Annotated in this window: 46 protein-coding genes and 2 riboswitches (2 of these 48 only partly in view); of the genes, 35 read left to right on the top strand and 11 right to left on the bottom strand. The window is 31.2% G+C overall.

The features are described 5' to 3' along the window. Window positions 1–392, bottom strand: the 5' portion of a protein-coding gene (locus tag ACWJJ2_RS08755; RefSeq protein ID WP_220286507.1) for a tetratricopeptide repeat protein. It extends 361 nt beyond the left edge of the window; 392 of the gene's 753 nt are visible here — the first part of the coding sequence; the start codon lies at window positions 390–392; the stop codon falls past the left edge of the window. Between the two features lie 164 nt (window positions 393–556). On the opposite strand from ACWJJ2_RS08755, the gene ACWJJ2_RS08750 reads away from it, so the two are divergent. From ACWJJ2_RS08750 to ACWJJ2_RS08740, 3 genes are all read left to right on the top strand, one after another. After that, a complete protein-coding gene (locus tag ACWJJ2_RS08750; RefSeq protein WP_220286506.1) occupies window positions 557–1372 on the top strand; it encodes a ZIP family metal transporter in 816 nt (271 codons plus the stop codon). A 317-nt stretch (window positions 1373–1689) separates the two neighbouring features. Continuing rightward, a complete protein-coding gene (locus ACWJJ2_RS08745; protein ID WP_216302928.1) occupies window positions 1690–2250 on the top strand; it encodes a hypothetical protein in 561 nt (186 codons plus the stop codon). A 213-nt stretch (window positions 2251–2463) separates the two neighbouring features. Continuing rightward, on the top strand, window positions 2464–3570 hold the full coding sequence (locus ACWJJ2_RS08740; protein ID WP_462954264.1) for a DEAD/DEAH box helicase: 1107 nt from the start codon (window positions 2464–2466) through the stop codon (window positions 3568–3570). Between the two features lie 62 nt (window positions 3571–3632). Here ACWJJ2_RS08740 and ACWJJ2_RS08735 read toward each other — a convergent pair whose 3' ends face one another. Next, window positions 3633–4877 carry an HlyC/CorC family transporter gene (locus tag ACWJJ2_RS08735; RefSeq protein WP_165413161.1) on the bottom strand — a complete coding sequence of 415 codons (1245 nt, stop codon included), beginning with the start codon at window positions 4875–4877 and terminating at the stop codon, window positions 3633–3635. Window positions 4878–5215: 338 nt separating this feature from the next. Between ACWJJ2_RS08735 and ACWJJ2_RS08730 the strand changes: the two genes are divergently transcribed. The 11 genes from ACWJJ2_RS08730 to ACWJJ2_RS08680 all read left to right on the top strand — a co-directional run bounded on the left by ACWJJ2_RS08730 (window position 5216) and on the right by ACWJJ2_RS08680 (window position 20353). Further along, window positions 5216–8620 carry an ATP-binding protein gene (locus ACWJJ2_RS08730; protein WP_462954263.1) on the top strand — a complete coding sequence of 1135 codons (3405 nt, stop codon included), beginning with the start codon at window positions 5216–5218 and terminating at the stop codon, window positions 8618–8620. Between the two features lie 274 nt (window positions 8621–8894). After that, window positions 8895–9800 carry a DUF2156 domain-containing protein gene (locus ACWJJ2_RS08725; RefSeq protein ID WP_216302925.1) on the top strand — a complete coding sequence of 302 codons (906 nt, stop codon included), beginning with the start codon at window positions 8895–8897 and terminating at the stop codon, window positions 9798–9800. A 131-nt stretch (window positions 9801–9931) separates the two neighbouring features. After that, a complete protein-coding gene (locus ACWJJ2_RS08720) occupies window positions 9932–10474 on the top strand; it encodes a GNAT family N-acetyltransferase (RefSeq protein ID WP_462954262.1) in 543 nt (180 codons plus the stop codon). A 340-nt stretch (window positions 10475–10814) separates the two neighbouring features. Beyond that, the gene (locus ACWJJ2_RS08715) at window positions 10815–11309 is read left to right on the top strand and encodes a TspO/MBR family protein (protein WP_462954261.1); all 495 of its coding nucleotides are present in this window, start codon (window positions 10815–10817) and stop codon (window positions 11307–11309) included. 213 nt (window positions 11310–11522) lie between these two features. Further along, window positions 11523–14318, top strand: coding sequence for a sigma-54-dependent transcriptional regulator (locus ACWJJ2_RS08710; protein ID WP_462954260.1), 2796 nt, complete (start codon window positions 11523–11525; stop codon window positions 14316–14318). Window positions 14319–14674: 356 nt separating this feature from the next. Next, the gene (locus ACWJJ2_RS08705) at window positions 14675–15148 is read left to right on the top strand and encodes a mannose/fructose/sorbose PTS transporter subunit IIB (protein ID WP_216302922.1); all 474 of its coding nucleotides are present in this window, start codon (window positions 14675–14677) and stop codon (window positions 15146–15148) included. Between the two features lie 258 nt (window positions 15149–15406). Further along, window positions 15407–16384, top strand: a complete 978-nt coding sequence (locus ACWJJ2_RS08700) for a mannose/fructose/sorbose PTS transporter subunit IIA (protein WP_216302921.1) — start codon at window positions 15407–15409, stop codon at window positions 16382–16384. A 43-nt stretch (window positions 16385–16427) separates the two neighbouring features. Further along, complete coding sequence (locus tag ACWJJ2_RS08695) at window positions 16428–17234, top strand: PTS mannose/fructose/sorbose transporter subunit IIC (protein WP_216302920.1); 807 nt, start codon at window positions 16428–16430, stop codon at window positions 17232–17234. A 19-nt stretch (window positions 17235–17253) separates the two neighbouring features. Next, window positions 17254–18165, top strand: a complete 912-nt coding sequence (locus tag ACWJJ2_RS08690; RefSeq protein ID WP_216302919.1) for a PTS system mannose/fructose/sorbose family transporter subunit IID — start codon at window positions 17254–17256, stop codon at window positions 18163–18165. A gap of 244 nt (window positions 18166–18409) precedes the next feature. Further along, window positions 18410–18775, top strand: a complete 366-nt coding sequence (locus ACWJJ2_RS08685) for a DUF956 family protein (protein ID WP_462954259.1) — start codon at window positions 18410–18412, stop codon at window positions 18773–18775. Between the two features lie 135 nt (window positions 18776–18910). Then, window positions 18911–20353, top strand: coding sequence for an MDR family MFS transporter (locus tag ACWJJ2_RS08680; RefSeq protein WP_216302917.1), 1443 nt, complete (start codon window positions 18911–18913; stop codon window positions 20351–20353). A 1-nt stretch (window position 20354) separates the two neighbouring features. On the opposite strand, the gene ACWJJ2_RS08675 is transcribed toward ACWJJ2_RS08680, so the two are convergent. Then, window positions 20355–21473 (bottom strand): AI-2E family transporter, encoded by a 1119-nt coding sequence (locus tag ACWJJ2_RS08675; protein WP_462954258.1) that lies wholly within the window; start codon window positions 21471–21473, stop codon window positions 20355–20357. A gap of 551 nt (window positions 21474–22024) precedes the next feature. On the opposite strand from ACWJJ2_RS08675, the gene ACWJJ2_RS08670 reads away from it, so the two are divergent. Next, a complete protein-coding gene (locus tag ACWJJ2_RS08670) occupies window positions 22025–22624 on the top strand; it encodes a 50S ribosomal protein L25 (protein ID WP_216302915.1) in 600 nt (199 codons plus the stop codon). 156 nt (window positions 22625–22780) lie between these two features. Beyond that, window positions 22781–23068: a hypothetical protein gene (locus tag ACWJJ2_RS08665; RefSeq protein WP_165413144.1), complete on the top strand. Its 288-nt coding sequence runs from the start codon at window positions 22781–22783 to the stop codon at window positions 23066–23068. A gap of 119 nt (window positions 23069–23187) precedes the next feature. Here ACWJJ2_RS08665 and ACWJJ2_RS08660 read toward each other — a convergent pair whose 3' ends face one another. Beyond that, window positions 23188–23547, bottom strand: coding sequence for a hypothetical protein (locus ACWJJ2_RS08660; RefSeq protein ID WP_216302913.1), 360 nt, complete (start codon window positions 23545–23547; stop codon window positions 23188–23190). A gap of 323 nt (window positions 23548–23870) precedes the next feature. Here ACWJJ2_RS08660 and glpK point away from each other — a divergent pair, with 323 nt between their 5' ends. The 5 genes from glpK to ACWJJ2_RS08635 all read left to right on the top strand — a co-directional run bounded on the left by glpK (window position 23871) and on the right by ACWJJ2_RS08635 (window position 29565). Continuing rightward, window positions 23871–25361 carry a glycerol kinase GlpK gene (gene glpK, locus ACWJJ2_RS08655; protein WP_216302912.1) on the top strand — a complete coding sequence of 497 codons (1491 nt, stop codon included), beginning with the start codon at window positions 23871–23873 and terminating at the stop codon, window positions 25359–25361. A 69-nt stretch (window positions 25362–25430) separates the two neighbouring features. Then, a riboswitch (TPP riboswitch) is annotated at window positions 25431–25541 on the top strand. 146 nt (window positions 25542–25687) lie between these two features. Then, window positions 25688–26512: a bifunctional hydroxymethylpyrimidine kinase/phosphomethylpyrimidine kinase gene (gene thiD, locus ACWJJ2_RS08650; protein ID WP_216302911.1), complete on the top strand. Its 825-nt coding sequence runs from the start codon at window positions 25688–25690 to the stop codon at window positions 26510–26512. Window positions 26513–26717: 205 nt separating this feature from the next. Next, the gene (thiM, locus tag ACWJJ2_RS08645) at window positions 26718–27554 is read left to right on the top strand and encodes a hydroxyethylthiazole kinase (protein ID WP_216302910.1); all 837 of its coding nucleotides are present in this window, start codon (window positions 26718–26720) and stop codon (window positions 27552–27554) included. Beyond that, window positions 27544–28173 carry a thiamine phosphate synthase gene (gene thiE / locus ACWJJ2_RS08640; protein ID WP_216302909.1) on the top strand — a complete coding sequence of 210 codons (630 nt, stop codon included), beginning with the start codon at window positions 27544–27546 and terminating at the stop codon, window positions 28171–28173. The genes thiM and thiE overlap by 11 nt, the downstream gene beginning before the upstream one ends. A gap of 18 nt (window positions 28174–28191) precedes the next feature. Continuing rightward, entirely contained in the window at window positions 28192–29565 is a 1374-nt protein-coding gene (locus ACWJJ2_RS08635) for a C40 family peptidase (protein WP_220319997.1), read from the top strand. 177 nt (window positions 29566–29742) lie between these two features. Here ACWJJ2_RS08635 and ACWJJ2_RS08630 read toward each other — a convergent pair whose 3' ends face one another. After that, entirely contained in the window at window positions 29743–30957 is a 1215-nt protein-coding gene (locus ACWJJ2_RS08630) for an alanyl-tRNA editing protein (protein ID WP_462954257.1), read from the bottom strand. A gap of 281 nt (window positions 30958–31238) precedes the next feature. On the opposite strand from ACWJJ2_RS08630, the gene ACWJJ2_RS08625 reads away from it, so the two are divergent. The 4 genes from ACWJJ2_RS08625 (at window position 31239) to ACWJJ2_RS08610 (ending at window position 38135) form a co-directional block, all read left to right on the top strand. Beyond that, window positions 31239–33329 carry a PAS domain S-box protein gene (locus ACWJJ2_RS08625; RefSeq protein WP_462954256.1) on the top strand — a complete coding sequence of 697 codons (2091 nt, stop codon included), beginning with the start codon at window positions 31239–31241 and terminating at the stop codon, window positions 33327–33329. A gap of 243 nt (window positions 33330–33572) precedes the next feature. Further along, window positions 33573–34583 (top strand): lysostaphin resistance A-like protein, encoded by a 1011-nt coding sequence (locus ACWJJ2_RS08620; RefSeq protein ID WP_462954255.1) that lies wholly within the window; start codon window positions 33573–33575, stop codon window positions 34581–34583. A 68-nt stretch (window positions 34584–34651) separates the two neighbouring features. After that, window positions 34652–34751: riboswitch (purine riboswitch) on the top strand. Window positions 34752–34843: 92 nt separating this feature from the next. Beyond that, window positions 34844–35836, top strand: a complete 993-nt coding sequence (gene add, locus ACWJJ2_RS08615) for an adenosine deaminase (protein WP_462954254.1) — start codon at window positions 34844–34846, stop codon at window positions 35834–35836. A gap of 511 nt (window positions 35837–36347) precedes the next feature. Then, window positions 36348–38135, top strand: a complete 1788-nt coding sequence (locus tag ACWJJ2_RS08610) for a peptidoglycan D,D-transpeptidase FtsI family protein (protein ID WP_462954253.1) — start codon at window positions 36348–36350, stop codon at window positions 38133–38135. A 107-nt stretch (window positions 38136–38242) separates the two neighbouring features. Here the strand turns inward: ACWJJ2_RS08610 and ACWJJ2_RS08605 are convergent, their stop codons facing one another. After that, on the bottom strand, window positions 38243–39736 hold the full coding sequence (locus tag ACWJJ2_RS08605) for a DUF1538 domain-containing protein (RefSeq protein ID WP_462954252.1): 1494 nt from the start codon (window positions 39734–39736) through the stop codon (window positions 38243–38245). Window positions 39737–39786: 50 nt separating this feature from the next. Then, complete coding sequence (locus tag ACWJJ2_RS08600; RefSeq protein ID WP_165413131.1) at window positions 39787–40113, bottom strand: helix-turn-helix domain-containing protein; 327 nt, start codon at window positions 40111–40113, stop codon at window positions 39787–39789. A gap of 521 nt (window positions 40114–40634) precedes the next feature. Between ACWJJ2_RS08600 and ACWJJ2_RS08595 the strand changes: the two genes are divergently transcribed. Together ACWJJ2_RS08595 and clpB are read left to right on the top strand one after the other, a co-directional pair. Continuing rightward, on the top strand, window positions 40635–40796 hold the full coding sequence (locus tag ACWJJ2_RS08595) for a hypothetical protein (RefSeq protein WP_165413130.1): 162 nt from the start codon (window positions 40635–40637) through the stop codon (window positions 40794–40796). A 115-nt stretch (window positions 40797–40911) separates the two neighbouring features. Continuing rightward, complete coding sequence (gene clpB, locus ACWJJ2_RS08590) at window positions 40912–43509, top strand: ATP-dependent chaperone ClpB (protein WP_462954251.1); 2598 nt, start codon at window positions 40912–40914, stop codon at window positions 43507–43509. 171 nt (window positions 43510–43680) lie between these two features. Here the strand turns inward: clpB and ACWJJ2_RS08585 are convergent, their stop codons facing one another. After that, the gene (locus ACWJJ2_RS08585; RefSeq protein ID WP_268064117.1) at window positions 43681–45099 is read right to left on the bottom strand and encodes an IS1182 family transposase; all 1419 of its coding nucleotides are present in this window, start codon (window positions 45097–45099) and stop codon (window positions 43681–43683) included. A gap of 325 nt (window positions 45100–45424) precedes the next feature. Here ACWJJ2_RS08585 and ACWJJ2_RS08580 point away from each other — a divergent pair, with 325 nt between their 5' ends. The 5 genes from ACWJJ2_RS08580 to ACWJJ2_RS08560 all read left to right on the top strand — a co-directional run bounded on the left by ACWJJ2_RS08580 (window position 45425) and on the right by ACWJJ2_RS08560 (window position 50775). After that, window positions 45425–46225 carry a hypothetical protein gene (locus ACWJJ2_RS08580; protein ID WP_462954250.1) on the top strand — a complete coding sequence of 267 codons (801 nt, stop codon included), beginning with the start codon at window positions 45425–45427 and terminating at the stop codon, window positions 46223–46225. A gap of 96 nt (window positions 46226–46321) precedes the next feature. After that, window positions 46322–46732, top strand: a complete 411-nt coding sequence (gene mntA, locus ACWJJ2_RS08575; RefSeq protein ID WP_462954249.1) for a type VII toxin-antitoxin system MntA family adenylyltransferase antitoxin — start codon at window positions 46322–46324, stop codon at window positions 46730–46732. 218 nt (window positions 46733–46950) lie between these two features. Then, a complete protein-coding gene (locus tag ACWJJ2_RS08570; RefSeq protein ID WP_216302898.1) occupies window positions 46951–47556 on the top strand; it encodes a TetR/AcrR family transcriptional regulator in 606 nt (201 codons plus the stop codon). A 10-nt stretch (window positions 47557–47566) separates the two neighbouring features. Then, window positions 47567–48271 (top strand): ABC transporter ATP-binding protein, encoded by a 705-nt coding sequence (locus tag ACWJJ2_RS08565; protein WP_216302897.1) that lies wholly within the window; start codon window positions 47567–47569, stop codon window positions 48269–48271. 2 nt (window positions 48272–48273) lie between these two features. Then, window positions 48274–50775, top strand: a complete 2502-nt coding sequence (locus tag ACWJJ2_RS08560; RefSeq protein ID WP_462954248.1) for an ABC transporter permease — start codon at window positions 48274–48276, stop codon at window positions 50773–50775. Between the two features lie 283 nt (window positions 50776–51058). Here ACWJJ2_RS08560 and ACWJJ2_RS08555 read toward each other — a convergent pair whose 3' ends face one another. The 3 genes from ACWJJ2_RS08555 to ACWJJ2_RS08545 form a co-directional block, all read right to left on the bottom strand. After that, window positions 51059–51814: a MurR/RpiR family transcriptional regulator gene (locus tag ACWJJ2_RS08555; protein ID WP_216302895.1), complete on the bottom strand. Its 756-nt coding sequence runs from the start codon at window positions 51812–51814 to the stop codon at window positions 51059–51061. 330 nt (window positions 51815–52144) lie between these two features. Next, window positions 52145–53470, bottom strand: coding sequence for a 6-phospho-alpha-glucosidase (locus ACWJJ2_RS08550; RefSeq protein ID WP_216302894.1), 1326 nt, complete (start codon window positions 53468–53470; stop codon window positions 52145–52147). A gap of 111 nt (window positions 53471–53581) precedes the next feature. Continuing rightward, window positions 53582–55159, bottom strand: coding sequence for a PTS transporter subunit EIIC (locus tag ACWJJ2_RS08545; RefSeq protein WP_462953127.1), 1578 nt, complete (start codon window positions 55157–55159; stop codon window positions 53582–53584). Window positions 55160–55541: 382 nt separating this feature from the next. On the opposite strand from ACWJJ2_RS08545, the gene ACWJJ2_RS08540 reads away from it, so the two are divergent. From ACWJJ2_RS08540 to gndA, 3 genes are all read left to right on the top strand, one after another. Continuing rightward, a complete protein-coding gene (locus tag ACWJJ2_RS08540; protein WP_462954247.1) occupies window positions 55542–56192 on the top strand; it encodes a phosphoribosyltransferase in 651 nt (216 codons plus the stop codon). A gap of 3 nt (window positions 56193–56195) precedes the next feature. After that, window positions 56196–56996 carry a Cof-type HAD-IIB family hydrolase gene (locus tag ACWJJ2_RS08535; protein ID WP_216302892.1) on the top strand — a complete coding sequence of 267 codons (801 nt, stop codon included), beginning with the start codon at window positions 56196–56198 and terminating at the stop codon, window positions 56994–56996. Between the two features lie 177 nt (window positions 56997–57173). Continuing rightward, window positions 57174–57671: the beginning of an NADP-dependent phosphogluconate dehydrogenase gene (gndA, locus tag ACWJJ2_RS08530; protein ID WP_216302891.1), read on the top strand. Its footprint extends 918 nt past the window's final position; 498 of the gene's 1416 nt are visible here — the first part of the coding sequence; the start codon lies at window positions 57174–57176; the stop codon falls past the right edge of the window.

Below are 57671 nucleotides of genomic sequence, written 5' to 3'. Positions count from 1 at the left end.
TTTTTTAAATATATGTTTGTATTTTGTTTATCGGCCTCAAGAAGTTTTTCACAATAGTAAATACATTTATCAAAGTCACCAGTTAAATCGTTTATATCAATTAACTTCCAGTAGCCCTTTGGGTCACCAGGGACTAACTGTAAATATTTATTTATGCATTTTTCAGCTTCGTAAGCTTCGTACATTTCAATATAAGCTTGAGCTTTTACAAAATAAGCCTGCGCATATTCATTGTTGAGGAAAATGGCTTTATTAAAATTTTTGAATGCTTTTTCAATTTTCCCATCATTGAAAAGCCCCTTGCCTCTTTCTATATATTCTTTAATTAGGGTTTCATCATCGCTTAAATGGATACTAGTTTTCATTAACATGCTCCTTTCAATTGCAATCACACATTAAAATTATTGACATAAAAGAAAACGGTATACATGTGACTGGAATGAAATAAATGTTTTTATCTTAAATGATAATATTTACAAACATAAAAGGGTATAGTATTCTGTAAATAAAGGTACTATTGAAAAAATACAAGAAGTATTAGAATGGAGGATTTTTTATGATAATAGACTGGCTTAAAGGCTTTGATCCCGTAGTTCAGGCTCTTTTTGCAACATTATTTACTTGGGGTGTAACTGCTTTAGGAGCGTCTTTAGTATTTTTCTTTAAAAATATAAGCAGAAAGGTGCTAAATGGTATGCTTGGGTTTGCAGCAGGAGTTATGATTGCTGCCAGCTTTTGGTCATTGCTAGCTCCTGCTATAGAGATGGCAGAACAAACAAGTACACCATCGTGGATTCCTGCAGCAGTAGGGTTCCTCGCAGGTGGGGGTTTCCTTTTGGCAGTGGATAAAATTTTACCACATCTACATCTTAATCAACCAATAGAACAGGCGGAAGGGATTAAAACTAGTTGGCAAAGAAGTATTTTATTGGTACTTGCAATAACGCTACATAACATACCAGAAGGACTTGCGGTTGGGGTTGCATTTGGAGCAGTAGCAGCTAATATTCCTTCAGCTTCATTAGCAGGAGCTGTTGCACTGGCAGTTGGTATTGGTATTCAAAACTTTCCAGAAGGGGCTGCCGTTTCTATACCATTAAGACGAGAGGGTTTCTCTAGGTTTAAAAGCTTTATGTACGGTCAGGCGTCAGGGATAGTTGAACCTATAGCAGGAGTGATAGGTGCATTTGCAGTAATAGCTATGAAACCTATTCTTCCCTATGCACTATCCTTTGCAGCAGGTGCTATGATTTTCGTAGTTGTTGAAGAACTAATACCTGAATCACAACAGGATTCAAAAACAGATATTTCAACTATAGGTGCTATGGTAGGGTTTGTAATTATGATGATATTGGATGTAGCTTTGGGATAATGTAAAAATATGATAAAAATATGCTGATATATAAATATCATTTAAATAAAGGCGGCGCTATGGAAAAGTTTAGTGGTAATCTAAATTTTCTAAAAAAACTAGGTGTTATTTTTAGTATATCAATTTTAAATGTCAGAAATAAACGAATTTATAGATAAGATTAAGATTAAATTAGGAGTTATTAATTTTGTTCATTTTGTAATTACTAATTACGACATAATACCCATATTTCATCTTGTTATATTTTTATCACATGTGATATACTAATTTTGTTAAGTAATGTAACATGCTAATTAAAAAATAAGGGGGAGATTCGTATGAAAATTAAAGCAATAATACTATCACTAGCTGTAGGTGCTACTTTATTAGTAGGATGTGGCGCTAAAGAAGAAGCAAAAAAAGAACCAACATCAACTGAGGTAGCAACAAAAGAACCAGCAAAAACTGATGTAGTAACAACAGCTTCAATAGTAGATACTCAGGCAGCATTTGAAAATGCAATAAGCAGTAAAGGTACATGGATTATTGCAACGCTTAAGGATTTAACTGTTGATAAAGAGCTTGTAGTTGAAGGTGATTTTAAAAACACTAAAGATCCAGCAGTTGCACAACGTAAAATAGGTTTATACACACAAGATGATAAACATGTAGTAACAGCTAGATTCACTTTAACTGCTCCAAAATTAACTTTTAGTAGTCCTGCAGGAAGCATAGAACATGGAACTTTCAAAGGTGACCTTTATGTAACAGCAAGCAACTTTCAGTTAAAAGATGCTACAGTAGACGGAAATGTATATTTTACTACAGATGAAGCTAAATCTACATTTAAAATGGATGATAAAAGTAAAGTAACTGGAGTTCAAGAATTAAAAAAATAAAGTATAAAGTATAATTTGTACTTTTAAAAGTACTCAAATTGAAGGCAGATATCCATTAGCAAAACTAATGGGCATCTGCTTTTTTTTAATACAATCTACACTTTATTTTAGAATATTTATAAAACTCTTCTTATTATAATTAATGTCTGCTATAATTAATTGGTTTGTATAAAAAGTTAACAAAAATATGTTTAAATAGAAAGGTAAATAAAAATGATAAAGTTTAAAGAGCTAGGACTTAGCGACGATATACTAAATACGATTAAAATTCAAGGAATTACTGAGCCAACGCCTATACAAGAGCAAAGTATTAGGCTAATAAAAGACGGTAAGGATGTTATAGCAGAGGCACAAACAGGCACCGGAAAAACACTTGCGTTTCTACTGCCAATGTTTGATAATATGTCAAATGATATAAATACGATTCAAGGATTAATAGTGACTCCTACAAGAGAACTTGCAATACAGATAACTAGTGAAGCTAAAAAGCTTGCAGAAGGTAAAAATTTAAATATTTTGGCAGCGTATGGTGGCAAGGACATAGGTGCACAGCTGAAAAAATTAAAAGGAAATATTCATTTAGTAATAGCAACACCAGGAAGATTACTAGACCATCTTAGTCGAGTTACGGTAAGGCTTGATAACCTTAAAACCATAGTATTAGATGAGGCGGATCAAATGCTTCTTATGGGATTTAAAAATGATGTGGAGTCTATCTTAGAAAAAACACCAAAAAACAGGCAGACGCTATGTTTTTCAGCAACTATGAGCTCTGATGTGAAAAAAATGGCTTATAAGTATATGAACGATCCTAAAGAAGTAATTATTAAAAAAGAAGAGACAACACTTAAAACTATAAAACAATTTTTAATAGAAACTACGGATAGACGCAAACAAGAAGATTTATGTGAAGTAATGGACGAAGATAATCCATTTATGGCCATCATTTTTTGTAGAACTAAAAGAAGAGTTGATGATCTTGAGATGGCTCTTTATAAAAAAGGTTATAATTGTAAAAAACTACATTCTGATGTAACTCAATCAAAAAGAGAAAAAATAATGAAAGAGTTTAAGAAGTGTGATATTCAGTATTTAATTGCCACAGATGTAGCAGCAAGAGGCCTTGATATAAATGGAGTTAGTCATGTTTATAACTACGATATGCCTGAAAGTGCAGAAGGATATATCCACCGCATTGGAAGAACAGGAAGAGCTGGCGAAGAAGGATATACATATTTATTTTCAGCTCCAAAGGATAAAGTTCTTTTAGATGCTATAGAAAAGAAAATAAAAGGTAAAATTCCTAGAAAAATTTTGTAGTGAATTTAAACGATAAAATACTTAAAGCTAATTTAAATTAACTTTAAGTATTTTTATTTATATTAAGTTATAATTTTTAGTTTTACTATACGATTTTTACTGGTGTTTTGTATAATAAATTTTGTGTCATTATAATTTATTGTCTCGCCTGTCTTTGGAAGCCGTCCTAGTATGCCGGTAACGAAACCGCCTATGGAATCAAAATCCTCTGATTCTATATTGAGGCCTATCATTTCATTAACCATGCTTATTTTTGTGTCACCATCAACAATATATTCATCTTCTTTGATAACTTCGATTTTATCTGTATCATCGTCGTATTCATCATCTATATCTCCCACAATTTCTTCTACTAAATCTTCGATTGTAACAATTCCAGAAGTTCCACCGTATTCATCTAATAAAATGGCTATAGGAACTCGTTTTGCACGCATATCTGCAAATAAATCTACGGTGCTTTTGTACTCATACGTAAAGTAAGGGACACGCATATGTTTCTCTATGCTGAATTCTTCTCTTCCATCTTCGAAGAAAATTAAATCTTTAATGTATAAAACGCCAATAATATTATCAACAGTCTCTTCATATATAGGCAATCTAGAAAATTGCTCTTCCCTGAAGATTTTTATGAGCTCTTCGTAAGTAGAGGTTACATTTGCTACAATCATATCAGTTCTTGGAGTCATGACATCTTTTGCTTGCGAATCTCCAAATTCAAATACATTATAAATCATTTGCTTTTCTTCGCCTTCTAAAACACCTTCCTCATGACTTACACTAACCATTGTTTTTAACTCTTCTTCAGTAATAAAAGGTTTTACCTTAGTGACTTCCCCACCAAGTACTTTTATTATTGTATTTGTTATATAAATTAAGACTGTAATAAGGGGATTTAAAATGAAGGTAATTAGACTTAATGGCCGAGCAACTTTTAAAGCAATTTTTTCGGAATTTTGTGCAGCTAATGATTTTGGTGTTATTTCCGCAAAAATCAATACAAGAATTGTCATAATAGCGGTCGCAATAGCTACCCCAGAGGCTTTATAATAGTGAATGGCTAGGGAAGTTGCTAGTGCAGAAGCACCTATATTGGAAATGTTATTCCCTACTAAAATAACGCCTAAAAGTTTACTTGGATTTTCAAGTAATTTACTAATTCGCTCAGCACCACAAACTTTTGAATCTACCATATGCCTTAGCCTTATTTTGCTTAAAGTCATCAAAGCAGTTTCAGAAGCAGAGAAAAAGGCTGAAAACAGTAATAAAATTACTAAAGATATAATTTGCCACGTACCATCGGGGTCCATAATATATTTCACGCTCCTTAAGATATAACCTAAGGAAATTATATCATAAGATAAGAAATATTTAAATGGAATTATCATTAATGTTTTAAATGATTACACAAATATGTAAATGTTATACATAAATTGATTTGTTTAAGTACATATCTTCATTTGCAATGTACCAGCTACTATCCAGTAACTGTTTTCTTGAGATAATTTTTTAAAATACAAAATACATGGGATAATGAGTAGTATTTTGTTGATATTTATCATATATATGACATTTAATATGTTATTATATACTATAAGAGTATATTTTAAGATGTTACTATAAATACAATTAATAAAGGAGATAATTCATGGAAGAAATTAAGTCACACAAAATAAAAATATTTATGTTACTATCAATAACTTTAATTATGTTTATTACAATAATAAAAGGAAGTAGTGGAATTAGCCATACAAAAAAGAATATACCCTTGGCAGCAAAGGGGGTGTTAGACTTAAGAAATTGGGATTTTAAAAAGGATGGTATGATAAAACTTAATGGAGAATGGGAGTTTTATGACAATGAGTTACACATGCCTCAGGATTTCCAAAGTATTCCTGAAGAAACTATTAGGTATGAGAAGTTACCAGGTACGTTTGGACAAGAAGGCTATTGTACGTACAGATTAAAGCTACTTATAGACAATAAGAAGGAACTTTATTCAGTGAAAATAAATTTTATCCAAAATGCATATGAACTTTGGGCTAACAATAAACTAATAACATCGGCTGGACGGGTGGGCAAATCAAAAAACGAAATGATTCCAGAAAATGAGCCAGCTAGCGGCTCATTCTATGTAGAAAATGATGAAACCTATTTAGTCCTTCGGGTTAGTAATTTTTATAATAAATATGGATATGTAGATACATTAGTACTTGGGGAGTCAAAGGAAATTACAGCTATAAGAGAGCAGAAGCTAGCATTGAGCTTGTTTATTATTGGATGCACCATCATGGCAGCTATATATAGTTTTGGACTATTTATTAATAGAAGAAAAGAAAAGGCTCAATTATATTTTTCAATCATTTGTTTAATCATTGCGATTAGAACACTATTTATTGGCCAAGGGTTCTTTTTTTCACTATTCCCTCACCTTAATTATATTTTCTCTACAAAAATGAAAATATGGACCTTTTATGCATACATTCCCTTTATTATCTTGTTTATAGATAAATCTTATGAAAAAATAATGTCACGTAAAGTAGTTAAAGTATCCAATTATTTAGGAGTGGTATATACTTTAAGTGTGATTTTTACTCCGGTTAAATATTATTTATACTTTATAGCACCTTTTGAATTATCTGCACTTGCATTGCTATTTTATATGATGTGTAAGATTTGTAAAATATGCATAAATAACAAGCAAACTGATCATATAGTTGTTGTTGGACTGTTTGCTTTATTTATTACAAGAATCAATGATATCTTGTATGAATACAGTATAATAATTACGGACTCATTTGCATCTCAAGGCATATTAATATTTATTGTTGTAAATTACTATGTTTTAGCAAAGAGGCAAGCCAATGAACTTTCTAACATAGAAAGTAGTAGTGCTAAACTTAAATCTTTAAATGAATTAAAAGACGATTTTCTAGCGGTAACTTCACATGAACTAAAAACTCCATTGAACGGAATTGTTGGATTAACTGAAGGAATAGTAAATAATAAATATGCTGATTTAGATGTTGAGCTCAGAGAGGACCTATTTTTGGTGAATTCTAGTGCTAAAAGATTATCTAACTTGGTTAACGATATGATGATATTTTCTAAGCTTAAAAATAATCAAATTGTGTTACGTACGAAATTTGTTAATATAAGCAATGTGGTAGAAATGGTAATAAAATTTAGTGAAATATCTATAAATAATAAAAACGTTACTTTTAAAAATTTAATAGATAAAGACACACCTTATGTATTTGGGGATGAAGATAGGATACAGCAAATTTTATATAATTTACTTAGTAATGCTATAAAATTCACACATGAGGGGGAGATAATATTATCCTATATCGTAAAAAATTCTTTTGTTGAGATTTGTGTTACAGACACAGGAATAGGAATTCCAGAGCAGAAGCTTCATAAAATTTTCAGTAGATATGAGCAGGTGGATGGAATTGCAGAAAAGTATGGCGGCACTGGAGTAGGGCTTTATGTAACCAAAGAACTTATTCAAATACAGGGTGGGACTATAAAGGTTTCTTCTGTTATAGGAGAAGGCAGTAAATTTATTTTTACTCTCCCATTATGCACTGAGGAAGAGCTCAAGAGCAATCTTCATGAAAATCTTTATAATAAAGAAAATGAAGAGACAGCAGAACTATTAGCGCAGTATTCAAATAATCTAGAACTAAAACCTGATATAGTAAGTGTATCTATAGATAATGTTAGAAAAATTATTAATGAAAATATAAATTCAAGTAAGAAAGATAGGTATAAAGTTTTAATAGTTGATGATGAGTATGTGAATCTTAAAGTATTAAAAAATTATCTATCAAATGACACTTTTGAAGTTTTAGAAGCATCCAGTGGTAAGGAAGCATTGAGAATAATCGACGAAAATGTAGATTTAGATTTAGTAATTCTCGATATGATGATGCCAGATATTTCAGGTAATGAAGTATGTGCGATTATTAGGGAAGAACAATCGATTTTTGAACTACCTGTGCTAATTATGACTGCAGATAGCAATGTAGAGCACTTAGTTATATCCTTTGAGTGTGGTGCAAATGATTATTTAAGCAAACCTTTTAATATGCATGAGTTACTCTGTAGAATAAACACTTTGATAACATTAAAGGATTCAGTTAAAAAAGCCTTAGCATTAGTAAATGAGCTTGGAGTAGCTAAAAACCAAGTTGAAGCCCTTAGCGTGCAAAATGCCGAAGCTAGTAGACAAGTTGAAGAACTTATAGCATATGACAAAGTGAAAACGGATTTTTTAACTAATATGTCACATGAACTTAGAACTCCTCTAAATGTAATTTGTAGCACAATACAGTTATTAAAGTCTCTTGATGGAGCAAAAAACTTAGGGGATGAAAAGATTAAATATTATATTAATATAATGAATCAGAATTCTCTAAGGTTACTTAGACTTATAAATAATATAATAGACACAAATAAAATAGAGGCAGATTACATAAGTCTTAACTTGAAAAATGGTGACATAGTTTATGTTGTAGAGGAAATATCGCAATCTGTAGCTGAGTATATAAAAAGTCATGAAATAACACTCATATTTGATACTGATGTAGAAGAAAAAATAATTGCATTTGATGAAGAAAAAATTGAAAGAATTATGTTGAATTTACTATCCAATGCAGTTAAATTTACAGATAAAAAGGGAAGTATTCTAGTTAATATTTATGATAAAGGTGGTTTTATTGAAATATCTGTAAAGGATACAGGAATAGGAATTCCAAAAGGCAAGTTAGAGTTTGTTTTTGAGCGTTTTGCGCAAATCGATAAATCTACATCAAGGCATAATGAAGGTAGTGGAATAGGACTAGCATTAGTAAAGTCTCTTGTAGAAATGCATGAGGGGAACATTAGTGTAAATAGTGAAGGGGGAAAAGGAAGCGAATTTATTATAAATCTCCCAGTTAGAACAGTTGACAGGGAAGAGGAAGAAAACAATCTTAATAATAAAGAGGTATTTGAAACAAACTATGAACAAAATCTATCAATAGAATTCTCTGATATATATAAATAGTTAAATCATTACCTGCGTATCTGTTTCAGGTTGATAATATAATAATATTATATTATTCGGTAATACTATAAATATAATGTTATTATATTTATAAGAAATGTAGTTAATAGAATTATAAAAAAATACGTATTTATGTTATAATTAATTAGTATCTATATGGTAACTAAAGTTCATAAAAGTATCTACTTGCAAAAAATGAGTAAACGGTCTAAAATAATAGAAGAATATAAAAATATGATGATATTTATGGTATATCCTAAGGGGAAAGGTTGAGATGATGATTTTTAAAAGACTTATGATTGAAGATAAGAATGTATTTGAAAAATTTATATATCCATATAAATTTTTAAGTTGTGAATATTCTTTTACAACTTTATATATATGGAGAGAAGCTTGTGATGTTTGTTTTACTATTTATAAAGGTGCTCTAATAATAAAAAAGAAGGATTTCGAAGGAAGATATTATTTTATGCAACCTTTGGGATATAGTAAAGAAAATCTTAAAGAAATAATAGATGCATTAAAAGAATACAAAACAGAAAACAATATGGAATACTTATTTAAAGATCTTGATGAGGGTGTTATGGAGGAGATAAGGGATATATATGATGATGCTCATGGTATCTGTATCAAGGAAGATAGAGATAACTTTGATTATTTATATGAAGCAGAAAAGCTTATAAAGCTTTCGGGTAAGAAGCTTCATGGGAAAAAAAATCATTATAATTCCTTTATAAAGAAGTATAACTATGAAGTTAAAGACATTAAAGGGGAAGAAGTAGTAAATGACGTAATAGTAGCTGCAGAAAAATGGTATGCAGGTAATAATGATGATGATGTACTTTATTACGAATTACAGGGGATAAAAGACATCGTAAAAGATATGGGAATTTTTAATAATAAAGGGATAGCTGTTTATGTAGATGAAAAGATTGTAGCGTTTAGTTTGGGAGAAAAATTAAATGATGATTTGGCAGTGATTCATATAGAAAAGGCAGATACAAAGTATAGCGGAGTCTATAGCTTTATTAACAAAACGTTTGTTGATACGAGTTTTAGTGATGTTAAGATAATCAATAGGGAACAGGACCTAGGAATCGTAGGCCTTAGAAAATCTAAATTATCCTATCATCCTTTTAAATTAGAAAAAAAATATATTTTTAATTTTGGTAATGCTTAAGGATATTTCAGCATCGCGGGTGATGGTTTAATAGAGTAGAATAGACTAGCGTACAGCTAGTCTATTTTTAAAGAGTACATATAATCAATTCCAAATTAAAGCTGAGGAAAGGTGATAGAGTGAAAAATCTTTTGGTTGGAAAAAAAATAAAACTTACGTCTATAAACGAAGAAGATATTTTGGAACTTAAAAAGTGGCATAATGATGTGTCCTTCATGCGTAATTATGATGTAGTAAGCGCAATTCCTAAAAACATGGAAGAGGTAAAGGAGATAATAAGAGAGGCAAAAGAATGTAATAGAGCTTATATTTTTGCTGTTAAAGACAGTGAACAGGAAGAAATTATTGGTATTACAGGATTTGAAAATATATCTTGGAATAATGGAACTGCATTAATATATATAGGAATAGGGGAAGAAAAATATAGGGGACAAGGGCACGGAAAAGAAGCTCTTAAATTAACTATAGAGTTTGGATTTGAGGAACTAAATTTTCATAGAATATATCTTACTGTGCTTGAATACAATGAACCTGCAATAAAGCTATATGAGAAATTAGGGTTTAAAAGAGAAGGGGTCTATAGGGAATTTATTCACAGAGATGGTAGACGGTATGATATGTATTTGTATGGAATACTGAGACCTGAGTGGGAAGAGGCCTCAAAGGAAAAGTGAATATAATATATAAATAGGGGTGTCTCAAAATGATTGAAAAATCATTTCAAGAGGCACCTCCTTTTCATTACTATTTTTAGAACTAATTTTGAAATTTCAGTCCTAAGTTTTAAGATGCGTTTTTTATACTGGAGAAAAGAACAGGTTTATATAGGCATAGTTCAGCTGGGATGTGTATATAATACTGTATAAGCGAAAGTGACAAGTTGCAAATTATGGTAATTTTGCATTAGGGCAAAATAAAATAAGTATTGTCTTTAATGGTCTTTCTGCATCAGCAGATAAGCTTCATTCATTTGTCACTTTTAAATTGTCACTGAATAATGGGGAGTGTGGTAAATTGAACATTTTGAAGGTTGGGGATAAAACTAAAATAGGTGCTACTATTCTAAGTATTATTATAGCACTTGGGGTTGGTGGTCTCAGTGGATTTTTAAGCATGGATAATATGAAAGATTATGAGGGATTTGCAAAACCGGTGTTTTCACCGCCAGGGTGGGTGTTTCCAATTGTATGGACAATTCTATATATACTAATGGGACTTGCAGCATATAGGGTATGGGAACAAGGGAAACAAGGTCAAGATGTTAAAAAAGCTCTGGTTTTATATGCACTGCAATTATTTCTGAATTTTTTATGGCCTATAATATTTTTCGAATTCAGATTATATGGACTTGCTTTTGTGGAGTTATTGGTGCTATTAATTTTTATTTTGCTTACAACTTTTGAATTTTTTAGAATTGACAGGACAGCAGGATATCTAATGCTACCTTATATCGTATGGGTTTCTTTTGCAGGTATTCTTAATTTTGCAATTTGGTCTTTAAATAGCTAAAAATCAATGTGACAATGATAATGATTGAGTAGCTAAAGCTATAAACAAATTTATACTTAATAATTTAAATTAATACTTTTTAGCATTGAAATTAAAATATTGATGCTAAGAAGCTTTTTTTATACTTAAAACTTGAACATTTATTTCAATAGAGTTTATAATAAGGGAAGTGTATTAAGCGTATTAAGTGTATTAATATTTGGGAGTGATAATTTGAAGAGAAGCGAAAAAATATATGAGTATATTGCTGAAAAAACAGAAAAATTTAATCGTGAAAACTTAGAGGAAAAAATCGGTTTTAGCACAGCTGAAATATCTCAGAGTTTAGATATTTTAAGAAATAACGTAAGTATGGAATTAAATGAATTGCTTAGACAGGATAGAATAATAAAAATAAAATCTAGACCTGTGTTATACGTTGATAATGCTTGTTTAGAAAGGATTTTGAATAAAAAATTGCCAGCTGGGCCAATAGAAGTAAAAAAATTAAATGAGTTATTATTGGGAAAAAATGAAAATAGTCAGGAAGAATGTCCTTTTGATAAACTTATTGGAGCACAAACTAGTCTTAAAAATCAAATTGAACAGGCAAAAGCTGCAATACTTTATCCTCCAAATGGTTTGCACACATTAATTGTTGGTCAAACAGGAGTTGGTAAAACCTTGTTTGCAAATATGATGTACAAACAAGCAAAGTATTCGAAAAAATTGGATGAAAAATCACCATTTATAGTATTTAATTGTGCTGATTATTATAACAATCCTCAACTTTTAACCTCACATCTGTTTGGACATATTAAAGGAGCATACACCGGTGCTGATAGCGAAAAGGCTGGAATTGTTGAAAAAGCAGATAGCGGTATATTATTTCTAGATGAAATACACAGATTACCACCAGAAGGACAGGAAATGTTGTTTTATTTTATGGATACAGGTATGTTTAATAGATTAGGTGAGACAGAGAGAAACAGAAAATCCTGCGTTTTAATAATTGGAGCCACTACGGAGGATCCCAATTCATCACTACTAAAGACATTTGTAAGAAGAATACCAATAATTATAACTATTCCTAGCTTTGATAAAAGGACAGCCAGTGATAAAGTTGATTTTATCAAATTTTTATTAGCCAATGAGGCACATAGAGTAAGCAAAGTAATAAAAATTGAAGATAAAGCAGTTAAGGCAATTATTGGAAGTACGTCTAATGGGAATATTGGTAAGATGAAATCAAATATTCAACTTATTTGCGCTAAGGGTTTTTTAAATAGTATCAATAATAAGGATTTTATAGAAATAGATTTTAATTCGTTGCCTTCAGATATTAAAAGCGGATTATTTTATCTAAGTGGCAAACGTAAAGAAATGGAAGAAATATCTGGCTATTTAGATTCGCAACTAATAGTTACTCCAGAAGGTCACAGTGTATTAATTGAAAAAGATCCTTATGATCCACCTTTTAATTTATACAAGATAATAGAAGATAAGGCAGCCTTTTTGAAAAAAGGAGGTGCAGATGAGGAGTATATAAACAATTTTATTACAACTGATATTAATGTGCATATTAAATCCTTTTATAACAAGGTTAAAAATGATGAGGATGGTAGAAGTAAAATATTAAAAATAGTAGATGAAGATATTCTTGAATTTTCAGAAGAAATAATGGACATGATTGAAAAAAAGCTTGATAAAACACTAACGGATAGATTTTTATATGCATTAAGTCTACATTTAAGTTCATTTTTAAACAGATTAAGTAATCATCAAAATCTTAAGTATAAAAATATAGAAGGTATAATAGATGATAAACGCACAGAATTCAATATTGCAGTAGACGTAAAGGGAATGGTTGAAAAAAAATATAATGTGGTTGTCCCAAAGATTGAAGTTATATATCTTACATTGTTAATCAGTTCTATTATGGAGGAACAAACAAATCAGCATGTGGCAATAATTGTAGCGGCACATGGAAGCAGCACAGCAAGTAGTATGGTTAATGTGGCAAAGCAGCTTCTAGGGGAGGGTGTAATCGAAGCAATAGATATGCCATTAGAAGTTAGTCCTACTCAAACTTTAGATGAAATTATTGAAAAGGTTAGGGAAATAGACATGGGTAAGGGGGTTCTATTACTTGTGGATATGGGTTCACTTGTTAACTTTGAGTCTATAATAATGGAAAAAACAGATATAAAGGTTAAGACACTAGATATGGTTACCACCTCATTAGTATTAGAAGCCATAAGGAAAGCAACTATTTTAGATATGAATTTAAATACCTTATATAATTCTCTAAAGCAATTTAGAGGGTCTTCAAAGATTGAGGAAGAAGAGAAAGTGATTAATGAAGATGATGCAAATAAGAAAAGGGCAATAATAACAATATGCTCCACAGGTGAGGGGACTGCAGTAAAGCTAAAAGGACTTGTGGAGAACATTGTTAGAAGTACAGATGAAAAAGAAATTGAAATTTTACCAATAAGCATAAAATACATAAAAAGGAAAATGATAAAAATAAAAAATAACTATAGTATTATAGCCTCTGTAGGTATTTTAAATCCTAAAATTGAAGCTCCGTTTATCTCCCTCGAAGAGTTGATTAGTGGTTATGGTGAAAATATTTTAATAAGTATAATACAGAGAAAAGACTTTAAAATTGAAAAAGGCCATGAAAATACAGTAGTTAAGGATTTATGTAAAGACAGCTTAAATCAATTTTTAACTTATTTAAATCCTTCTAAAATAATAAGTGTATTGTATCAATTTGTAAGTCTTTTAGAAGAAAACACAAAAATAAGCTTTAACAATGCAACCAAAATAAGAATAATGGTGCATGTAGGTTGTGCACTAGAAAGAATGATAATAAAGGATGGGTTAAAGTACAAGAGGGAAAAAGCTAAGATAAATTCACACTTGGTAGAGATTATTACAGGGGCAAATAAAGTATTTAAAGATGCAATAAACATAAGTTTAACTCAAGATGAAATATTATTTATAGCAGAAATGATAGAATAGGAGATAATATACTGATACACTTCTCTTTTGATACACTTTTTATCAGCCGAAAATTAAAATTAGTATTGAAACTATAGAAGAAGTGTATCAAAATAAAAAAATAAAAAATATTAAAATAAAAAATGGCTATTTTAAAAGATTTAACGACATTTGAGAATGAAAGTCTCCCACTTCTATAAGTGGGAGTATAAGTCTCCTTCTGAAGTCGTAAATGCATCTCCTGCGAAGATGTTGCAGCTCCGCAGGAGATGATTTAACACAAACATAAAAAACAATACACTATTTTGGCGCGACAATTGCTATATATAATAGTGTGACAACTTAGGTGAAAGTGCTGATTAGGAGGATGATTTATAATGAATATAGTGTTAGCAAGAATTGATGACAGATTAATACATGGTCAAGTAGCAACAATTTGGTCAAAAGACACAAAATGTCAAAGAATAATTGTATGTAATGATGATGTAACAAAGGACTCAATTAGAAAGACACTTTTGGAGCAAGTTGGACCTCCAGGAATTAAATCAAGCATTGTAGGAATTGATGAGGCAATAAGGGTTTATAATAATCCAAAATACCAAGATGATAGAGTGCTATTTCTATTCACTAATCCAACTGATGTTGTAAGAATGGTTGAAGGTGGAGTAGCCATAAAGAGTGTAAATATTGGTGGTATGTCATTTAAAGATGGAAAGAAACAAATAACTAGTGCAATATCGGTAAATGATACAGATATTGAAGCTTTCAAAAAATTAAATGAAAAAGGCATTGAACTAGAAATAAGAAAAATTTCTTCAGATTCAAAAGTAGATTTAATGTCAAAACTATAAGATTCACCATATTAACTTCTATTAGTGTATAGTACGTGCCAAAGAAACTAAGGTTGAATGGGCTTTAGTTGTAAACGTTATGATTACTTGCGATGAGCTCCAAAATTTTTGTTAAGCATCTCCACCTGGAGTGAAATCAAATGTCATTACAATTCGTAAATTATTTAAATATATCATAATTATTAATTTTGGTTACAGGTTTTTCAAAACTTTTATATAAATTTTACTGTAATAAATAAAAAATTGGAGGTATAAAAGATGGTAGGAATTATTCTTGCTAGTCACGGAGAATTTGCTAAAGGCATCTTGCAATCTGGTGCGATGATTTTCGGAGAACAAGAAAATGTACAAGCTGTTACGTTGATGTCTAGTGAAGGCCCAGATGATGTTAAAGCAAAAATGAAAGATGCAATCGCATCCTTTGACAACCAAGATGAGGTTTTATTCTTAGTTGATCTTTGGGGCGGTACACCATTCAACCAAGCAAATAGTCTATTTGAAGAACACAAAGATAAATGGGCAATCGTAGCTGGTATGAATCTACCAATGGTGATTGAAGCTTATGCTTCACGTTCTTCAATGGAATCCGCACAGGAAATGGCGGCTTATATTTTAAAAGCAGCTAAAGAAGGAGTTAAAGTTAAGCCTGAAGAATTAGAACCAGAAGATAATGGTAAATCTTCTGCAACTTCGGCGGATCAATCGAGTGTAGGTGCACCTGGATCATTCGAATATGTTTTAGCTCGTATTGACTCTCGTTTACTTCATGGACAAGTAGCGACTGCTTGGACAAAAGCTGTGCAACCGACCCGGATTATTGTCGTGTCAGATGCGGTAGCCAAAGATGAGCTTCGTAGGAAATTGATCCAACAGGCTGCTCCTCCGGGTGTTAAAGCTCATGTTGTTCCAATTAATCAAATGATTAAACTTGCAAAAAATGATCAACATTTTGGCGGACAACGTGCATTGCTTCTTTTTGAAAACTCGCAAGATGTACTTAGAGCGGTAGAAGGGGGAGTACCTTTGAAGACAATCAATGTTGGCTCTATGGCTCACTCTCTGGGTAAAGTTCAACCAAACAAAGTACTTGCTTTCAATCAAGAAGATATTGATACCTTCAATAAGCTTAAAGAAGCTGGACTGGATTTTGATGTTCGTAAAGTTCCAAATGATTCAAAAGGAAATATGGACGAAATCCTCAAAAAAGCACAAGTGGAATTAAATAAACTGAAATAATTTATAATTTAACTATTTAAATGAAAAAGGGGGATTAATAATCATGGATATAAATATTGTCCAAATGATATTAGTCGTTATCGTGGCATTTATAGCTGGTATGGAAGGTATCTTGGATGAATTTCAATTCCACCAACCAGTAATTGCGTGTACGTTAATCGGCTTAGTTACAGGTAACTTAGTGCCATGCCTAATCTTAGGTGGTACTCTTCAAATGATTGCTTTAGGTTGGGCAAATATCGGTGCTGCCGTAGCACCAGATACAGCGCTTGCATCTGTTGCATCTGCAATTATTCTAGTTCTTGGTGGCCAAGGTACAGCAGGGGTTCCAGCAGCTTACGCTATTGCTGTTCCGCTAGCAGTTGCAGGGCTATTATTAACAATTATTTGTCGTACCATCGCTACAGTGTTTGTACATTTCATGGATGCTGCTGCTAAACAAGGAAATATCAGAAAAGTTGAAATGTGGCATATCATTGCTATTTGTATGCAGGGTGTACGTATTGCAATTCCAGCAGTCTTGATCTTAGCAGTTGGTGCTGGTCCGATTCGTTCAGTACTTGAAGCTATGCCTACTTGGTTAACAGGTGGTTTAGCAATTGGTGGTGGAATGGTCGTAGCTGTTGGTTATGCAATGGTAATCAACATGATGGCTACTAAAGAAGTATGGCCATTCTTTGGAATTGGTTTTGTGTTAGCAACTATTTCAGAAATTACACTTATCGGACTAGGGGCAATCGGTGTATGTGTGGCTCTTATTTACTTAAAGCTTACTAAACAAGGCGGCTCAGGTAATGGTGGAAGCTCAAATACTGGTGATCCATTAGGTGATATTATTGACACTTACTAAGAAGGGAGAGAACATGAAAATGGCAAATAAATTAAAATTAACAAAAAAAGATCGTATTTCTGTTTGGTTCCGTTCATTTTTCCTTCAAGGGTCTTGGAACTATGAAAGAATGCAAAACGGTGGTTGGGCATACGCATTGATTCCCGCAATTAAAAAATTATATAAGACTAAAGAAGATCGTGCAGCTGCATTGAAACGTCACTTGGAGTTCTTTAACACTCACCCATATGTAGCTTCACCAGTCATTGGTGTAACATTAGCCTTAGAGGAAGACCGTGCGAATGGTCTACCAATCGATGACATAACTATTCAAGGTGTTAAAGTTGGTATGATGGGACCTTTAGCTGGTATCGGAGATCCAGTTTTCTGGTTTACTGTTAGGCCAATTTTAGGGGCATTAGCGGCTTCTCTTGCTATGAGTGGTAACATCCTTGGACCAATTATCTTTTTCTTCGCTTGGAATATCATCCGTATGTCATTTATGTGGTATACACAAGAGTTTGGTTACAAAGCAGGCTCTCGTATTACCGATGATTTATCAGGTAATTTACTACAAGATGTTACAAAAGGAGCATCCATCCTTGGTATGTTCATTTTGGGATCATTAGTTAACCGATGGGTATCTGTTGTATTTGCACCGACTGTATCAGCCGTTAAGTTAGCTAAGGGTGCCTTTATTGATTGGAGCAGCCTTCCTGCAGGAGCGGAAGGTATTAAACAAGCTATGTTGCAACAATCGGGTGGCTTGTCATTAACTGATGTTAAGGTTACAACATTGCAAAATAACTTGGATTCTTTGATTCCTGGAATTGCAGGATTAGGATTGACATTACTTTGTATGTGGTTGCTTAAGAAGAAAGTATCTCCAATTACAATTATTTTTGGGCTGTTCGCAGTCGGGATTGTTTTCCACTTAATCGGTTTAATGTAATATTTTTACCCAACCTGGGCTTTTGGCCTGGGTTTTTTTATTACTTTCTATGTTAATATTGCAGCGACCCAGGAGATGATTTAATTTTATGTCTAGTAAAACTGTTTTTGACGGTTGAGCTTTGCGGAACTTGATTATTTCATCTTCAGAATGTATATTATATACTATAGTCAACAATCATTGTACAATGATTTATTAATTAATAGAAACAAATGTGTGTATAAATAGAAAAGAGGTAGATCGTATGGTTCAATCACTAAATACAAAGGTGGATCTAGTAATTGATGCAACAGCTTTTACGGGGTTTGCAGATTATGGGAAAATTATGATCGGCGACAAAGGTTTTGAGTTTTATGATTCTCGTGATTCTCGCAAATATATTCAAATTCCTTGGGAAGAGGTTGACTATGTCATTGCGTCCGTATTGCTAAAAGGAAAGTGGATTCCTCGATATGCAATCCAAACGAAGAAAGATGTTACCTATACTTTTTCTTCTAAAGAAGCAAAAAAAGTGCTTCGTGCTGTTCGAAAATATGTTGAGCCAAATCATATGGTTAATTCGTTAAGTTTTTTTGATGTGCTCAAACGAGCGGTGCAGCACCGCAGGTGATGATTTAACTAATTGGCAGTTTTTAATTTACTGTGCAGATATTTATAATTAATGGTAAAATGATATTTGTCGTTTATTTGTACTTTAGGTTAAATATAGATGATAATCATCACATTAAAGGAAGTGTAACAAAGGATGAAATCAAAAAAAAGAAGTATAGTCATTGCATTAATGGTGTCAATGTTCCTTGCAGCTGTAGAGGGAACAGTTGTGACTACTGCGATACCAACAATAGTTAAAGAGCTAAATGGGTTTGAACTTATAAGTTGGGTTTTTTCTGCTTATTTATTGACAACAGCCATTTCTACACCAATATACGGAAAATTAGCTGATTTATATGGAAGAAAAAACATTCTTTCTATTGGAATAATAATTTTTTTAGTTGGGAGCTGTCTTTGTGGGTTATCACAAAACATGTATCAGCTTATAGCTTTTCGTGCAGTTCAAGGAATGGGAGCAGGAGCAATATTTACAGTTACTTATACTATATTGGGTGACATTTTTACTGTTGAAGAAAGGCCAAAGATCCAAGGATGGTTAAGTACAGTATGGGGGATAGCAAGTTTAGCTGGTCCTTTTTTAGGGGGGTTTTTAATAGACAATTTCTCATGGCATTGGATTTTCTTTATAAACCTACCTTTTGGATTAATATCTATAGTGATTTTACAAAGAAACCTAATTGAAACTTTTGAGAAAAAGAAACATAAGATAGATTATGTAGGTGCTTTATTATTTTCAGTTGCAATTATAACGTTTTTACTGGGTAGCTTAGCAGGTGGAAAAAATAATATTATAATAGCTTTAGTAGTTACAATTGCAGTGATGATTGTGTTTTATTATGTGGAAAAAAGAGCGGATGAGCCTATTATACCTTTTGAAATTTTCACAAAAAGTAGCACCATTGTAAATATAATAACATTTTTAGCCGCAGGGATTTTAATAGGAATAGAGGTTTATTTACCTATATATATGCAAAATGTTTTAGGATTTAGTCCTACAGTTGCTGGAGTGTCTATGGCACCTATGTCTATTGCTTGGTTCTTATCTTCATTTGTTTTGTCTAAAGCTATCCCTAAATATGGTGGAAGAATAGTGATTGGCGTATCTACTCTAATTTTGCTTATTAGTTGTGTGTTTTTGTCTACTTTAAGTAGTGAATCTCTATTAGTATCAGTTATAGTTTATGGGTTCATTATGGGATTTGGATTTGGAGGAGCTTTTACTACATTAACAATAATGGTACAAGAGTCAGTGGGATATAACAAAAGAGGGGCAGCTACAGCAGCGAATTCACTGGTGCGTACACTAGGTCAAACTATAGGCGTAAGTGTTTTTGGAATTATATTAAATATGAATATAATTAAATACTTCAATAATATAGGAAGAAAGGGAATAGAACCTAACAATTTGTATTCCAAGGCAACTTTGAGTAGTGGAGTAAGTTTGCAGCAGATAAAGCAAGCTTTAAATTCAGGGCTTCATGAAGTATTTATAATATTTATCATAATTGCTTTAGCATCATTGGCACTTTCTTTTATATTTGACTCAAAATTAAAAAATAATTCATGTGAACAATAAGTTATTTAATTAATTTTTCTTCAATTTGTTTATCATTAATTTGTTTATTCATAAAATTTTCTAGTAGGGTCTTTATTAAGGCTATAGTGGGAACTCCAAGTAACATTCCTAAAACACCAAAAAAACCTCCCCCAAGAACAATTCCTAGTATTATAAGTAGTGGACTAATCCCAACCTTATCTCCAATAATCTTTGGAGATATGAACCACCCATCAATATTACTTAAGGTTGTAATAAATAGTACCAACTGAACACATTTCATTGGGCTAAAGAATATTGTTATTATAACAGCGGGAACCATCCCTATAATATTTCCAAAATAAGGGATCATATTTGTTACACCTATTACTAAACTAAAAGGTAAAGCGTAAGGTATTTTTAATATCGTAAATCCTATAAAAGTAATAATACCAAAAATAATAGAGTCAATCATTTTCCCAACAAAATATTTCTTAAAAGTAGTGTTAACTATCTTAAAAAAATCAATTATTTTAATAGCAACTGTTTCATTTAAAACAGAATAAACAAATTTTTTAAGATTAAAAATAATAGATTCTTTATCAATCAAGAAGTAAATTGAAATTACGATTCCAGACATTAATTTCATAAAAAAAGAACCCAAACCCATTAGGTAATCAATTATAAGTTGAAAACCGGGGCTAAAATATGCAGATACATCCTTATTAAAAGAACTAAGGTAACTATCTAAGTAAGAAGTAGCATCAAATTTGTTTAGTAGTTCATTTTTAGATAAAAAATTGGTAGACCATTTATACGCTTTATTTGCAAAGTGAGGGATATTATTAAATAAATCAACGGAGCTTTTAATAATATTAGGAGTAACTAAAGTGATTATAAAAATTATTATGCCTATAAATAATGTGTAAATTATGCATATACTATAAATCCTTTTCATTTTTGTTCTCTTTTCAATAAACACCATAAGCGGGTTAAGTAAATAAGCTATGACGAAACCCCAAATAAAATAAGTAAGTAAAGAAAAAAAATTATTTAATATTGAACCTATATTTTCAACGTTGTTTACTATTCTATAAAGTAGAAGGGCAATTATAATAATAGGGACAAGCTGTATATATGGTATCTTTTTATATTTAATCAATGCAATTCCTCCAGTCAATATTTAGCCGCTTGTTATAAGATCAATGTAGTATTATGTAATTGTAATATTGTAGATTAGAAGAAGATGATTGTAGCTTATTTAATTATATCATTCTTAAAACAATTTATTAATATTCATTTTTAAAAAAATTAACGATATATTGCGTAATAATAGTAGGTTACAGAAATAGGTAACACACCTTACAATTTCTGTTTGCAAACATGTGCAATAATGTGCTATAATATAGTTATATTTAAATACTAATGTTATCTTTTAGGTAGTGATGCTGATTTTTTTATTTATTTGTATAAATAATGGATATAACATGGAAATTCAATAAATATATTTATGAAAACATGAAAGACAGCAGGGTAATTCATGTTGTCTTTTAATGTTTGTAATTATATACATTGAATTTTCAGTTACTTGTAGTTAAAAAAATCATATCATTTTAAAGTTCAACACAAATTTTAGTGAAAATTATTAGTGGTAACATATGTACATAAAATAATAAACAGAAAGGCTTTATAAGCCAAGAGGAGCGAATTATTATGGAAGAAATGATTTTAGATGCATTTGAAAGAATTCCAACAAATAAAAGATTTGTAGAGGAAGGTTTTATTGCAGGTGTAATGTATGGCGATGGCGTTAAGGAAGCAACTTCAATAAAGGTTCAAGACGTTGAATTAATAAAGATTCTTAAAAAACATGGTTCTAATGCTAAAATATGGATTAAATACGGAGAAGATAAAAAATTTGGATTTATAAAAGAAATTCAAAGACATCCTGTAACAGCAAAAATTAATCACATAGACGTACAACTTGTTTCTAAAGATCGTGAAATAAAAATGCAATTACCTATTTCTTTCAAGGGAGAAGAGAATGTAGCAGCCAATCTACTTGAGTTGAAGATTTATAAAGCTGAGATAGATGTTGTTGGAAGCATGGGTATATTACCTGATGGAATAAGTATTGATATATCACAAAAAATACTTGGAGATACAATTACAATAAAGGACTTTGATTTAAATAATCAAATAAAAGTTACTGATGATGAAAATCAAATTTACGCAGCTATAGCACAAATGAAAGAAGAAGTGACTGAAGAAGTTACAGCTGAAGCAGTTGTTGCTGAAACTGAAGCTAAATAATAAAATAGTAATTATATAATAATAAAAGGATGAACATGAAAAGTTCATCCTTTTATCTATTATGGATAAAATTTAAAATGTTTTGATGATGAGGTAAGAAAAAGAATTTAAGCAAATAGATACTTATTATTGTGAGTAAAATTAGGAGGCTAAAGAATGGCAAATATATTGAGATATTCAAAAAAACAATTAGATAGAACATTAAAAGATTTCGGAAAGAGAGAAAATATAGGTTCTAATGACATATCCGAGTGGATAAGACTAATAAACGATTTTATATATGAATTTGAACTAAAGTCTGAAGTTAATGAAGTAGATAAACTTTCTATAACAACTAGCAAAGAAGAACAAGTGGTAATTGAAAAAATGATGTATGCACTAGAAGGTACAAAAACTTCTTTGAATTACATTTTTGATGGTAATATTACTTATATAGAAGAATAGGTTATTATAACAATAAAATAAATATTAAAGGAAGCCATTTAATTAAATGGCTTCCTTTAAAAAGTATCATATCATCGAAAAATTATTAAATGGAATCTAAAGAACATATAAATAAAAGTTTATTTTGAACTAGTACCTTTATTTGCATAGGATTGATTATTTAGCTTTTTTGTCTCTTCTAAAGCAGCATCACTATTGCTACTACTCATATTAGACATACCAGCACTTGATTGACTATTTAATTGTTTTGTTTCTGCTAAAGTAGAGTCACTAGTGCTGCTAGACATATTTGACATAGCAGAATTTGAAACACCACTAGTACCTTTATTTGAAGCTGATTCATTATTTAATTGAATTGTTTCTTGTAGAGTGGAAGCACTAGTGCTACTAGACATACCAGCATTTGAGTAAGAGCTTGAACCTCCATTAGCTGCTGATTGTTTATTTAATTCTTTTGTTTCTTCTAAATTGTTATTCATAAGTATCTCTCCCTTCTAATATAAAAATTACACTAATCAAGTACAGTATATAGTTTACCCATTTTATCTTAAAATATAGATGAAAATATTGAGAATTTTTACTTGAAATTTTAGGATTGTAAAAATTTTAAGATCTTATTATATATTGTAGCAGCGACGATGTGATATTTAAAAAATAAATCTAAATAGTGAAGTTTATAAGTTATATTGCAATAAATATAATAATCAGTTATACTAAATATAATGATATTTTAACGTATTTTTTTATTTATTAATGTGTAAACGATTCAATAAGACTAATTTCAAAAAGGAGTTTTGCTAAAATGGCTAAATATATAATGGCACTTGATCAAGGTACAACCAGTTCAAGGTGTATTCTATTCAATGAAAGGGGACTTATTGTAACGTCCGCTCAAAAAGAATTTACTCAGATTTTCCCAAAAGGAGGGTGGGTAGAACATGACCCAATGGAGATATGGTCAAGTCAAATTAGCGTTGCAACAGAAGCGATGGCTGAAGTTAATGCTACGGCGTCTGATATAGCAGCAATAGGTATTACAAATCAAAGAGAAACTACTGTAGTTTGGGATAGACGAACGGGAGTTCCGGTATACAATGCAATTGTATGGCAATGTAGAAGAACTGCAGAGACTTGTGATGAATTAACACAAAAAGGATTTGATAAAATTGTTAGAGCTAAAACGGGATTGATTTTAGACGCTTATTTTTCTGGAACAAAAATAAAATGGATATTGGACAATGTAGAAGGCGCTAGAGCAGAAGCTGAAGCAGGAAATTTATTGTTTGGCAATATAGATACTTGGTTAATTTGGAATTTAACAAAAGGAAAAACATATGTAACAGACTATTCTAATGCTTCAAGAACAATGCTATTTAATATTCATGAACTTACATGGGATGACGAAATTTTAGAAACATTGAACATACCAAAATCAATGCTCCCAGAAGTAAAACCTTCAAGTTGTGTATATGGCAACACCGATATTTCATTGTTTGGAGGGGAAATTCCAATTGCTGGAGCGGCTGGAGACCAACAAGCGGCATTATTTGGACAAACTTGCTATTCACCAGGAACAGCTAAAAACACATATGGGACAGGCTGCTTCATGCTTATGAATACAGGAGACAAAGCAATTCAATCTAAACAGGGATTACTTACAACGATTGCTTGGGGAATAGATGGAAAAGTAGAGTATGCTCTTGAGGGTAGTGTATTTATAGCTGGAGCAGCTATACAATGGTTAAGAGATGAGCTACGCATGATTGACAATGCTGCTGATTGCGAAGAATATGCTAATGCGGTAGAAGATACAAATGGAGTATATGTAGTTCCGGCTTTTGTTGGACTTGGAGCACCATATTGGGATCCTTATGCAAGAGGAACAATTGTAGGTCTTACAAGAGGAGCAAAGAAAGAACATTTAATAAGAGCAACTCTCGAAGCGCTTGCTTACCAAACACATGATGTTTTAAAAGCAATGCAAGAAGATTCTGGAATTATACTTACAGAACTTAAAGTAGATGGAGGAGCTTGCAATAACAATTTCTTAATGCAGTTTCAATCTGATATTTTAAACGTTCAAGTAGACAGACCAGAGGTTACTGAAACTACAGCACTCGGTGCGGCTTATCTTGCAGGGCTAGCAGTAGGATATTGGAAGAGCAAAGATGAAGTAGCAAAGCATTGGGCAATATCAAGAAGTTTCAAACCTAGTATGACAGAAGAAAAAAGAAAAGAATTACTTCATGGATGGCATATAGCTGTTAAAAGATCAGGCATAAAACTTGAATAGTAGTAACGAAATATTAATTGTTAATAATAATTTGTTATGCTATTATTAACATATGAAATATAAAAGAATAACCTAACACAGGGGAGTTGGATAGGCCAACTGAGAGAAAGAACTTTAATTCTTTGACCCTATAACCTGATCTGGATAATGCCAGCGTAGGAAGTTGTTTATTGGTGTATTATATATGTATATATTTTTATATATCAAGATAATTTAAACACGAATCCTATGGGTTTGTGTTTTTTGTTTTATAAATAAAATGGATGAATAGTGCCGCAGGTGATGATTTAACATTTAAAAAATAATTATTTTAGGAGGGAATTGATATGAAAAAAGTTTTAACTATAGCAGGTTCTGACAGCTCAGGAGGAGCAGGTGTACAGGCAGATTTAAAAAGCTTAAGTGCGAGTGGCGTATACGGGATGAGTGTAATTACAGCGATAACAGCACAAAATACTATGGGGGTTTTTGCAGTGCAAGACTTGGGCGAAGAAATCATCAAGGCACAAATTGATGCTATTTTTACAGACATAGTTGTAGATGCGGTTAAAATTGGTATGGTTTCTGTGATCTCAACTATTGATGTGATAAGTGAGAAATTAAAACAATACAAGCCTAAAAACGTAGTACTCGATCCCGTAATGATCTCAAAAAGCGGTTATTCACTGTTAAAGCCAGAGTCAAAAACGGCTTTGGTTAAAAAATTAATTCCACTAGCGTCAATTATTACACCTAATGTCCCAGAGGCTGAAGAAATTTTAAAAGAAGTAAATTCAGATATTACGAGCATTGAAACAGTAGTAGATATGGAAAGTGCAGCAAAAGAAATGTACAAGCTAGGATGCAAAAATGTGCTTTTAAAGGGAGGACATATGCAGGGGGAAGCCGTAGATGTGTTTTATGATGGAAGTGAAATTACACATTTTACGTCTGAGAGAATAAATACAAAAAATACTCATGGAACTGGATGTACTTTGTCTTCAGCCATAGCTGCAAATTTGGCGCTTGGCTATAGCATGAAGGATTCAATAAAAAATTCAAAGCAGTATATAACAACTGCTATAAAGCATTCTTTAGATATTGGGCATGGGGTGGGACCTACAAATCATTTCTACGAATTATATAAAAAAGCAGGGATGGCAAATGATTAAGGATAGTGAAAAACTGGATTTTTAGCAGCGAGTTCTGTAAACTTAATAACACAAAATTTAAGGGGAGTAAATAATGTATTAGTATGTATCATATTTATAGCAGTAGATATTACTTTATAAAACGTTATTTATTACTTGGAGCTACAATGCCCGTTATGATTATTACAGGATTTATATAAACAATAATTTGGAGGATGATGTCAAAATGGAAATTAATAAGAAAATAATTAAATTACTAAACAATTTAAGAGAAAAAACCCCATTGGTGCACCAAATAACAAATTATGTTACCGTTAATGATTGTGCCAATATTACACTAGCAATAGGTGGGTCACCGGTTATGGCGGAGGATATTCATGAAGTTCGCGAGATGGTATCACTTGCATCTTCACTTGTTATAAATATAGGAACATTAAATAGTGTAATTATAGAGGCTATGATTGAGGCAGGAAAGATGGCAAATGAATTAAACATACCTGTTATCTTAGATCCTGTCGGAGTAGGTGCAACAACTTATAGAACAGAAACTTGCAAAAGAATTATAAATGAAGTGAAATTAGCAGTTATTAGAGGGAATTTATCTGAAATAAAAACAATTTATGGTATTAAAACTATAACAAGAGGTGTAGATGCTAGTGAGAGTTTTTCTGTAGATAGTAATGAATTTACAAGAGAGAAAGAAATGGCAAGGAATTTTGCTGTTAAATTTAATACGGTAGTAGTTATAACAGGTGCTGTAGACATTATATCAGATGGTAAGACTCTTTACACCGCATCTAACGGTCATAAAATAATGTCTAGGGTTACAGGTACAGGATGTATGTGTACTTCCGTTATTGGTTGTTATTTAGGCGCTGGAGATAATAATTTAATAGCAGCACTCGCAGGAATTGTTTCAATGGGTATTGCAGGAGAAACAGCTTATGAAAGCTTAGATAAAAATAGCGAAGGATCAGGAACATTTAAAGTGAAAATGCTAGATGCTATTTACAGTTTATCTGAAGCTCTAATAATGGAAAGGAGTAAAATAAATGAAGAATAATGTGAATTATAGCCTTTATCTCGTTACAGATAGAGATGTGTTAGTGGATTTAGATATATTTGCAGCGGTGGAGGAAGCAATAAAAGGCGGGGTTACATTAGTCCAGCTTAGAGAAAAGAGATTAAGTACTTTAGAGTTTTATAATATTGCAGTGAAAATAAAAATTATTACAGATAAATATAAGATTCCCCTAATAATAAACGATAGAATTGATATTGCACAGGCCATAGATGCAGCGGGGGTACACATAGGTCAAAGTGATATGCCAGCGACTATCGCGAGAAGTATAATAGGAGATAATAAGATACTAGGGGTTTCTACTGCAACACTTAAGGAAGCACAAAGGGCAGAAAAACAAGGAGCAGATTATGTGGGTGTTGGAGCGATGTTTCCTACAACTACTAAAGATGATGCAAGTGCAGTTTCTGTATTAAGTTTAAAAGAAATAAAAGAAAAAATTTCTATCCCTGTAGTTGCTATTGGTGGAATTAATGAAAAAAATGTAAATTTATTAAAGATAGCAAATATTGATGGAATAGCTGTTGTTTCAGATATTCTTGGGAAAAAATCTGTAAGGTCATCAGCAGAAAAACTATGTTCTTCCATAAAGCAGAAATAATAGTGGGGGGGATTTATAATGTTTATCAAGCCGACTGGATTCGAAAAGAACCTATCTGGAAACGAGGTAGATAAGGTAATCTATTCAAATATTCCAGGATTAAAGGAAAAAATGCTTTGCATGAACTATTGGACAAAATTGAGTGGCATGAATAAAGATATTATGAATGTACAGGAGATTGAAGCATACAACAAGAGTAGTTTAACAACTGTTGGATCAATTGTGGACTTAGAAAATTACGAAGAATCCTTTAGCATGCAAGAATTAATAAACAAGATAAATACTATTAGTTCTATGCCAAAATCTGAAAGATTCCATGAGGATGGGAAATTAGTAGTTCAAGAATATTATAATAAGTTAATAAAGAATTGCAATATTGAAAAATTAATGGACTTATTGGATATCAAATATGCAATAACCATTAGAAAGACTGTGATGAGGACATTCCCAACCTATGATAAAATATTTAAAACTGGAGATAACTATGAATTTGACAGATTTCAGGAGACCGCTGTTTATCCTGTTGAACCAATTGTAATTCTGCTATCAAGTGTGGATAAAAAGTGGTATTTTGCACAGATGTATAATTATTTAGCATGGATACCCGAAAAAGATGTGGCAATATCTAGTAAAGAAGAAATTTTTGATTATCTTAAAACAGAAAATTTCTTAGTAACTACAGGGAAAAGAGTATTTACAAATTATAACCCATTAAATGAGCAATTATCAGAAGTGAAATTTGACATGGGAATTAAAATACCACTTGCAGATATTAAGGAAATAGAAGGGGATATTTATGGTCAAAATTCCGCAGGTAATTATGTGGTTAAGCTTCCAACAAGAGATAATAAGGGAAATGTAGAATTCAAAAAAGCTCTGATTGCAAAAAATGAAGATATCTCATTAGGGTACTTACCTTATACCAGAAGAAATATCATAGTTAATGCCTTTAAATTTTTAGGCGAAAGATACGGATGGGGTGGAATGTTCAATTCTAGAGATTGTGCAAGTTTTATAATGGATGTTTATAGAACTATGGGTATTAAGCTTCCTAGGAATTCCGAGGATCAGGGAAAACTCGCAGTGGGCAATTTCTATGAAATGCCGGAAAATATGACTATGGGAGACAGAGAAAAGTTACTGAATAAATTGAAGCCTGGAACGCCAGTATTTATGAATGGGCATGCGATGATTTATATAGGTAAAGAAAAAGGTCAATATTATGCTATTCATGATTTTTCAGGCTTTTATAAACCACAGCAGGATGGGAGCTTAAAATATTATAAGGTACGCGAAGTGATGGTTTCTCCATTGTGTATAGTATTATCAGAGGATGGTAAAACATATATTGAAGGATTATACGGAGCTAGAGATTTTGTTAATGTGGATTAATTAGCCTGACCATTTCGGTCCAGCGAAAAGCAAGAGCTCCTCCAATAAATATAGATATACGATATAGTATGAAGTTTATCCATAGTGTTTTGAAATAAGAAGAGCAGAAACATTGAAATTCCACGTTTCAATCTCTTATTTCAAGTCACGTAGGAGAAACTTCATAGGATTGCACTATTATTTGTTCCTAGAAATTATATCAGCGTGGATTTTACTCCATGCATAATCTAGCGCAGAATCTAAATTATTATTATTCTTACCACCACCTTGTGCAGAAAAGGCACTTCCACCACCTTTGCCGTCTATTAGAGTTATGGCATCTTTTAAAATAGAGCTCATGCTAATTATATTCAAATCCTTCGAGCACATAAATAAAAGATTTGCTTTATCTTGAGATTTTACTCCAAATAAGACTATAACCTTTGGAGAGGATACTAATTTTGTTGCTAACATATTAGTATATTTTAAATCCCCATTATCATAAATGCATTTAAGCATCCTGATATCTTCTATTTTTGGGGCTGCCTCTAACATATTTTGAACTTCGTACTGCGCAACCTCTGACTTTAGGGCCCTTTTTTCAGTAAGTGCTTTATTAAGTTCATCTGAAAGTCGTTCTACAACGGACAAAACTGTAGCATTATTGCAGGAAAAAAGTTTAGACATTTTTTCCATGGATTCATGTTTTAAGGCATAATCAGAAACAGCCCTTTGTCCACATATAAATTCAATTCTTATTCCAGTCTTATACTTTTCAAATTTTGTAACCTTAATTAATTGAACCTCAATAGTTGAACTAGGATGTAGACCACAACATGGGTTTATATCAATATCACCTATTTTAACTATTCTTACTTTTTCACCAGCTTTTATTGGGAGTTTTTTTAGCGATAATTTTTTTAGTTCAGAGTTAGTTGGATATAGTACTTCTACTTTAATATTGTCTAATACAATTTTGTTAGCTTTTTTTTCGGCAATTTTAATTTCATTATTGCCAATAACTTTATCAATATCAATAGTTGTAGAATCCGTGCCGAGGTGAAACCCAATAGTAGTTGCATTAAATAGATCAGAAATAGCAGCAGAAAGTATATGCTGCCCTAGATGCTGTTGCATATAGTCAAACCGTTTATCAAAGTCTATGATGCATTTAACCCTATGAATTTTTAAAGGGTTCACGGCAACTACATGATAAATTTTTTCATCTTCTTCATACACATAGGTTACAGCAGCACCATTTATATATCCAGTATCACTTGGTTGACCACCACCTTCAGGGTAAAAATAGGTTTTGTCAAGTTCAACGTGATACTTGTTTTCTTTTTGGATTACGTTTATGACTTCAGCTGTAAATTCTGCTTGATATGGATTTTCGTAATATAACTTTTCCAAAGTTTTGCATCTCCTTTTGCGAGCTAGGCTTCAATAGAATACATGATGTGTTTTTAATCTAATTGTACCATAAAAATATTATGCTACAAAATAATACCGGGTTTTTACTTTGATTTTGTCATAAATTAGTAATAAATTCTAAATTATACAAAGAAAAATCCGAAAAAAAAAGGTTTACACTATATTTTGTAGAATATAATATTTTGAGAATGTTCTAAAAATAAGTCAATTCAGTTATAAAGTTAACGACATTTCAATGGATTTTTAAAGGGGAAATTAAAATGAGTGAATATGTTAATGATAATGTATTACAAGAAACAGATATTGATAAAGTTATTGAGTTATCAAAGGTTTTGTTATTTGAAAATGATAGAAATGCTTTGCATAGCAAGTTAATTAATATAATAAATAGTTATTTTAAAGTTAAAAGGGTATTAATTTTAGAGTGTGTAAATAGAAATTTTGAAGTAGTAATAGAATGGAAAGAGCAGTGTGGTGAAGCAATTTTTTATAATGAAAGAAATATTAAAGACACCTCTAATATATTTAGAGGCATTATAGAAGAAGTCTGTGATTGCAAAAAAGAAAAAGTAATTAATAAAGGTAGTGAAGGTTTTGAAGTTTTTTACCCATTGATTTACAAGGAAGAGTTATTAGAAATTATATACATAGAGAAAAATCTTGAATATAGTAATATGGATTTAAAAATGCTTAAGCTAATTTGCTTTCAGGTTGCGGCTGTTATGGAAAGAATAAGTATAGAAGAGGCTAAAGTTCAGAAAATTGAAAGTGAAGAAGAATATAAAAAGTTATTTGAATTATCTCCTGATGCTATATGTGTGCTCAGCGGTGGGAAAATAGTCTTAGCTAATCCTGCGACTGAAGGATTGTTCGATGTGAAGGACTCTAAGGATATAATCGGAAGAAGTATTATGGAGTTTGTTCATCTTGATTACATTGATATTGCTAGGAGTAGAATAAATATAATATATGAAGGCGGAATGACGACACCATTTATTGAAGAGAAATTTCTTACAAGTGGTGGGACTGTTATTGATGTTGAGTTAGGTACAGCTGCTTTTAAGTATAAGGGGGAGCTAGCAGTTTTAATAGTGACTCGCAATATTGACAAAAGAAAAAAGATGGAGAGAAATCTAAGGGAGAGTGAAACACTATTAAGGGAGATAACTGAAAATACTTCTGATATGATTATAAAAACAGATACTGATGGTAGAATTAAATATATTACAGCTGCTCAAAAGGCGATACTTGGGTATGCTACAGATAATGTCATTGAAAGGCACGTTTTTGATTTTGTTTACAAGGATGATAAGAAAAATGTATTAAGGGAAATTAGAAAACTAATTACTTCAACTACAAATGAAAAATTCAAATGTAGATGCTTGCATGCAAATGGAGATATTGTATGGTTAGAGATTTGTGGTAGTAAATTATTAGATGATAATAATAAAGTTAAAGCCTTAATATTGTCATCAAGAGATATTACTAAGCGACTTGAAAACGAAGGGATAATGAAAGAAAATGAGGAAAAGACAAGATTTTTAAATCAAGCAATAAAATATGATAGATTTAGGACTGATTTTTTTGCGAATATATCTCATGAATTAAGAACACCGATCAATGTTATTTCTGGTACTATCCAGCTTATGGAACTTAAATTCAAGGAACTCTTTAATGGAAATGAGGGTAAAAGCAAGGAATATTTAAAAACTATGAAACAAAACTGTTATAGATTAATAAGATTGACTGACAACTTAATAGATGTAACAAAAATAGATGCGGGATATTTTGAAATTCATTTAGGTAATTGTAATATTGTTAGTATTATAGAGGAAATAACTTTGTCTGTAGCTGAGTATGTATCAAATAAAGGAATATCACTTTTATTTGATACAGAAATGGAAGAAAAAATAATAGCTTGTGATAAAGATAAAATAGAAAGAATAATGTTGAATCTCATTTCAAATGCAATAAAATTCACAAATTCAGGTGGAAATATTTTAGTATATATTTTTGAAAAAAAAGATAGTGTTGTTATCTCTGTTAAGGATACAGGTATTGGAATAGAAAAAGAAAAGCAACAATGTATTTTCGAAAGATTTATTCAAGTTGATAAGTCACTTACGAGAAATAGAGAAGGGAGTGGCATAGGATTATCTTTAGTTAAGTCGTTAGTAGAAATGCATGGAGGTAAAATGTTTTTAGAAAGCGAGATTAATATAGGAAGTAAATTTAGTTTTGAACTTCCTATAAAAAAGTTACTAGATATTGAGGAAGTTTTTGTTGATAATAATTTGAGTGTTAATAGTAATATTGAAAAGATTAAGATTGAGTTTTCAGATATATATTAATGTCTACTACCTTAGGGTTATACAGGAAACCGTGCTATAAATAGCATGGTTTTTTTTATAAGCCACCCTGCAAGGTAGGTTTTTTAAGTGAAAATCCTGTAACAGATAGTGGAATTTAAGAATTTGATTATTTTAGGTGATTAGCTTATTATATATATTGGGGTATTAGTATTTAGTGAAATTAATGCCGTGCTTAAAAAAGTATTAATTCGAAGAAAATCTTATGTTTTAAGGAGAAAATTTATGAAAGATAAAAGAATACTACTAGCGAATAGTTTATTATTAGGAGCGTTATTGTTATTTATTTCAATACCCTTAATAGCAATAAAGGTATTTAGATTACAGGGTTCTATAAGCGGGGATACCTCACTTCTACTTTCTGGAGGGTCAAGTGTTATAGCACTTGGTGGAATTGCTTTATTATATTGCAGGATTACTAAAAGAAGCTTTAATAAGGTAATGGTAATAAAGAAGATATCTCTAAAGCAAGTTTTTTTAATTATGTCTATATCAGTCGGTACTTATATTTTTGCAATAGGCGTTAATATGATAAGCATGAAGTTATTTCCCATTGCAATAAAGGATAGTATGGCAATATCTAAATTACTAAACAGTAGTTCAACATTATTAGGGTTAGTGGTGATAGTTTTGGTGCCAGCATTTTTTGAGGAAATATTTTTTAGAGGAATTTTCTTAGATGCTTATGAGGGGATAAATAAAAAAATTAAATTTTTTATAATAACTGCAATCTTTGCAACCTTTCATGGTAATGTAATGCAAATTATTTACGTAATGTTTTTAGGACTTGTTCTATTAAAGGTAAGGGAATATACAGGATCGCTTGTAGGGAGTATGACACTTCATGCAGTAAATAATGCAATATCTTTTATTTTAAGTAAAGTCGTAATGAATTATATGAAGCTTGTGAATAATGGAATAAAGAATGGTGTGATAGATCAAACACAAGTACAAGCAGCTGCGACAACTGATGCAATGAATGCTAGTTTAACTGTGATTTTACTTAGAGCTTCAATATTTTTACTAATCGGAGGATCTATATTATTTATAAACTTAAGAAAATTAAAAGAATATAAAGAGGAAAAAGATGGATCAGATCTCATTGAAGAAGAAAAGGACATTGAAGGAAAATATATAGCAAGAAAAGAAGAAATTATAGATATAGATAAAAAACAATATATTCCATTAGTTATATATTTTATTTCTATGACTGTGCTGGTTGTTCTAAGGTATTAAAGCATCTTCTGCGAAGATGCGTATCGGGGAATTTACAGCTTGACAATTTTTTTCTTTATGATAGAATATAAAAAATATAAATGTTAAATCGTATAACCCCAATAATATGGTTTGGGGGTTTCTACCAGGAACCTATAATTCCTGATTACGAAGAAGATATAACTATGTTTATCTTCTTTGTGGTCAGGATTTTTTATTTTTTGCTAATTAAATCATCTCCTGTGGAGCTGAAATGTCATTAAAATTAAAAGGAGGACAATATGGAATTTAAAAATTTACCTAAAATTGATTTACATTGTCATTTGGATGGAAGTGTAAGACCGGGAACAATAATTGATATAGCAAAAGAAGAGGGTATAAGTATTCCCTACTATGATATTGAAAATATTAGAAAAGAAGTTACAGCCCCAGCAGAATGTAAATCTCTTGATGAGTATTTAAAAAGGTTTGAAATTCCGAATTTAGTAATGCAATCAAAGGAGAGTTTAAGAAGAATTACATTTGAACTTCTTTGCGATTGTGCAAAAGAAAATGTAAAATATATTGAAGTTAGATTTGCACCACTACTTCATATAACAAAGGGTTTAAGTGTAGAAGACGTAATAGAGAGTGTAATATCTGGGATCAAATATGCAGAAGAGAAATATGATATAAAAGGAAATGTAATACTTTGCTGCATGAGATTTATGTCTATTGATAAAGCATTTGAGGTTGTAAAAGCTGGCAGAAAGTACCTCTTGAAAGGTGTAGTTGCAATAGATTTATGTGGATCTGAAGGAGAAGGCTTTTGTGAAAAATTTATAGAACCTATATCCTTAGCTAAAGAATATGGATATAGAGTAACTATCCATGCAGGTGAAACAGGAATAGGAAAAAATGTCCTTGAAGCAGTGGAACTTTTGGGGGCAGAAAGGATAGGTCATGGAGTATTTATTAAAGACTGCATTGAAGCCTATAACATTGTAAAAGATAAAGGAATTACTCTTGAAATGTGTCCAACAAGTAACATCCAGACTAAAGCAATTGATACTTTTGAAAAACACCCAATTTATGATTTTTTTAATGATGGAATAAGGGTGAGCGTCAATACTGATAATAGAACTGTATCTGACACAAATATGACTAAGGAATGCGATGTATTATTAAGAGAATTTAACATTACGTTTGAGGAATATAAACAAATTTATCTTAATAGTGTTGATGCAACATTTGCTGATTTAGAAACAAAGGAATGGTTAAGGAAATATATCTAAGTGATTAATACCCTAGTATATTAATCAAAAATTTGGTAGAATAGTATTATTATAAGTGATATTATTTAAATAAGGTTAAATACATACCAAGTGATAATCTAAATTTAGTAGAACTTAATATATGGGCGGGCAATTTGATGTGTGGAACACTAGGATATGTCAATCCTATAGATTTATTAAAAAAAGAAATGAGCGAAATAGAAGACTAGATTACAAATTAAGTTTTTTAAATAAAGAGCAGATTTCATCCCATATTTAGGGATGAAATCTACTCTTTGTTTTTAAATAAGTTTCGAATATTAATTAACTTTCACACGTGTTAGAATTATTTTACATTTATTTTTATCCCTTAATTGTATATTATACAAAATATAATACTTGGGTATTTTCTATATACTTATGTTAAACTAAAATTCACGCGAATAAATGTTAGAATAAATTCTAATATATTGGTAACTTACAAAGAGGAGGGAAGTGCGTAAACATCGGAAGAAATTATTTAAATAGGTTGGTGAGCAAATTGAAAAGAAAAAGGGTGAGAAGTAAAAGGATTTTTTTTGCAGGTATGTTATTTTCCATAGCATTTATGGGTCTTGTGAGTAGAATGGTTTATTTAATGGTTATTAATGGGCCAGATTATAAACAGCTGGCATTAAACAATTGGACAAAAACTATAAAAATAGCTCCCCAAAGGGGGGAGATTCTGAGCAGAAACGGTTCAAAATTGGCATTAAGTGCAGATGTTTACAGGGTTGATGTTGATTTAAATGTATTTAAAAGATACTTAGAAGTTAAAAAAATACCTGAAGAACAAGCCATTGAACAATTGTCGCAGAAACTGGATGTTAAAAAGAGCGAATTTGAAAAAATATTAGATAGCAAAGATGGCAATGGCAAGCTACTTAAATTTGTATCATTGAAGAGAAAGGTTGATAAGAAGGGTGCAGATGCGGTTAAAGATTTAAAATATAATGGCATAATAATTTCAAACGATGTAGAGAGAATGTATCCAAATGATAGCGTTTTATCCCAGGTTATCGGACATACCAATTTAGAGGGAAATGGAATAAGTGGAGTAGAACAGAGTTATAATAATGAATTAGCAGGTATTCCCGGGGTAAAAGTGACAGAAGTGGATAGGAATAATAATGAATTGCCCTATAAAGAAGCAACCACGGTTCAACCTGTAAATGGAAAGGATTTAACATTAACTATAGATGAACAAATTCAAAATTTAGCTGAAAAAGTAGCAAAAGAAACATTGGATGAAAATAGTGCAAAGTCTGTAAGCATAATAATTATGAATCCGCAAAATGGTGAAATTTTGGCTATGGTTAATACACCGGGATATAATCTAAATAAGCCTTATGTAGAAGGGAAAACAGATAGTGAAGTACAGGAAATATGGAAGAATAGAGCTATCAGTAATGTATTTGAGCCAGGATCAATTTTCAAGGTTATAACAGCTGCTGCTGCACTTGAAAATAACGTGGTGACGGACCAGGACCGATTTGTAAGTAATGGAAGCATTAAGGTTGGAAGTACAACATTGTATAATGATAATAAAGAAAATCATGGGGTTGAGACTTTTTCAGATATAATAAAAAATTCCGATAATGTTGGATTTGTTAACCTGGGACAAAAAATTGGAGAGGAAAATTTTTATAAATTTTTAAAGGCGGCTAACTTTGGACAGAAAACCGGTATAGATTTGCCAGGTGAAAGTACTGGCTTAATAAAGGATTTAAATAGTATTAAACCTATTGATCTTGCTACAATGGCCTATGGTCAAGGTGTAGCGGTTAGCCAAGTGCAGTATATCGCTGCCTTCAATGCAATAGCTAATGGAGGTACATGGATAAGACCCCATGTTATGAAAGAGATATCACATATGGTGGAAGATAAAAAAGTTGTGGATAAAAAATATGATAATCTTGGTGAAAAGGTTATAACCAGCAAAGAAAAAGCAGCTGAATTAAGAATGTATTTGGAAAGAGCTGTTAAGGAGGGAACTGGAAAGGATACCTATATGGAGGGGTACCGCATAGCTGGAAAGACAGGAACTGCAAATAAGGTTAACAGTACTGAAGGGGGTTACGGTTCTGGTAAATATGTAGCATCCTTTGCAGGTATGGCTCCTGCTAATAATCCAGAGGTAACATTGATAGTTACAATAGAAGAGCCAAACCCCGAAAAATATTATGCTGCCCAGACAGCAGTACCGGCAGCACGTAAGTTATTTTCAGGGTTGTTTAGAATACTTAACATGTCTACGGATAATGTGAGTGATACAAATTGATACTAAATGAAAATAAAGAGCAGATTTCAGCCCATGTTAGGGATGAGATCTGCTCTTTGTTTTTTGAATAAGTATCGAATATTAATTAACATTCACATGTGTTAGAATTATTTTGCATTTATTTTTATTCCTTCTTTTTTAGCCTTATGTTGAAAGATCAAACCTAAAATTTGCAAAGCAATTAATGGAGTTAAAGCAACCATGGCAATTACGCCAAATCCATCAATTAATACATTCGCTCCTTCAATGGCCTCAGCGGCACCTTGTGCAAAGGCTAAAATAAAAGTTGCTGCCATTGGACCAGAAGCTACACCGCCAGAGTCAAATGCTATTCCTACGAATAGTTTCGGCACAAAATATGACATAATAATTGAAATTGCGTATCCTGGTAAAAGAAAATGCCACAACTGAATCCCGGGTACAACTATTCTTAACATTGATAATGCTACTGCAAAGGCAACTCCGATAGAAAGAGTAAAAATTACTGCCTTCTTTTTTATATATCCATGAGTAACAATTTCTATCTGATCTGTAAGTACATGCACAGCCGGTTCAGCTAATATTACCACTAATCCAAGTATGAACCCAACAATGACAAGAATCCAACTACTATGTAGGGAAGCAATACTGTGTCCGACTACAGTTCCAATCTCTATAAAACCAGCATTTACTCCTGTTAAAAATAATATCAGTCCAATAAAAGAATATAGAATACCTCTCAATATCTTTGAAAATTCCTTTTTTGAAAGCTTAAATGATATTTTATTGAATATAAAAAATAATAATAATAATGGAAGCAAGGTGAAAAAAACTTCACTTATCATAGTTGGCAATTTTTCAATAAATGGATTTATAATTGAGGTTGAGCTGACAGTACTAGTGCTTAGGTCGCCAACAATTTTATCAGACTTTGACATAAGGCTCATAATAATAACGGATAAAATAGCGCCTGTGGATGCTACTGCTACTAGTCCGAAACTATCTTCTTCCGAGGATATTCCATCTTTTTTTATTGAAGACACTCCTAACGCAAGTGCTAATATAAATGGAACGGTCATTGCGCCCGTAGTAGCACCAGAAGCATCAAATGATATTGCTAAAAATTCAGAAGATGTAAATAAAGATAGAACAAAAATAATCAAATATATTGCAGTTAACATTTTCTTTAATGATTTATTATAAATTATTCTTAATAAACCTATAGATAGCATAATTGCAATACCAATAGATACAACAACTAAAATCGAAAGTTTAGTTATTGATCCCGATGTTACAGTACTAACTTGAGAAGCAAGAATTTGCAAATCTGGTTCAGCAATTGTAATAAAAAAACCGAGTATTAATCCCGAAAAAACTAAGACCAATACTTTACTGTTTTTAGCAAGAGAACTTCCCATTAAAGTACCAATAGGGGTAACTCCAGTGTCCACACCAAGTAAAAATATAGACAGTCCAAATATTATGAAAATTGCGCCTATTAAAAATCTAAGTATTAGATGTGTTTCAAGAGGGATGATTGTAAAATTCAATAGTAATACTATTAAAGTAATTGGGAGTACAGAAAATAAAACTTCTTTAAATTTTTTAATAATGATATTCAAATATAAGACACCTCCATTTAAAGTCTAAAAATTAGGATATATATTGTTATTTATTTGCGTTTAATATGTAAAAATTCAATGAAATTGTTCACTTGCTCGAGTTCTTGGTCGGTTAGATCATCAGTGCCAGTAAGGTGTACAGTGGTAATAGGAGAATGGGTGCTATCCATATATCCTGCCGCTTTCATAATATCATCGTAGGGCATCTCAAGAGCTCTTGCTATGCATTTTAATACCAGTGGTGATGGATTCTTTCTTTCTCCATTTTCAAGTCGATGTATCTCCGTATGACTTATGTCTGCAAGTGAAGCTAGCTTACGACTAGATAAATTTCTTGAAGTTCTATGTTCAAAAATAAATTTCCCAATATCGCTCACGATAATACCTCCATTAAAATAATATATTGTAAGTATAACATAATTGTAACCTAAAAGCAACAATATCATGCATTTCGGTTCTCATAGGTTCCGTAATTATTGAAGAATAGAGGGAATAAATGTTGAAATGGAAGGAAATAAATCATGAAGGATGTGGTTAATTATATATCCTTACTAACAAAGCACTGATTTACAATAAATTGGTGCTTTGTTAGTGGTTTTCCAAAAAAAACAGCGATTTGTATACGGATTGCTGTTTTTTTTTTATATAAAATATGGTATAATATAAAGTGATTGGAAATTAAGCGCGGATGAAAAAACATACGAAAAACTTGTATTTTGTATGTTTCCTGGATGATTAAGAAGGAAGGAAAAGAAAGATGATAATGCTTCAGAAAATATATAATCTTTGTGAATGTTTTGAAAAGCAAGATAGAAAAGCATGTATTGTTAAATTAATAGATAAGGGCTACAGCGAAGGGTCTGCAACAATATATTATAACATTTGGAGGAGGCATTACATGGATTCGAGTAGTAAAGATTTAATGCTTTCAGGTATTTATATAGAAACTCATAGAGTAAGAAAACTTTTAGAAGAGTGTACTTTTATGGAACGTCAAAGGTATCTTGAAGCTTTAAGTAAAGAGCAACTTGTTAGAATAGCACAGGCAGTACTCAAATAAAATTACAAAACAAATTTGTTAAATAAAAGTAATTTATTTAAAGAGTTATGGGTGTTTTTTAGTTATAATTAAATAGTGGGTAATAATTTAAAAAACTAAAGGGAGGGTTATTTACATGGATGTAGAAAAATTAACGGTAAAGGTTCAACAATCCTTAAATGAGGCTCAATTATTAGCTGTAAAAAATAATCATCAACAGGTAGATACTGTGCATTTATTTGCAGCACTTATAGCTCAAGAGGACGGTCTTATTCCTAATATATTTAGTAAAATGGGAGTGAATACAGCAAAGCTTAATGAGGAGATTAACAAAGAAATAAATAGTATGCCAAAAGTTACAGGAAGTGGTGCAGATAGTGGATCAGTTTATGCTACTAGAAGGTTTGAAGAAGTTTTTGCACGGGCCGAAGATGAAGCTAAAAAGTTTAAAGATTCTTTTATAAGTGTAGAACATGTAATGCTTGGACTTATAGATGTGAATTCTAAAGACATTCGAGATATTTTAAAGAAATTTAATATAACTAAAGAAGCTTTTTTAAATGTGTTATCGACCGTTAGGGGAAATCAGAGAGTGGAAAATGCTGATCCAGAGGGCACTTATGAGGCATTAGTGAAATATGGAACAAACCTTGTGGAACAAGCTAAAAAACATAAACTAGATCCAGTGATAGGAAGAGATGAGGAAATTAGGCGAGTTATAAGAATACTTTCTAGAAGAACTAAAAATAATCCAGTGCTTATAGGAGAACCTGGAGTAGGTAAAACTGCTATAGTAGAAGGGCTAGCTCAAAGAATTGTAAAGGGAGACGTACCAGAAGGGCTTAAAAATAAAATAATATTTTCTTTAGATATGGGAGCACTTATTGCGGGGGCCAAATTTAAAGGTGAGTTTGAAGAAAGACTTAAAGCAGTGCTTAAAGAAGTAGAAAATAGTGAAGGTAGAATAATTTTATTTATAGATGAAATTCATAATATAGTGGGAGCAGGGAAATCAGAGGGTTCTATGGATGCTGGAAACATGATAAAGCCACTGCTAGCCAGAGGAAGCCTTCATTGCATTGGGGCGACCACTTTTGATGAGTATAGGAAATATTTGGAGAAAGATAAAGCCTTAGAGCGAAGGTTCCAACCAGTAACTGTAGAAGAACCTACAGTTGAAGATTCTGTGTCAATACTTAGAGGGCTTAAAGAAAAATTTGAAATATATCATGGTATAAGGATTCATGATTCAGCCATTATTGCTGCAGCAAAGCTTTCGAATAGATATATAACGGCGAGATTTCTTCCAGATAAGGCAATAGATCTTATAGATGAAGCTTGTGCTATGATAAGGACTGATATAGATAGTATGCCTACAGATATGGACATGGCTAAACGTAAGATATTTCAGTTAGAAATTGAAAAGAAGGCTTTATCCAAAGAAAAGGATGAGGCTTCAAAGAAAAGGCTCATAATACTCGAAAAAGAGCTAAGTAATTTAAAAGATAAAGATAATGAGATGACAGCAAAATATGAGAAAGAAAAGTCTAAGATAGTTGAAATTAGAAATTTGAAAGCAGAGCTCGATGCTTCAAGGGGGGACATAGAAAAATCAGAAAGAGAATATGATTTAAATAAAGTGGCAGAGCTTAAATATGGAGTAATTCCTAAGCTAGAAGCTCAGATAAAAGAAAAAGAAAAAGAAATTCATAAAAATAATGAAACAGCCATGCTTAAAGAAGAAGTAACCGAAAATGAAATTTCACAGATAGTATCAAAGTGGACTGGTATACCTGTAACAAATCTCCAAGAAAGCGAGAGGAAGAAGCTCCTAAGACTTGAAGATGAATTATCTGAGCGGGTAATTGGTCAAAAAGAAGCAGTAACTGCAGTGTCAAATGCAGTAATAAGGGCGAGGGCCGGTATGAAGGATCCAAGAAGACCTATTGGTTCATTTATATTCCTTGGGCCTACTGGTGTCGGAAAAACTGAACTTGCTAAAACTTTAGCTAAAATTTTATTTGAGAGTGGTGAAAACATAATAAGGATAGATATGTCGGAATATATGGAGAAATATTCTGTGTCAAGACTTATAGGGGCACCACCAGGATATGTAGGTTATGAAGAGGGCGGTCAGCTTACAGAAGCTGTTAGGCGGAAACCTTATAGCGTAGTATTATTTGATGAAATAGAAAAAGCTCACGAGGATGTGTTTAACATATTTCTTCAAATACTAGACGATGGACGCCTAACTGATAATCAGGGCAAGATTGTGAATTTCAAAAACTGCATAATAATTATGACTTCAAATATCGGAAGCAACTACCTCTTGGAAAACAAAGAAAGTGGAGGCATAGAACAGCATATCCGTGATAGAGTTATGGGCGAGCTAAAATCCAAATTTAAACCGGAATTTTTAAATAGATTAGATGATATTATATTATTTAAACCATTAGAAACAAAAGAAATAGAAGGAATAGTTGATATATTCCTAGCAGATATTCAAAATAGGCTTAAAGATAAAAACATATCAATGAAAGTAACTACGGATGCTAAAGAACTTATGGCAGAAGAAGGCTACGATCCAATCTACGGTGCACGTCCGTTAAAGAGATATATTGAAAATGTTTTAGAAACATCTATTGCAAAGAAAATTATTAGGGGAGATATAAATGATGGTTCTATCATCGGTGTAGATGCAAAGGATAATCAAATTATAATAGAAAAAATTTAACTTAATAGAGCTATTAAAAGTCACTTTTCATTGAGGATTTTGACAGATAACGGTAAAAGCAAGATAATCTAAAAGATAATAATAAAAGCACTTACTTAGGTAGGTGCTTTTATTCAGGTTGTTTACAAACCCAGTATAATTTTTTTATTATACTGGGCCTTTTACATGCAATTATGCGATAGCATTTTGAGTTATGGATAAATTTAAAATAACAACTATCTTCTTAGTTAGAAAATCAAAAAACAGTAAAGATAGCAGGCTAGCTATCTTTTTCATATTCTGCACTGCTGCTGTAAGCAGACACTGCTCTTGCACATTTTCTAATCCACGCATATGGCAATAGCGAAGCCCATGCAGTTGTTTTGAATCTGCGAAGCTTCGCTCTATAGTTTCTTTTCTTCTTCTATATATATTTCTGCCTTTATCTGTTCTGGTGAACTTTACAACATCTTCTTTATACGTTTCCCAAACATGTCTTCTAATAGTTTTAAACTTGCTTTTTGCAGAAAAGCATTGAGCTCTATTTGGACATATCTCGCAATATTTTGCATTACCAACATATTCTTTATATCCTTCTCTTGTTGTCGTTTTATAATGTAAAGCCCTTAAGTCAGGGCATACGTAAATGTCCTGTTCTTTAACATATTGGAATTTATTTTTTGTGTACATTCCTTTTGTATGTGGAGACCTACGGTATCCCATTACAGATTTTAATTCCCTCTCATATAGTTCTTTACATATAAGATTTGTAGCATAACCAGCATCTGCACCAACATATTTTGTATTAAAATTAAACTTTTTTATTTGCACATCTAATCTATCGATATAAGGATCAACATCATTTATGTTTCCAGGAGTAACATACACATCAGTAATTATATTATGTCTGCTATCGACAGTTCTGTGATCTAAATATGAGAAGCCTTCCGGCTTGCCATCTCTCATCATATATCCACTGTCAGGGTCGGTTGTGCTAACTTTAGTTTCTTTTATTTTGGTGACAGGTTCTTTTTCCTTTAAAGGTTTTTTACCATGGTTTATTCTATCTTCTTCCACTGCTTTATTAAGTTCAGCTACATATTCTTTCGGCGTTTTTTCAACTTCAATTTTCACAAGCTTTCGCTTATTAGCATTTGCTTTTAGGTGTGTAGAATCTGTGTAAAGTATTTTACCGGTTACCATCTTAAGATTTATAGCCTTAAATACTACTTCGTCAAATATTTTTTGAAACACATCTGTACCTTTAAACCGTCTACGTCTATTTTGGCTAATTGTTGAATGATCTGGAATAGGATCAGTAAGACTTAGTCCTAGAAACCATCTATAAGCCACATTTACTTCAATGTCCTTTACAAGTTGTCGTTCAGATTTTATTCCAAATAAGTACCCAATAAACAGCATTTTAAAAAGTATAATAGGATCTACGCCAGGTCTTCCATTATCTAAGCAGTAATATTTTTTAGTCAGTTCTCTTATAAAAGAGAAATCCATGTATTTATCTATATTTCTCAGAATATGGTCTTTAGGAACTAAATCTTCTAAATACACCATTTCTAGTTTTTGTTGTGTGAAGTTCTTTTCATTAATCATAATAATGCCCTCCGAATTATAAAGTTTGTATACTATATATATTCGACATTGATGTCCTAAAATCCTTTTTGAATATGAAAAAAAACACTCCAATTTTAAATTAGAGTGTTTTACATTTTATGTTTGTCAACGGTCTGAATAAAAGCACTTACTTAGGTAGGTGCTTTTATTATTATTTTTATATAAAATCACTAAATATTAGGTGTCATGGCTAACAAGTGGCGGTGATAACATCTAGCATTGAAAGTTTAGTTAGTGATATAATATAACTAAAGAAGCTGATTTGTATGGTGTAGATTGAGCCAAGATTTGTGAGGGTGATTAAATGAATTTCTTAGTAAACTTAATAATAAAGACATCGGTAGATACATTATATTTGACAGGGATGATAATTCTTGTAGGATTCATCCTTGGCTTTTTAAGGGAGCATTCAATAGAAAATTTGCAAAGGAGTTTTGGGTGGAAGGCAGTTGCTATTACCGCTATTGTAGGTGTTCCCATACATGAAATTTCTCATGCTATTTTTTGTTTTCTCTTTGGGCACAAAATTACAAAAGTGGTACTAATACAAAAGAGAGACGAAAATGGTGTACTTGGGTATGTAAAGCATGCCTATAATCCTAATAGTGTATATCAACAGATAGGTAATTTTTTCATAGGCACTGCACCTATATTCGGAGGAATTGCGTCTATAATAGCTTTAATGTACGTCATAATTCCTAAGACATATAATGAATTTATAACTATATCTATTAATAATTTAAATGTAACTAAATTAAACGGTATAGCTCTGAATGGAATAATGACTTCTTATGTTAATTTAATAAAAATAATCTTTTCAATTAAGAATTTTACTAATCCCTATTTTATATTGTTTTTATTTTTAGCTATATGTATTTCATCTCATATATCGTTAAGCTCTGCGGATATTAAAGGGGCCTCTAAGGGATTATTTATAATATTCCTAATAATATTAGGTCTCAATACCCTTGGCATTGCGAGATTTGTTATGGCTGAAGATATATTGAAATATAACATTGTATTAATAGGATTTCTCATAGTATCATTGATTTTTTCAAGTATAACTTACATTGTAAGTTTACTAATATCATTAATAAAAATATAATGCAATGAAAGCACTGTTTGTTATTTAGCTAGAGCCTAGTATATTAATTAAAAATTTGATACAATAAATATAATTGTTATAAAGGATGTGAAGGTTTTGGAACTAGAGGATAAAGATAAGGATATTATAAAAGAAGTTTTAATAAAAAAAATAAAACCATTTCTTAGATATATATTTGGATCATATGCAAAAGGAACTTCACGCGCAAATAGTGATATAGACATAGCATTTTTAGGTGATGAAGCTTTTAGTGAATATGAAATATTTATGATTTCACAAGAGATTGCAAGTTTACTTAATAGAGAAATAGATCTTGTAGATTTAAGAAAATCATCTACAGTATTTAAATCACAAGTAGTAGGAACAGGTAAAACGATTTATTGTAATAATGATACGAGAAGAATGTATTTTGAAATGTATACATTTAAGGAATACGCTTTATTAAATGAAGAAAGAGCAGCTATATTGGAAAACATAAAGAAGAGAGGCAATGTGTATGGGGAATGATAGTGTAGGATGTATTTAAATGAAAATATAACCATAAAAATTCAAGAGAAAAAGGTAACAACAATGATTAAATTCATTGTTGTTACCTTTTTTCTTCTTAGTTATTTGTTTATAATTTTTGATTCACTGTATAAGAAAGATGCGACACCTTTGAATAACACAACAGTTGAGTTTTTTTTAAAATAGAGTATACTATAAAAGAGAACGGAGGTTTTCTAATGCAATATTTGAAGGAAGAGGTAAGAAATAATATAGTAGAAGAATCTCTAAAGGAATTTAAACAAAGGGGATACAAAGGCACATCAATAAGGGGGATAGCTAAGAACTCTGAAACATCAGTGGGGAATTTTTATAAATATTTTCATAGTAAAGATGATTTGTATGAAAAATTAATTGGACCTGTATATGATAGACTAATGGATTACATTAATCAGTTTAATGAAGTAGAAATAAACGAAGAAGCAGATGATATTTTTTATAAATTAATGGAAAAGATAATGGAGATATTTAAAGAAAATAGCATAGAAATTACAATATTACTTAATAAAAGCGAAGGATCCAAATATGGAAATTGTAAAAAGACCTTCGTTGAGTTCGTAACTAGAATAGTTTCAGAGAAAATGAAATATGAGCTGTCACTCCAGGGGAAAAGACTTAAAAATAATTTTATTATTTATCTTATATCATATAACCTTGTGGAGAGTATTTCTATCATTTTAAGAGAGAAAGACGACGGAGCTCAGGTGAGAAAACTTATTATTGATATAATAGATATATTTTATAAAAATATTATGAGCAAGTTAGATTGTGAAAATATAAGTTAGGAGATAAAAAATGAAGAATTTTATAGAACTAAAAAATGTGAAAAAAACTTATACCATGGGAGAAGTTATCATCAAAGCAGTAGATGATGTTTCATTTTCTATAGAAAAGGGTGAATTTGTTGTGGTTATTGGTGCTAGTGGTGCAGGTAAAACAACAATACTTAACCTTTTGGGAGGTATGGACCAGGTTACTACTGGAAATATTATTGTGGATGGCAATGATATAAGTGAATACAATAAAAAAATGCTCACAAAATATAGGCGTGACGAAATAGGATTTGTATTTCAGTTCTATAATTTAGTACAAAATTTAAATGCAATTGAGAATGTAGAGCTTGCAGTTGAAATTTGTAAAAACCCAATGAATCCTGAAGAAGTACTTAAAAATGTAGGCCTTGAAAATAGAATGCGGAATTTCCCGTCGCAGCTTTCGGGAGGAGAACAGCAAAGAGTTTCCATAGCGAGGGCCCTTGCAAAAAATCCTAAGTTACTTCTTTGTGATGAGCCTACAGGAGCACTGGATTATAATACTGGTAAGTCGATACTTAAGTTACTATCTGATACTTCAAAAAAGCATGGCATGACTGTCATAGTCATTACACATAATTCCGCTATAACCCCTATTGCTGACAAGATAATAACAGTTAAAAGTGGTAAAGTTGAAAGCGTAATGAAAAATGATAATCCAATGTCTATCGAAAGCTTGGAGTGGTAGAAGTGAAGAAAACATTTTTTAAAAATTTATTTAGAGACATAAAAAAGACACTTTCAAGGTTTTTATCTATAGTAATAATCATTGCAATGGGAGTAGCTTTTTATGCTGGAGTTCGAGCTACTAGTCCAGATATGAAAAAATCAGCGGATTTTTATTTTAATCAAACTGAGTTTATGGATTTTAAACTTATATCTACACTTGGACTTACAAAGGATGACTTAGCTGAGGTCCAAAAACTAAAAGGTGTAAAAAAGGCTGAGGGTTCATTTTCAATAGACGCAGTAGTTGAAAAAGATAAACATTCCCTGGTGATTAATGTTAATTCAATTCCTCCTGAAAGTGGCATAAATAAGATAAAAATCGTCACAGGAAGAATAGCAAAAGCTAACAATGAAGTTGTAGTGGAAGAAGGATTTTTAAAAGAAAATAAACTTAAAATAGGGGATGTTATAGAACTTAAATCAGGAAAAGATGCTTTAATAGATAATGACCTAAAAAATAGCAGATTTAAAATAGTAGGAACAGCGCTGTCACCTTTATACTTATCAGCTCAAAGACAGCTAAGTTCAGTTGGTAATGGAACTGTTCGGGGATTTATTTATATACTACCTGATGTATTTAAAAGCGATGTTTATACAGAAATATATGTAAAAGATGATAGTGAAGAATCAAAAGATAGTCTTATATTAAGAGAAGATTATAAAAAAACTTCTAACAATATGAAGCAAGATCTTAAGGATATTGGAGTTATAAGAAGTAAAGTAAGGTATTCGCAAATATTGAAAGCTACGCAAGGTAAAATAAACATAGCAGAAAATAATGATATTAAAAAACCAGAATGGTATGTTCTTGGAAGAGATGCTAATCTGGGATATGAAACATATAGACAAGATAGTGAAAGAATAGATAACATAGGCAAGGCCTTCCCACTTATATTTTTCTTAGTGGCAGCTTTAGTTAGCCTAACAACTATGACGAGAATGGTTCAAGAAAATAGAATTGAAATAGGAACTTTAAAAGCTTTAGGATATTCAAGAATGGCCATAACTACTCACTATTTAATATATGCACTTTTAGCTAGTATAACAGGTAGCATAGTAGGTGTGTCTTTCGGATTTAGACTTTTTCCTCCACTTATAATGAATGCTTATAGCTCGCTTTATTCTATTCCAAGTTCTTTAACTCCTTTTAACCCTAGTTTAGCGCTTCAATCTTCATTAATCGCTATACTATTTACAACTCTTGCAGCGGGAGCGGCGACACTTGAGGAATTAAGAGAAGCACCAGCATCTTTGATGAGACCAAAACCGCCAAAGGCTGGAAAGACTATATTACTCGAAAAAATAACTTTTATATGGAAAAAGTTGAGTTTTACAAGTAAAGTTACTGCAAGAAATATATTTAGATATAAACAAAGGTTTTTCATGACCGTAATAGGCATCGCGGTGTGTACAGGACTTATGATAACAGGATTTGGACTTAAATCAGGAATAATGGGTGCTGTGGAAAGTCAGTTTACAAATATATATAGATATGATATGCAGTCAACACTTAGGAAAGACATAGACGATAATCAAAAAGATATCACACAAAATAAAATAATGAAAGATGATAACGTAAAATCAGTTTTATTTTCATATACAAAAAATGGAACGGTGGATCTTTATAAATCTGGTAGAGAAGATGCATATTTAGTGGTTACAGAAGATAAGAAGGAACTTAATAAGTATATTAATCTTACAATGAAAGGTACAGATCTAAGCCTTAAAGAAGATGGTGTAATTATTACTGAAAAATTATCGAAACTTATGAATAAAAAAATTGGAGACATATTTGAGATAACCATAAATGATAAGGTGGTAAAAGCTAGAATCTCAGGCATAACAGAGCATTATCTGCAACATTATATTTATATAAGCTCTGATTATTATAAAAAAATAACTGGGGAAAATCTTAAATTTAATGGGTTTTATGGACTTTTAAAATCAACATCAGATAGTGCAGAAGATAACACCACAAAGGTACTAACACGGACTCAAAATATAGGATCTATAAATTACAAAAACAAAGCACATTTTGATTTTAATAAAACCACGAAGAGTATAAATTCAGTGGTGCTCGTTCTAATAGTATCCGCAGGAGTCCTTGCTTTTGTTGTAATATATAACCTTACAAATATAAATGTAAATGAAAGAAAAAGAGAGTTGTCTACAATAAAACTTTTAGGATTTTATGATAGTGAACTTGCACTATATATATACCGTGAAAATATTATATTAACGGTAATAGGAAGCCTAACTGGAATAGCTGTGGGAATACTCCTATGTGGGTTTGTAATTAACACTTCAGAGACTAATGTAATGATGTTTATGAGGAAAATTGACCCTATTTATTTTCTATATTCAGTGTTACTTACAATTTCATTTTCTATAATTGTAAATTTAGTTATGTACAGAGAATTTGGTAATATAGATATGATAGAATCACTTAAAAGTGCAGAATAACACTACTAATTCAAGTAAATGCGTTGTACTTTAGAAATATTGATATTATGAATGACATAGAAAATAATAGCTTTCTTTGTCATGGGAGGATCTGCAAATTATACTATAAAAGCTGTGAAATTAATTTCACAGCTTTTATAGATTTAGACTTCTACTGTATACATTATAGGTTGTGTAATAATAATAGAAAGATAAATACTTCCTAATATACTTCCTTGCCTAAGCGTTAACGAATCTGTACTTATAGTACTTGAAAATGAAACTAAAAGTCTTGGTATTAAGCTCAATTTTCTTGGCTTTTTTCTAAATATATACCTATTAAAAATTCAAATAAAATTAAAATATTAGAATAGAAGGAAGTTGCTAATTTATTACGATCATCCATAGTATTCATATCATATAATTTAAAGTTTATATCTGATATTTTAGCTAATGTATTATCTACATCTCCTGTAAAGGAAACTATTTTTATCCCGTTTTTTTTAGCTGATTCAGAAACTTTTACTAAAAAGTCTGTTTCCCCTGACTTTGAGACACTTATAAATAGCTTTGCTTTAATGGCATTTACATCATAGCTTTCATAAGATTCAGAAAAAATACAATTAAAACCAAGAACTAATAATTTTCTAGTAATATATTTTGCAATAGATTCTGAAAATCCTTGTCCACAGGTATATATGATTTGACCTTTATTTTCCATTAATAAATCTATAAAGTCACTTATTTTTTTAGATTCTATCAATGATAACAATTCTTCTAAGTCCACGCCATAGTATTTATTATTTTTTTGCCCTGAAAAATGCGATTTTTTATCTTTCAATGTAAAATTCAAATTATAATACATATCTAAAAATCCGGAATAACCTATTTTTTTTGCTAGATTCATAATAGTAGTAGTAGATGTATAATTTTCCTTTGCTATACCTCTTACCCCTATTTCTTTAACATTCTCTATATTATTTATAATATAAATTAATATGTTTTCATCTGTACCACTTAACTGATATTTATCCACCATTTTGCTAATATCTAAGTTCATGCGTTTTTCACCTACTATAAATATTATATAATTTGTTTAATAAATGTTGTATTATTTTCACTACTATATTATACCTTATATTCTGGACAATAAATTAAGAAATTTCTACATTTAATTTTATAGATTTTTTTACTTGCATATTTAATAATTAAACAAAGTTAAATATCCCCACAACATGCCAACGGGAGACTTTCTGTAGTAAATGTAGTTGAATTCTAATTATCTCACAAAATAATTAAAAATAAAAAAGAGACTGCCCAAAATAGATCTAAAATCTATTTTTAAGACAGTCCCAACTTTTAAAACACTAAATTATATTCACTTCAACAACTATTTTAATTCAGGCCAATATTCTTTGTTTACTTTAATTAAATCATCTAAAATATTCTTAGCAACACTTGCACTAGGTACAGTTTTAGAAAGTGTAATAGCTTGCCACAATTTTAGATAGGATTTCTCTATCCAAGCTTCAACTACTAATTTTTCTACAGAAACTTGTTGCTGCATTAATCCCTTCTGGAATTGGGGGATTTTTCCTACTACTAATGGTTCTGGTCCATTGCTTCCAACCATACAAGGTATTTCAACCATAGCTGTTGGATCAAAGTTTTCAATGGCACCATTATTCTCTACAATTAATAGCATTCTTTCCTGTGAATTATATGCTATAGCTGTTGCTAGATCAACTATATATGATGCATGATCATCGACATGCAATTCACATCCTTGTGTAGATTGTTGTTCAATAATTTTTCTACACTCACCAAACACAAACTTTTCTCTTCCATCCATTACTTCATTAGCTCTTGTATATTCTTTATTTGAATGTTTAACAACATAATCCTGAAATAAATAATATTTTAAATAAGTATTAGGCAACGTATTTGGGTCTAATGCATATACATCTTTTGCTTTTGCAAAGGTATCGTACCAACTTGTCTCAGTTTCTTGAGTACCTCCTTCACCAATTATATAACCATATTTAGCAACATGTTCTTTTATTTTTGGCATTAAGTCATTTCCAGCAGTATCGCGTATGTCTGTCCACCAACCAAAATGATTAAGACCATAATAGCGAACTTTCATATCTTTTCTAGATTTTAGTCCTAAAATTTCAGCCATGCGTACTTCTGTACCTATTGGCATATCACATATGTTTAATATCTTCGAATTAGGCCTTAATTTTCTGGTTGCTTCTGCAACTATTGCTGCGGGGTTGGAGTAGTTTAACATCCATGCATCTGGTGAATATTTCTCCATATAGTCAAGTATTTCAATAACTCCACCAATGGATCTCATTCCATAAGAAATACCTCCTGGACCACAAGTTTCTTGTCCAAGTACATCATACTTCAATGGGATTTTCTCATCTAATTCACGCATTGCATATTTACCTACTCTTATATGGGCCATAACAAAGTCTGTATCTGTAAATGCTTCTTTTGGATCTGTTGTTACAGTAAATTCAATTTCTGGTGCTTTCTCCTTCAAAACAACAGCACATGCTCCAGCCACTATTGCCTGTCTTTCCTTATCGTTGTCATATAATGTTAGTTTTCTTATAGGAAACTTATCTAAGTTGTCTAAAAGCATTAATATTATTCCAGGTGTAAATGTACTTCCACCACCAGCTATTGTTACTGAAAATTTACTCATTTTTATTCCTTCTTTCTAATTTTATATATAATCTATAAATAGGTGAATTATATTCCGTTTATTTACCTATCCACAGTATTTAACTCCATGATTATTTACAGAAAAATTTTTTTAAACACTAAGATATTTATCAATGTCACTTCTTACTCCACTTACTTTAGGTCCATATATAACTTGAATGTTACTACCATGTTTTATTACACCTAAAGCTCCTGTGGATTTCAAAACTACTTCATCAACTTTATCGGCCTCTGTTATTTTTATCCTTAAACGAGAAAAGCAATTATCCACAGTTTCTATATTTTTCTTTCCTCCAAGAGCTCCCACTATTACTGATGATAAATCAGCACCTTGGGTTTTAACTTCTGCTTCATGCAATGAACTAGTACTAACCTTATCTTTATAATCTTTTTTAGTATATAATTTCACTTCACTATCTTCTCTACCTGGAGTTTTTAGATTAAACTTGATAATTAAAAAATTAAATAAAAAGTAAAATGCGATTAGTTCAACTAAACCTACGCCTATAGCTATAGGCCATCTAGTCCTACTAATTCCGGCTGGTAAATTATATGTTAAGAAATCTATAATACCACCTGCTGAATAAGTTCTAACTCCAAGTGCTACTACAATAGTTTGAAATATCCCATCAAATACAGAGTAAGCTACCCATAAAGCTGGTGCTATAAATAAAAATGTAAATTCTAAAGGTTCTGTAATACCAACCAAAACTGATGTTGCTACTGCTGGTATTAAAATAGCCTTTAATTTAACCTTATTCTCTGGTTTAGCTGTTTTGTAAAATGCTAAAGCTGCTCCTACTAAACCAAACATTTTAACCATACCATACTGTAAATATTTTGCAGAAGGATCAAAAACTTTTATTGATGGATCTGTTAACTGTGCTAAAAAAATATTATAAGCTCCAAAAACTGTTTTCCCACCGATTTCTAATGTTCCACCAATATTAGAGTAAGAAAATGGAGTCCATATCAAGTGATGTAATCCGGTTGGAATTAACACTCTATTTAAAAATCCATATAAGAATACACCAACATAACCTGATACATTTATAAAACCTGTTAGACCACTGATACTGATTGCAATAACGGGCCAAACATAGCTAAATGCTATCCCAAGGATTAGTAAAATAGGTACTAAAACTAAAAGAACTAATTTTGTGTTTCCATAAAACGCAAATGCACCTGGAAATTCTTTATTACTAAATTTATTATGAGTAAGTGCTACTACTACACCAAGAATTATTCCTAAGAAAACACCCATATCTATTACTTGAAATCCCAAAATTATAGTTTGACCTGTCCCATATAAATCTGAAGCGGTTTTGTAATTTACTAATTTTCCTGTTAAAGTAAGCCACTCATTATTAGCTCCTAAAAATATTAAAAATGAAAGTAATGCCACAAGAGCCGCTTCTGCTTTTTTGTCTTTTGCCATACCCATAGAAATACCAACGCAGAAGAGGATGCATAAATTATTCATAATAGGCCAAAGACCACTTGCAATATATTTTCCAACATTTATTAGAGAACTACCATTTCCAACAATTGTCGGGTTACTTAATATAGAGGACAATGCAATAATTATACCAACAATAGGTAAAAACAATACTGGAACTACTATAGCTCTTGCAAAAACTTGCATTCCACTTACTATTTTTTCTTTCATTTGAAAATTCTCCTTTTCAATTTTATTGAAAGCTTTTGAATGTAATCGTTTACTTCTTGTATATGTCGTCTAACTTTTGTAACGATTTGTTATTACTTACATTTTAACAAATTTTTGTATGAATTTAAACAGGCAAGCCCCATTAAAAAACAGGTTAAGTCAATTGATAACCTGTTTTTTATACAAATATAAAAATATGCCCGGGAAATAATTTGTGATTTTCCATGGGCCTTTTTTCTTTGCGTTAAATTATATTTTGAGTTATCTTCAATTTAAAAAAGCTTGATCTGCAGCAGGGATAATTTATCTCAATGTTTGGAAGTATATATAGGAAAACCTAAAAAAAACGGTAGAGACTTATAAATAAAAATTAAGTTAAAAGGTGTGGTGCATTAGAATGATGTTTTTAGACAGAAAAGATGCAGGGGAAAAGCTAACTGATAGTCTTGAAAAATTTAAAGATGAAGATGTAATTGTACTTGCGGTGCCAAGAGGTGGACTCGAAATAGCTTATGATACAGTAAAAAGATTTGGGTTTAAATGGGATTTGATTATTCCAAGAAAAATAGGGGCACCACATAACAAGGAGTTTGCAATAGGTGCAGTGTCTGTGGATGGTAGTTATTTTATAAATAATCATTACGTGAAAATGATTGGTATATCACAAGAGTATATCGAGAAGGAAGTTTTAGAGCAAACAAAAGAAATTAAAAGAAGAATGAAAGAGTACCGTGCAAAGGATACATTTCCTGAGGTTAAAGATAAAACAGTTATAATTATTGATGATGGGATTGCTACGGGATTTACTATCCTGGCTGTAATAAAATCTGTTAAAAAGCAAGGAGCTAAAAAAATCATTCTAGCTATTCCTGTAGGTCCTATGGAAGTTATTGAAGAATTCAAAGAACTTGTAGATGAGGTAATATGCCTATATATACCAGATGAATTTTATGCAGTAGGTTCATATTATAAGGATTTTAAGCAAGTTATAGATGAAGAAGTATTTAAAATCATGAATGAATTGAGGGGATAAATTATGGAGTATAAGCTTGTTGCGGTAGATATGGATGGAACCCTCCTTACTCCACAATTAGAGATATCAAAGAAGACTGTAGAAACTATAAATAGGGTTATAGAAAAAGGTGTTGTATTCACTCTTTCAACAGGACGAATGTATCTTGCAGCTATGCCATTTGCAAATATGCTTAATCTAGATGTTCCTATAATAACTTGTAATGGAGCCCTTATTAAATGTTCTAAAACAGGAAAAGTATACGACGCAAAGATAATTGATAAAGAATATTCATCAAAAATTATAAGTTACTGTGAGGAAGCTGGTTTATCAGTAAGTATTTATAGAGAAGACGATATATATGTTAAGAAAAATAGTGAAAATCTAGATATACACATACAACTAGATCATGCAAAACCACAAATTGTAAACGATTTTGATTCACTTTTAGAGGGTTCAATTATTAAAATAATGTTTAATAGTAGTAATAAATATAATCTAGAACAGCATACACGAAAACTATTTGAATTATATAAGGAAAAATTAAATTTCTACTTTTCATTACCCCATTTTGTTGAGATTGTTAACAAAGAAGCAAATAAGAGTAATGCTCTACAGAATTTAGCACTTAAATTTAATATAAAAAGGGAAGAAACAATTGCTATAGGAGACAACTTTAATGATATGGATATGATAGAATATGCAGGACTTGGAGTTGCAATGGGAAATGCTCCAGATTATTTAAAAGATGCGGCTGATTTTGTAACCCATTCTAATGATGAAGATGGAGTGAGGCATGTTTTAGAAAACTTTATACTAAAATAAATAGATAGCTGTAATTATACCGTGACGTTTAAGGGTAGTCATGACTAGTATAAATAAACGCATTATGCTTCAAAATGTACAATAGCGTTTTTGCTTATGCAATTGAATAATATATAGTATAATATAAACTATATATTATTCAACGAGAGAAACTTTTTTTAAGGGGGAATTTATCTTATGAATAAACAACAATTTGGAGTTATAGGCGTTGGTGTTATGGGTAAAAATTTAGCAATAAACGTTGAAAGCAGGGGAATATCTGTTTCAGTTTATGATCGAAGTAAAATTGCCACAGATAAGTTATTAATAGAGGTGAAAGAAAAAAATATTGTGGGAACATACTCTATAGAAGAGTTTGTGAACTCTATTGAAATTCCGAGAAAAATATTAATTATGATTAAAGCAGGAAAGCCTGTGGATGAAGCAATAGAAGAATTAATACCATATATATCAAAGGGTGACATAATAATTGATGGCGGCAATTCATATTTTATGGATACAATACGTAGAAGTAAGAAACTTGAAGATTTGGGTTTTAAATTTATAGGGGCAGGAGTTTCAGGAGGAGAAAAAGGGGCTTTAAAAGGCCCAGCGATTATGCCAGGAGGCCAGATTGATGCTTATAAAATAGTAGAACCAATTTTAACAGCTATATCTGCAAAAGTAGATGGAGAA

The organism is Clostridium sp. CM039 (assembly GCF_055081075.1).
Note: the sequence above shows the minus strand (reverse complement) of the source record. Positions and strands in the feature narration are given on the sequence as shown.

Excerpts from the sequence above, each read along its gene's own strand:
- ACWJJ2_RS08750 (WP_220286506.1), top strand. The coding sequence starts at position 557 with ATGATAATAGACTGGCTTAAAGGCTTTGATCCCGTAGTTCAGGCTCTT.
- ACWJJ2_RS08745 (WP_216302928.1), top strand. The coding sequence starts at position 1,690 with ATGAAAATTAAAGCAATAATACTATCACTAGCTGTAGGTGCTACTTTA.
- ACWJJ2_RS08740 (WP_462954264.1), top strand. The coding sequence starts at position 2,464 with ATGATAAAGTTTAAAGAGCTAGGACTTAGCGACGATATACTAAATACG.
- ACWJJ2_RS08735 (WP_165413161.1), bottom strand. The coding sequence starts at position 4,877 with ATGGACCCCGATGGTACGTGGCAAATTATATCTTTAGTAATTTTATTA.
- ACWJJ2_RS08730 (WP_462954263.1), top strand. The coding sequence starts at position 5,216 with ATGGAAGAAATTAAGTCACACAAAATAAAAATATTTATGTTACTATCA.
- ACWJJ2_RS08725 (WP_216302925.1), top strand. The coding sequence starts at position 8,895 with ATGATGATTTTTAAAAGACTTATGATTGAAGATAAGAATGTATTTGAA.
- ACWJJ2_RS08705 (WP_216302922.1), top strand. The coding sequence starts at position 14,675 with ATGAATATAGTGTTAGCAAGAATTGATGACAGATTAATACATGGTCAA.
- ACWJJ2_RS08700 (WP_216302921.1), top strand. The coding sequence starts at position 15,407 with ATGGTAGGAATTATTCTTGCTAGTCACGGAGAATTTGCTAAAGGCATC.
- ACWJJ2_RS08695 (WP_216302920.1), top strand. The coding sequence starts at position 16,428 with ATGGATATAAATATTGTCCAAATGATATTAGTCGTTATCGTGGCATTT.
- ACWJJ2_RS08690 (WP_216302919.1), top strand. The coding sequence starts at position 17,254 with ATGGCAAATAAATTAAAATTAACAAAAAAAGATCGTATTTCTGTTTGG.
- ACWJJ2_RS08685 (WP_462954259.1), top strand. The coding sequence starts at position 18,410 with ATGGTTCAATCACTAAATACAAAGGTGGATCTAGTAATTGATGCAACA.
- ACWJJ2_RS08680 (WP_216302917.1), top strand. The coding sequence starts at position 18,911 with ATGAAATCAAAAAAAAGAAGTATAGTCATTGCATTAATGGTGTCAATG.
- ACWJJ2_RS08670 (WP_216302915.1), top strand. The coding sequence starts at position 22,025 with ATGGAAGAAATGATTTTAGATGCATTTGAAAGAATTCCAACAAATAAA.
- ACWJJ2_RS08665 (WP_165413144.1), top strand. The coding sequence starts at position 22,781 with ATGGCAAATATATTGAGATATTCAAAAAAACAATTAGATAGAACATTA.
- ACWJJ2_RS08660 (WP_216302913.1), bottom strand. The coding sequence starts at position 23,547 with ATGAATAACAATTTAGAAGAAACAAAAGAATTAAATAAACAATCAGCA.
- glpK (WP_216302912.1), top strand. The coding sequence starts at position 23,871 with ATGGCTAAATATATAATGGCACTTGATCAAGGTACAACCAGTTCAAGG.
- thiD (WP_216302911.1), top strand. The coding sequence starts at position 25,688 with ATGAAAAAAGTTTTAACTATAGCAGGTTCTGACAGCTCAGGAGGAGCA.
- thiM (WP_216302910.1), top strand. The coding sequence starts at position 26,718 with ATGGAAATTAATAAGAAAATAATTAAATTACTAAACAATTTAAGAGAA.
- thiE (WP_216302909.1), top strand. The coding sequence starts at position 27,544 with ATGAAGAATAATGTGAATTATAGCCTTTATCTCGTTACAGATAGAGAT.
- ACWJJ2_RS08635 (WP_220319997.1), top strand. The coding sequence starts at position 28,192 with ATGTTTATCAAGCCGACTGGATTCGAAAAGAACCTATCTGGAAACGAG.
- ACWJJ2_RS08625 (WP_462954256.1), top strand. The coding sequence starts at position 31,239 with ATGAGTGAATATGTTAATGATAATGTATTACAAGAAACAGATATTGAT.
- ACWJJ2_RS08620 (WP_462954255.1), top strand. The coding sequence starts at position 33,573 with ATGAAAGATAAAAGAATACTACTAGCGAATAGTTTATTATTAGGAGCG.
- add (WP_462954254.1), top strand. The coding sequence starts at position 34,844 with ATGGAATTTAAAAATTTACCTAAAATTGATTTACATTGTCATTTGGAT.
- ACWJJ2_RS08595 (WP_165413130.1), top strand. The coding sequence starts at position 40,635 with ATGGATTCGAGTAGTAAAGATTTAATGCTTTCAGGTATTTATATAGAA.
- clpB (WP_462954251.1), top strand. The coding sequence starts at position 40,912 with ATGGATGTAGAAAAATTAACGGTAAAGGTTCAACAATCCTTAAATGAG.
- ACWJJ2_RS08585 (WP_268064117.1), bottom strand. The coding sequence starts at position 45,099 with ATGATTAATGAAAAGAACTTCACACAACAAAAACTAGAAATGGTGTAT.
- ACWJJ2_RS08580 (WP_462954250.1), top strand. The coding sequence starts at position 45,425 with ATGAATTTCTTAGTAAACTTAATAATAAAGACATCGGTAGATACATTA.
- ACWJJ2_RS08570 (WP_216302898.1), top strand. The coding sequence starts at position 46,951 with ATGCAATATTTGAAGGAAGAGGTAAGAAATAATATAGTAGAAGAATCT.
- ACWJJ2_RS08565 (WP_216302897.1), top strand. The coding sequence starts at position 47,567 with ATGAAGAATTTTATAGAACTAAAAAATGTGAAAAAAACTTATACCATG.
- ACWJJ2_RS08555 (WP_216302895.1), bottom strand. The coding sequence starts at position 51,814 with ATGAACTTAGATATTAGCAAAATGGTGGATAAATATCAGTTAAGTGGT.
- ACWJJ2_RS08550 (WP_216302894.1), bottom strand. The coding sequence starts at position 53,470 with ATGAGTAAATTTTCAGTAACAATAGCTGGTGGTGGAAGTACATTTACA.
- ACWJJ2_RS08545 (WP_462953127.1), bottom strand. The coding sequence starts at position 55,159 with ATGAAAGAAAAAATAGTAAGTGGAATGCAAGTTTTTGCAAGAGCTATA.
- ACWJJ2_RS08535 (WP_216302892.1), top strand. The coding sequence starts at position 56,196 with ATGGAGTATAAGCTTGTTGCGGTAGATATGGATGGAACCCTCCTTACT.